General features: G+C 73.3%; 38 protein-coding genes (1 of these 38 only partly in view). 19 read left to right on the top strand and 19 right to left on the bottom strand.

What is annotated here, in order from left to right:
• Positions 1–158: 158 nt before the first annotated feature.
• From ABZ471_RS19185 to ABZ471_RS19155, 7 genes are all read left to right on the top strand, one after another.
• The gene (locus tag ABZ471_RS19185; protein ID WP_359067946.1) at positions 159–3,290 is read left to right on the top strand and encodes an SDR family NAD(P)-dependent oxidoreductase; all 3,132 of its coding nucleotides are present in this window, start codon (positions 159–161) and stop codon (positions 3,288–3,290) included.
• An 81-nt stretch (positions 3,291–3,371) separates the two neighbouring features.
• Positions 3,372–10,949 carry a beta-ketoacyl synthase N-terminal-like domain-containing protein gene (locus tag ABZ471_RS19180; protein WP_359067945.1) on the top strand — a complete coding sequence of 2,526 codons (7,578 nt, stop codon included), beginning with the start codon at positions 3,372–3,374 and terminating at the stop codon, positions 10,947–10,949.
• A 31-nt stretch (positions 10,950–10,980) separates the two neighbouring features.
• Positions 10,981–12,597: a PfaD family polyunsaturated fatty acid/polyketide biosynthesis protein gene (locus ABZ471_RS19175; protein ID WP_359067944.1), complete on the top strand. Its 1,617-nt coding sequence runs from the start codon at positions 10,981–10,983 to the stop codon at positions 12,595–12,597.
• A complete protein-coding gene (locus tag ABZ471_RS19170) occupies positions 12,597–14,327 on the top strand; it encodes an acyl-CoA dehydrogenase family protein (RefSeq protein ID WP_359067943.1) in 1,731 nt (576 codons plus the stop codon). The genes ABZ471_RS19175 and ABZ471_RS19170 overlap by 1 nt, the downstream gene beginning before the upstream one ends.
• Positions 14,309–16,114, top strand: a complete 1,806-nt coding sequence (locus ABZ471_RS19165; protein ID WP_359067942.1) for an acyl-CoA dehydrogenase family protein — start codon at positions 14,309–14,311, stop codon at positions 16,112–16,114. The genes ABZ471_RS19170 and ABZ471_RS19165 overlap by 19 nt, the downstream gene beginning before the upstream one ends.
• On the top strand, positions 16,096–16,857 hold the full coding sequence (locus ABZ471_RS19160) for a 4-phosphopantetheinyl transferase (RefSeq protein ID WP_359067941.1): 762 nt from the start codon (positions 16,096–16,098) through the stop codon (positions 16,855–16,857). The genes ABZ471_RS19165 and ABZ471_RS19160 overlap by 19 nt, the downstream gene beginning before the upstream one ends.
• A gap of 9 nt (positions 16,858–16,866) precedes the next feature.
• Positions 16,867–18,165, top strand: a complete 1,299-nt coding sequence (locus ABZ471_RS19155) for an FAD-dependent oxidoreductase (protein WP_359067940.1) — start codon at positions 16,867–16,869, stop codon at positions 18,163–18,165.
• 6 nt (positions 18,166–18,171) lie between these two features.
• On the opposite strand, the gene ABZ471_RS19150 is transcribed toward ABZ471_RS19155, so the two are convergent.
• The gene (locus ABZ471_RS19150; RefSeq protein ID WP_359067939.1) at positions 18,172–18,792 is read right to left on the bottom strand and encodes a MerR family transcriptional regulator; all 621 of its coding nucleotides are present in this window, start codon (positions 18,790–18,792) and stop codon (positions 18,172–18,174) included.
• Positions 18,793–18,907: 115 nt separating this feature from the next.
• Between ABZ471_RS19150 and ABZ471_RS19145 the strand changes: the two genes are divergently transcribed.
• Positions 18,908–19,306: a DUF3291 domain-containing protein gene (locus ABZ471_RS19145; RefSeq protein WP_359067938.1), complete on the top strand. Its 399-nt coding sequence runs from the start codon at positions 18,908–18,910 to the stop codon at positions 19,304–19,306.
• Positions 19,307–19,449: 143 nt separating this feature from the next.
• Complete coding sequence (locus ABZ471_RS19140) at positions 19,450–20,784, top strand: MFS transporter (RefSeq protein ID WP_359067953.1); 1,335 nt, start codon at positions 19,450–19,452, stop codon at positions 20,782–20,784.
• A 49-nt stretch (positions 20,785–20,833) separates the two neighbouring features.
• Here ABZ471_RS19140 and ABZ471_RS19135 read toward each other — a convergent pair whose 3' ends face one another.
• The 3 genes from ABZ471_RS19135 to ABZ471_RS19125 form a co-directional block, all read right to left on the bottom strand.
• Positions 20,834–21,460 carry a YigZ family protein gene (locus ABZ471_RS19135; protein WP_359067937.1) on the bottom strand — a complete coding sequence of 209 codons (627 nt, stop codon included), beginning with the start codon at positions 21,458–21,460 and terminating at the stop codon, positions 20,834–20,836.
• Positions 21,461–21,538: 78 nt separating this feature from the next.
• Positions 21,539–22,084, bottom strand: coding sequence for a histidine phosphatase family protein (locus tag ABZ471_RS19130; RefSeq protein ID WP_359067936.1), 546 nt, complete (start codon positions 22,082–22,084; stop codon positions 21,539–21,541).
• A complete protein-coding gene (locus ABZ471_RS19125; RefSeq protein ID WP_359067935.1) occupies positions 22,081–22,869 on the bottom strand; it encodes a hypothetical protein in 789 nt (262 codons plus the stop codon). Before ABZ471_RS19125 ends, ABZ471_RS19130 begins: the two co-directional genes overlap by 4 nt.
• Positions 22,870–23,011: 142 nt before the next feature.
• Here ABZ471_RS19125 and ABZ471_RS19120 point away from each other — a divergent pair, with 142 nt between their 5' ends.
• From ABZ471_RS19120 to ABZ471_RS19110, 3 genes are all read left to right on the top strand, one after another.
• Positions 23,012–23,419 (top strand): CoA-binding protein, encoded by a 408-nt coding sequence (locus ABZ471_RS19120; protein ID WP_359067952.1) that lies wholly within the window; start codon positions 23,012–23,014, stop codon positions 23,417–23,419.
• A gap of 201 nt (positions 23,420–23,620) precedes the next feature.
• On the top strand, positions 23,621–25,258 hold the full coding sequence (locus ABZ471_RS19115) for an APC family permease (RefSeq protein WP_359067934.1): 1,638 nt from the start codon (positions 23,621–23,623) through the stop codon (positions 25,256–25,258).
• 75 nt (positions 25,259–25,333) lie between these two features.
• A complete protein-coding gene (locus ABZ471_RS19110; protein WP_359067933.1) occupies positions 25,334–26,557 on the top strand; it encodes a 4-hydroxybenzoate 3-monooxygenase in 1,224 nt (407 codons plus the stop codon).
• A gap of 12 nt (positions 26,558–26,569) precedes the next feature.
• Here ABZ471_RS19110 and ABZ471_RS19105 read toward each other — a convergent pair whose 3' ends face one another.
• A complete protein-coding gene (locus ABZ471_RS19105; RefSeq protein WP_359067932.1) occupies positions 26,570–26,935 on the bottom strand; it encodes a metalloregulator ArsR/SmtB family transcription factor in 366 nt (121 codons plus the stop codon).
• Positions 26,936–26,995: 60 nt separating this feature from the next.
• Here ABZ471_RS19105 and ABZ471_RS19100 point away from each other — a divergent pair, with 60 nt between their 5' ends.
• Positions 26,996–28,093, top strand: a complete 1,098-nt coding sequence (locus tag ABZ471_RS19100) for a cation diffusion facilitator family transporter (protein ID WP_359067931.1) — start codon at positions 26,996–26,998, stop codon at positions 28,091–28,093.
• A 2-nt stretch (positions 28,094–28,095) separates the two neighbouring features.
• Here the strand turns inward: ABZ471_RS19100 and ABZ471_RS19095 are convergent, their stop codons facing one another.
• Together ABZ471_RS19095 and ABZ471_RS19090 are read right to left on the bottom strand one after the other, a co-directional pair.
• Positions 28,096–28,653, bottom strand: a complete 558-nt coding sequence (locus ABZ471_RS19095) for a YbaK/EbsC family protein (protein ID WP_359067930.1) — start codon at positions 28,651–28,653, stop codon at positions 28,096–28,098.
• Between the two features lie 32 nt (positions 28,654–28,685).
• A complete protein-coding gene (locus ABZ471_RS19090) occupies positions 28,686–29,258 on the bottom strand; it encodes an XRE family transcriptional regulator (RefSeq protein WP_359067929.1) in 573 nt (190 codons plus the stop codon).
• A 104-nt stretch (positions 29,259–29,362) separates the two neighbouring features.
• Between ABZ471_RS19090 and ABZ471_RS19085 the strand changes: the two genes are divergently transcribed.
• Positions 29,363–30,220 (top strand): EamA family transporter, encoded by an 858-nt coding sequence (locus ABZ471_RS19085; RefSeq protein ID WP_359067928.1) that lies wholly within the window; start codon positions 29,363–29,365, stop codon positions 30,218–30,220.
• 1 nt (position 30,221) lies between these two features.
• Here ABZ471_RS19085 and ABZ471_RS19080 read toward each other — a convergent pair whose 3' ends face one another.
• Entirely contained in the window at positions 30,222–30,986 is a 765-nt protein-coding gene (locus ABZ471_RS19080) for an acyltransferase (RefSeq protein WP_359067927.1), read from the bottom strand.
• Between the two features lie 110 nt (positions 30,987–31,096).
• Here ABZ471_RS19080 and ABZ471_RS19075 point away from each other — a divergent pair, with 110 nt between their 5' ends.
• Positions 31,097–31,624 carry a gamma carbonic anhydrase family protein gene (locus ABZ471_RS19075; RefSeq protein ID WP_359067926.1) on the top strand — a complete coding sequence of 176 codons (528 nt, stop codon included), beginning with the start codon at positions 31,097–31,099 and terminating at the stop codon, positions 31,622–31,624.
• Between the two features lie 62 nt (positions 31,625–31,686).
• Here the strand turns inward: ABZ471_RS19075 and ABZ471_RS19070 are convergent, their stop codons facing one another.
• Complete coding sequence (locus tag ABZ471_RS19070) at positions 31,687–32,331, bottom strand: DedA family protein (RefSeq protein ID WP_359067925.1); 645 nt, start codon at positions 32,329–32,331, stop codon at positions 31,687–31,689.
• Between the two features lie 359 nt (positions 32,332–32,690).
• Between ABZ471_RS19070 and ABZ471_RS19065 the strand changes: the two genes are divergently transcribed.
• Positions 32,691–33,623 (top strand): lysylphosphatidylglycerol synthase transmembrane domain-containing protein, encoded by a 933-nt coding sequence (locus tag ABZ471_RS19065; RefSeq protein ID WP_359067951.1) that lies wholly within the window; start codon positions 32,691–32,693, stop codon positions 33,621–33,623.
• 7 nt (positions 33,624–33,630) lie between these two features.
• Here the strand turns inward: ABZ471_RS19065 and ABZ471_RS19060 are convergent, their stop codons facing one another.
• The 7 genes from ABZ471_RS19060 to ABZ471_RS19030 all read right to left on the bottom strand — a co-directional run bounded on the left by ABZ471_RS19060 (position 33,631) and on the right by ABZ471_RS19030 (position 51,173).
• Complete coding sequence (locus ABZ471_RS19060; RefSeq protein ID WP_359067924.1) at positions 33,631–34,698, bottom strand: class I SAM-dependent methyltransferase; 1,068 nt, start codon at positions 34,696–34,698, stop codon at positions 33,631–33,633.
• Positions 34,695–35,897 carry a glycosyltransferase gene (locus ABZ471_RS19055; RefSeq protein WP_359067923.1) on the bottom strand — a complete coding sequence of 401 codons (1,203 nt, stop codon included), beginning with the start codon at positions 35,895–35,897 and terminating at the stop codon, positions 34,695–34,697. The genes ABZ471_RS19060 and ABZ471_RS19055 overlap by 4 nt, the downstream gene beginning before the upstream one ends.
• A complete protein-coding gene (locus tag ABZ471_RS19050) occupies positions 35,894–36,706 on the bottom strand; it encodes an alpha/beta hydrolase (RefSeq protein WP_359067922.1) in 813 nt (270 codons plus the stop codon). The genes ABZ471_RS19055 and ABZ471_RS19050 overlap by 4 nt, the downstream gene beginning before the upstream one ends.
• Positions 36,707–36,709: 3 nt before the next feature.
• Entirely contained in the window at positions 36,710–37,030 is a 321-nt protein-coding gene (locus ABZ471_RS19045) for an acyl carrier protein (protein WP_359067921.1), read from the bottom strand.
• Positions 37,027–41,640: a beta-ketoacyl synthase N-terminal-like domain-containing protein gene (locus ABZ471_RS19040; RefSeq protein ID WP_359067920.1), complete on the bottom strand. Its 4,614-nt coding sequence runs from the start codon at positions 41,638–41,640 to the stop codon at positions 37,027–37,029. Before ABZ471_RS19040 ends, ABZ471_RS19045 begins: the two co-directional genes overlap by 4 nt.
• Position 41,641: 1 nt before the next feature.
• On the bottom strand, positions 41,642–48,919 hold the full coding sequence (locus tag ABZ471_RS19035) for an SDR family NAD(P)-dependent oxidoreductase (protein ID WP_359067919.1): 7,278 nt from the start codon (positions 48,917–48,919) through the stop codon (positions 41,642–41,644).
• Between the two features lie 427 nt (positions 48,920–49,346).
• Complete coding sequence (locus ABZ471_RS19030; RefSeq protein ID WP_359067918.1) at positions 49,347–51,173, bottom strand: ricin-type beta-trefoil lectin domain protein; 1,827 nt, start codon at positions 51,171–51,173, stop codon at positions 49,347–49,349.
• A 391-nt stretch (positions 51,174–51,564) separates the two neighbouring features.
• Here ABZ471_RS19030 and galU point away from each other — a divergent pair, with 391 nt between their 5' ends.
• On the top strand, positions 51,565–52,518 hold the full coding sequence (gene galU / locus ABZ471_RS19025; protein WP_359067917.1) for a UTP--glucose-1-phosphate uridylyltransferase GalU: 954 nt from the start codon (positions 51,565–51,567) through the stop codon (positions 52,516–52,518).
• Positions 52,519–52,629: 111 nt separating this feature from the next.
• Here the strand turns inward: galU and ABZ471_RS19020 are convergent, their stop codons facing one another.
• Complete coding sequence (locus ABZ471_RS19020; RefSeq protein ID WP_359067916.1) at positions 52,630–53,082, bottom strand: DUF4442 domain-containing protein; 453 nt, start codon at positions 53,080–53,082, stop codon at positions 52,630–52,632.
• A 143-nt stretch (positions 53,083–53,225) separates the two neighbouring features.
• Between ABZ471_RS19020 and ABZ471_RS19015 the strand changes: the two genes are divergently transcribed.
• Complete coding sequence (locus ABZ471_RS19015) at positions 53,226–54,248, top strand: hypothetical protein (RefSeq protein ID WP_359067915.1); 1,023 nt, start codon at positions 53,226–53,228, stop codon at positions 54,246–54,248.
• 58 nt (positions 54,249–54,306) lie between these two features.
• Here ABZ471_RS19015 and ABZ471_RS19010 read toward each other — a convergent pair whose 3' ends face one another.
• Complete coding sequence (locus ABZ471_RS19010) at positions 54,307–54,633, bottom strand: hypothetical protein (RefSeq protein WP_359067914.1); 327 nt, start codon at positions 54,631–54,633, stop codon at positions 54,307–54,309.
• 178 nt (positions 54,634–54,811) lie between these two features.
• On the opposite strand from ABZ471_RS19010, the gene ABZ471_RS19005 reads away from it, so the two are divergent.
• Positions 54,812–56,107 carry an MFS transporter gene (locus ABZ471_RS19005; protein ID WP_359067913.1) on the top strand — a complete coding sequence of 432 codons (1,296 nt, stop codon included), beginning with the start codon at positions 54,812–54,814 and terminating at the stop codon, positions 56,105–56,107.
• Here the strand turns inward: ABZ471_RS19005 and ABZ471_RS19000 are convergent.
• Positions 56,069–56,905: the 3' portion of a fused MFS/spermidine synthase gene (locus tag ABZ471_RS19000; protein WP_359067912.1), read on the bottom strand. It continues 9 nt past the right edge of the window; only the last 837 of its 846 coding nucleotides appear in the window; its start codon lies beyond the right edge, outside the window; its stop codon occupies positions 56,069–56,071. The two genes, ABZ471_RS19005 and ABZ471_RS19000, sit on opposite strands and share 39 nt — an antisense overlap.

Genomic DNA, 56,905 nt, shown 5'->3' with positions numbered 1-56,905 from the left:
GTCGTCGGCGGCACCGGCGAGGGCGGCGACGACGTTGTCGCCGGTGCGACGGACGGATCCGTCGTTGCTCACGAGGTGGCGGAACCAAACGGCGTCCACCCAGCCCCACCCCCGTCGGCCCCGAACAACTCGCCGAACTCCGCACGCTCAGCGAGATCGTGGACTTCGTCCTCAGCCTCGGCGGCGTCCTGAGCGACGCCCCGCGGACGCCGGCTCCCGCGACCGCTCCCAGGGCGGTCGTCAGCACCGAGGACATCGCCGCCGCGCTCCTCGGTGTCGTCTCGCAGAAGACCGGCTATCCGGCGGAGACGCTGGACCTCGCCATGGACGTGGAGGCGGACCTCGGCATCGACTCCATCAAACGCGTAGAGATCATGGGCCTCCTCCAGGAACGCTTCCCCGGCCCCACCCCCGTCGGCCCCGAACAACTCGCCGAACTCCGCACCCTGAACGAGATCGTCGGCTTCGTCCTCGAGCTGAACGCCCCGGCATCGGGCACCGCTTCACCCTCCGAGACTCCGGCATCGGGCACCGCTTCACCCTCCGAGACTCCGGACTCCGGCGCCTCCGCGGACGACGTACGGACCGCACTCCTCGGCGTCGTCTCGCAGAAGACCGGCTACCCGGCCGAGATGCTCGACCTCACCATGGACGTCGAGGCGGACCTCGGCATCGACTCCATCAAACGCGTCGAGATCATGGGCCTCCTCCAGGAACGCTTCCCCAGCCCCACCCCCGTCGGCCCCGAACAACTCGCCGAACTCCGCACCCTGAGCGACATCGTGGACTTCGTCACCGGCCTGTCCGGCGGTCCGGAGCCCGAGCCGCGGCATCGGCATGAGCCGAAGACCGAGACCGACGCCCCCGCACCCGGTGCTCTCGGCCGCGGCCAGGCCGCGCTCGTGGAGCTGCCCGTTCCGGACCGGCTCGTCGGGGCGTACCCGCAGAGCGGTGCCGTGCTCGTCGTCGACGACGGCAGCGAGGTCGCCGCGGCCACGGCGGCCCGGCTCGGGGAGGCCGGCCGGCAGGTGCGCGTGCTGCGGCTGCCCGGTGTGCCGCAGCGCGTCACGGGGGCGGAGGACACCGCCCTGACCGGCTGGGGTGCCACCGAACTGGCCGCCCGTATCGAGGAGTCGGCGGCCGGCCCGGTGCGTCTCGTGCTCGTCTTCGCCGCCGCGGACGGCCTGCCGTGGGCGGAGGGTGTGCGCAGGCTCGCGCACACGCTGCTCGTCGCCAAGCACACGGTGGCACCGCTGACCGCCGCGGCCGGGGCCGGTCACCGCGCCGCGTTCGTCACCGTCACCCGGCTCGACGGCTCCTTCGGCCACACCGGTGTCACCGAGGACGCGACGCCCGCAGGCGGCGTCGCCGGGCTGGTCAAGACTCTCGCGGTGGAGGCGCCCGCCGTCTTCTGCCGGGCGGTGGACCTGAGCCCGGCCCTGAGCGCGGCGGAGGCCGCCGGCCTGGTGCTGGAGGAGGTGTACGACGCCGCCGCGGGCCCCGTGCAGGTGGGCCGTGACGGCACGCGCCGCGTCGGTCTGACGCTCGGTGCGGAGCCGGCCGCGCCCGCCCTGCCCGGCGCCCCGCTCGGTTCCGGCGATCCTCTCGGCTCCGGCGACCTGCTCGTCGTCACCGGCGGCGGGCGCGGCATCACCGCCCGGTGCGCCGCCGCCCTCGCCGCCGCGTACCGCCCCGGCCTGCTGCTGCTCGGCCGTACCGCCCTCGGCGAGGAACCCGAGTGGGCCCGCGGGCTGACCGACGCGGCCGCACTGAAGGCCGCGGCCGTGGAGCACCTGAGGGGTTCGGGAGAGAAGCCGACCCCGAAGCGGGTCGAGCAGCTCTACCAGTCGGTGACGGGCGAACGTGAGGTCCGTGCCACCCTCGCCGGGATCCGCGCGGCGGGCAGCGAGGCCGAGTACCTGGCCGTGGACATCACCGACGCCGCCGCGACGGCCGCCGCCCTGGCACCGTACCGGGAGCGGATCACGGGTGTGGTGCACGGCGCCGGGGTCCTGGCGGACCAGCTGATCAGCGCGAAGAAGGGGGCCGAGATCGAGCGGGTGTTCTCCGTCAAGCTCGGCGGCCTGCGCTCCGTCGTGGCCGCGCTGCCGGCCGAGCAGCTACGGCACGTGGTGCTGTTCTCCTCGGTCGCCGGGTTCTTCGGCAACCGCGGGCAGTCCGACTACGCGATGGCCAACGAGGTCCTGAACGCCTGGTCCGCAGCGTTCAAGCGGCGCCACCCCGAGGCCCACGTCACGGCGCTGAACTGGGGCGCGTGGGACAGCGGCATGGTGTCGCCGCAGATCAAGGCGGTGTTCGAGGAGCGCGGCATCACCCTCATCCCTGAGGAGACCGGAACCCGGCTGTTCGCCGAGCAGTTCGCGCCCGAGCGGTCCGGTGACGTGATCACGGTCCTCGGCCCGACCACTCCTCTCTCGGCGCCGGAGCACACCGCGCCCAGGGCTCCGGTCGTCCTGGAGCGGGATCTGTCCGGCTTGGCCGGCGAGCCGCTGGTCGCCGATCACGTGATCGGTGACGCGCCGGTGCTGCCCGCCGCCGCGGCCCTCGGCTGGGCCGCGGGCGCCGTCGAGCGGCTGACCGGCGCCACGGTCGCGGAGATACGGGACTTCGTGGTCCACAAGGGCGTCGTCTTCGACGGCAGCCTCGACGGCAGCCGTTTCCATCTCTCCGTCGACCCGACGCCCGACGGTGCCGAGGCGGACGTCACGATCCGGTCGGTCTCCGGCGACGGGGCCGTACGCCCGCACTACGCCGCCCGCGTCATGCTGCGCGGCCGGGCCGGAGGGCCGCCCGAGCGCCTGGCCGGCCTGCCCGCCCTGGGCGGCGGCAGCGACGCCCAGGTCTGCTACGCCGACGGCACCCTGTTCCACGGTGCGTCGCTGCGCGGCCTGCGCCGGGTGCTGGACTCCGGCGAGGCGCGGCTCGTGATCGAGTGCACCCTGCCCGAACACCGGCCCGCCGGCGGCGCGTTCGGGAGCAGCCGGTACGCCCCCGGCACCGCCGACCTGCTGCTGCAGGCCGCGCTGGTGTGGATGCGCCGGAACCGCGACACGGCGAGCCTGCCGATGTCGGTGGGGCGGGCGGAGCTGTACGAGGCGCTGCCGGACGGCACACCGTTCGTCGTGGTGGTGGAGCCGGTGTCGGCGAACGGCACGACCGCGAGCCTCACGGTGACCGCGTGCGCCCCGGACGGACGGGTGCTGTCCCGGTTCACCGGCGTCTCCCTCGTGTCCACCCCGCAGCTGGCCGCCAAGTTCGCGGGCCGCTGAGCCGACATACGGACCGCCGGTCCCGGCGGGCGGCCGCTCCGACCGCCCGCCGGGACCGGCACCTTGGAGGAAGCAGCTGCTATGCACAAGTTCGCCATCGTCGGGATCTCCTGTCTGTTTCCGGGTGCCCGGACCCCCGAGGAGTTCCGGCAGAACCTCCTCGCCGGCACGGACAGCCGCCGCGACGGCGGTACGGAGGTCTTCGGACCGGAGCCCGACGAGCGTGACCTCGACCCCCGCCATCGCATCACCTCCCGCCGGGGCGGGTTCGTCACCGACTTCGCGTTCGACCCGACCGGTTACCGGCTGGACCCCGGCCATCTGGCCCGGCTCGACCGGATCTTCCACTGGTCGATGTACGCCGCCCGGGAGGCGCTGCGGGACTGCGGCCTGGGCGACGACCCCCGGGCCCTGGCCCGAACCGGCCTGGTCATGGGCAACTACTCGTTTCCGACGCCCGCTTCGGCCCAGGTCAGCGTCCCGCTGGCGCAGGAGGCCGTGCTCGCCGGCCTCGGCCGGGTGCTCGACGGGCTGCCGGGTGCGCGTCCGCTGGTCGACCGGGACGCGCTGGTGCCGGAGAACCTGCGGGTGAGCGGCTCGCCGGCGGCCGTCACCGCGGCCGCCCTGGGGCTCGGCGGCCCCCGCTACTGCCTGGACGCCGCCTGCTCGTCGGCGCTCTACGCGCTCAGCCTGGCCTGCGGCCATCTCGCGGCGGGCGAGGCGGACCTGGTGCTGGCCGGTGGCGTCTGCGCGCCCGACCCCACGCTGATCCATCTGTCGTTCTCCGATCTGCACGCCTACGCGGAGAACGGGTTCAGCCAGCCCTTCGACAACCGCTCGGGCGGGATCGTCACCGGTCAGGGCGCCGGCATGGTCGCGGTCAAGCGGCTGGCGGACGCGCTGCGCGACGGCGACCGCATCCACGCCGTCGTGGACGGCATCGGCCTGTCCAACGACGGCGCGGGACGGCATCCGCTGGTACCGCGCAAGTCCGGCCAGCTGGACGCCCTGACACGCGCCTACGCGAGCGCGGGCGTCGACCCCGCCGAGATCGACTACCTGGAGTGCCACGCCACCGGCACACCGATCGGGGACGCCACCGAGGCCCAGTCCGTCGCCGAGTTCTTCGGCGCGCACGGCCGGGTGCCGCTGCTGGGCTCGGTCAAGGGCAACATCGGGCATCTGCTGACCGTCGGCGGGCTGAGCAGCCTGCTCAAGGTCGTCCTGGCCATGCGGGACGGCACGATTCCGGCGACCATCGGGGTCGAGCAGCCGGTCACGTCCCCGGACGGCGGGGTCGGTGCGCAGAACCTGGTGCGCGCCGGCCGGGCCTGGCCGGAGGGGGCGGGACCGCGCCGGGTGGCCGTGTCCGCGTTCGGGTTCGGCGGCACCAACGCGCACGTCGTGCTGTCGGCGGCGCCCGATGCGACCGCTGCACAGACTCCCCCGGCCCCTGCCACGCTGCCCGCCCTGGACGTCGTGGGCCTCGGCGCGCACTTCGGGTCGCTGGAGTCCGTGGACGCCTTCGAGCGTGCCGTGCACCGGGGCGAGCACGACCTGCGGCCGCTGCCCGAGCACCGCTGGCGGGGTCTGGACCGTACCGAGGGCGGGACCCTGGAGCAGGCGGGCCTCACCGGAGACGCGCTGCGCGGGGCCTTCGTGGACGGCGTCGAGGTCGACCCGGCCGGGCTGCGGGTGCCGCCGTCGGACCTGCGTATCTACAACCCCCAGCACGCGGTGCTGACGAAGGTCGCCGACGAGGCGCTGCGCGATGCCGGGTACCGGCTCGGCAGCGGGGCGCGCGACACCCCGGACCCGCGCCGGGTCGCCGTGGTGGTGGTGACCGAGATCGAGCCGTACACACACGCCCGGCTGACCCGGTACGGCCTCGGGGCATTCCTGCGCCGCGAGTTGGACCGGGCGGGTGTCCGGCTGACCGAGGAGCAGCGGGCCGCGATCACCGAGCCGGCCCGGGACGCCGTGGTGGACCCCATCGGTGCGAACGAGGTCCTCAGTTACATCGGCAATGTGATGGCCGGTCGGGTCTCGTCCCGCTGGAACCTCACCGGGCCGTCGTTCACCGTGTCCGGCGACGGCGCCGGCATGGCCGAGGCACTCCAGGTCGCGCGGCTGCTGCTGCTCGACCCGGACCTGGAGGCGGTGCTGGTCGGCGCGGTCGACCTGGCGGGCTCGGCGGAACTCCTGCTGACACGGCCGGAGCCGGCCGGCGGACCGGGCCTCTCCTTCGACGAGGGCGGCCGGGGACGGCGGGTCGGCGAGGGCGCCGGAGCCCTGGTCGTCACCCGCGCGGACACGGCGCGGGGCCGGGTGCACGCCCGTATCGACGGGCTGGCCGTACGGTACGCGCCGGCGGCCGGCTCGATGCCCGGCGCCGTTGCCGCACCGCTCACCGAGGCCGCGGAGGCGGCCCTGGCCGAAGCCGGCCTGACAGCCGGTGAAGTGGGCTACCTGGAGGCCCACGCGGGCGGCACCGCCGAGGAGGACCGGACCGAGATCGAGGCGCTGGCGCGGGTGTACCGCGCGGGCGCCGGCAGCACCGCCCTGGGCAGTGCCAAGGCACAGATCGGCGACACCGGGTGCGCGGCCGGCGTGGCCGGGCTGATCCGGGCCGTGCTGTGCCTGCGGCAGGCGTATCTGCCCGGCACCCGGGGCTGGCGCCGCCCCGGGGACGACCTCGCGGAGGCCTTCGCCGCCTCGGCGTTCCACGTCCCGGACGCCGCACGCCCGTGGCTGCGCGAGCGGGCGGACAGCCCCCGCCACGCGGCCGTGAACATCCGGGGCGTCTCGGGCTCGCACGCTCACGTGGTGCTCTCCTCCGTGCCCGGCGCCGAGCGTCCGCGTCCGCGGGCCGACTGGTCGCGGGCGGGCGGGCCGGTGCTGCTGCCCGTCGCCGCGGACACGCTCGACGCGCTCCTCGACGAGGCCGGCCGGTACCGTGCGCTGCTGGCGGACGGCGCCGATCCGCGGGCCCTGGCGAGGGACGCCGCGCGCGGGCTCGACGGGCGCGGGCACGGGCTCGGCGGGCGGCGGCTGCGGATCGTCCTCGTCGGCCAGGACCGCGAAAGCCTGCTGCGGCAGCTGGAGGCGGCGGTCCGGGACGTGCCCGGTGCGCACGCCGAGGGCAGGGAGTGGGCCACTCCGGCCGGCTCCTTCTTCACCCCCCGGCCGATCGGTCCCGAGGGACGGGTCGCGCTCGTCTACCCCGGCGCCTTCAACAGCTATCCGGGGCTCGGCGCCGACCTCTTCCGGGCCTTCCCGTCCCTGCTCGACCGCTTCGAGCGCCAGGCCGCCGAACCGGCCCGGATGCTGCGGGCCGCCCAGTTGTACCCGCGCACCGTCGAGGCCCTCGACCGGCGCGGCCTGATGCGGCTGGAGGAGACCCTCGGCGACGACGTCCCGTTCATGCTCGCCACCGGCACGAGTTTCTCGATCCTCTACACCGCCCTCGTGCGCGAGGTGCTGGGCATCACCGCGCACGGCGGATTCGGCTACAGCCTGGGCGAGTCCAGCATGCTGTTCGCGACCGGCGGATGGGACCCTGCAGGCCGCAGCGACGCGCTGATCAGCGACAGCCCGATCTTCCGGGACCGGCTGTGCGGACCGCGCCGTACCGTACGGGACTTGTGGGCGCTGCCCGAGGAGACCCCTGACGGGGACGTGTGGGCGTCCCACGTACTGCTGACGTCCGCCGAACCGGTCCGCGAAGCTCTCGCTCGCTACGACCGGGTCCACCTCACCCATGTGAACACCCCGCGCGAGCTGGTGATCGCCGGTGATCCGGCGCAGTGCCGCGCGCTGATCGAGGAGTTGGGCTGCCCGGCCGCCCGCTCCCCCGTCAACGTGGTCATGCACTGCCCGGTCGTGGACGGCGAACTCGACGGGCTCGCCCGGATGAACGACTACCCCATGGGGTCCTTCGGGGACCTGGAACTGTTCAGCGCCTACGACTACCAGCCGCTCCCGGCCGAGCTGCTGGCCGAGTCCCCGCGGCGCATCGCCCACACCCTGCGCTCGACGATCGACTTCCCGCGGCTGGTGCACACGGCCTACGAGCGCGGCTACCGCTACTTCATCGAGGTGGGTCCGGGTGCCACCTGCTCCCGCTGGATCCGGGACACGCTCGGCGACACCCCGCACATGGCCGCCTGCGTGGACCGCCGGGGCGTTCCGGCGACCACCCCGCTGGCCCACCTGGCGGCCCGCCTCGTCGGCCACGGCCTCCCGGTGGACCTCACGGCCCTCCAGGAGCAGGCCCCGGCCCCGTCCGAACGCCCCGTCCGTCGTCTGCCCCCGGTCCGCGTGGGCCGCGGCGAACCCATCCCGGACCGCATAGCCCGCGAGGCCGCCAAGGCCCTGACCACCGCCTCCCTCACCCCGGCCGCTTCGGCCCAGGTACCTGCCGGACCAGTCACCCCAGGTCCGGCCGGCACGACACCTGCGGCCCTCCTTGCTCCCGCCCACACGTCAGCCGAAAAGACCGCAGGCCGACCGGCCACCACCCACCCGACCGCTCAACCACCCGGCCCCCTCCCCCCACCCGCCCACACCTCGCCCCGAACGACCACATCCCTCCCCGCCCGTGCCCACCCTCCGGGTGAAGCACCTCCACCCCTCCCCACGGCTCCCGACCCGGCCGGTGCAGGTGCCACACCGACCCGCCCGCCGGACGAGGGGCCTGCACACCTCCAGCCCGCCGCCCTCACTGCCCGCCCCGCTCGGCACCCTCGGTCCGCCGACGGAGACCGCATCGCCCGTGCCACGGCCGCGGCCTTGCCCGCCGGGGTCCCCGCCCCCGCCGTACCCGTCCTTTCCGTCCCGCCGGAGGAGCCCGCCGCCATGCCTGCCGACCCGACGCTGGAGATCTCCGAGGTGATCACCTTCGACGGGGATCCGATCACGGCCCTGCCCTGGGGTGCCCCGCAGCCTCCCTCGGTCGTCGCCCCGCCCGAGTCCTCCCCGCCCCCGCCCGCCCCGCCGTCGTACCCCCAGGCACCCTCCGGCCAGGGCCGGCGACCCGCCGCCGAGCTGATCCACGACCTGCGCCGGGAGATGCTCGCCGCCCACGGCGTGGTGATGGAGACCCACCGGGTGCTCCAGGCGGCGACCCTGGACCGTGCCGAGGCCCTGCTCGACGCGACGGCGCCCACCACGGCATCTCCGCAGCCCGCTCCCCTGCCCCTGCCGCCCGCCACCGCGACCACACCCCCGGCCCTGCCTGCCGCCGAGCCCCCGGCCCCGGCCCGTGAAGGCGTGATCTGGGACGAGGCCGACCTGCTCGAGTTCGCGACCGGCTCCGTGGCCAGGGTCTTCGGGTCCGGGTTCGCCGAGATCGACACCTTCCGCACCCGTGTACGGCTGCCCGCACCGCCGTACCACTTCGTCACCCGGGTCACCGAGCTGGACGCCGAGCCCGGGGTGCTGAAGCCCGCCCGGATCACCACGGAGTACGACGTGCCCGAGGACGCCTGGTACGCCGTCGACGGCGGAGTGCCGCCGGCGGTGGCCGTGGAGTCCGGACAGTGCGACCTGCTGCTGGTCAGCTATCTCGGGATCGACTTCCGCAACAAGGGCGAGCGGGTCTACCGGCTGCTCGACAGCTCGCTGATCTTCAAGGGCGGGCTGCCCACGACCGGGCAGACGCTGCGCTACGAGATCTCCATCGACCGGTTCGTCCACCAGGGCGACACCACGATCTTCTTCTTCAGCTACGACTGCTTCGCGGACGGCGAGCTGATCCTCCAACTCCGTGACGCCTGCGCCGGGTTCTTCAGCAAGCAGGAGCTGGAGACCCCGCTCGGCATCGTCCTCACCGACAAGGACCGGGCCCGGAGGGCCGCGCTTCCCAAGGGCACGTTCAAGCCGCTGGCCCACGCCCGCAAGCATCAACTGGACGCCCACGACCTGGAGTTGCTCGCCGAGGGCCGCCCCGGGGAGGTCTTCGGACCCGACCACGGCCAGGACCCGGGTCTCAACCCGGCGCTGCGCCTGCCGGACGAGCGGCTGCGCATGGTCGACGAGGTCACCGTCGACCGCAAGGGCGGGCCCTGCGAGCTGGGCCTGATCACCGCCGTCAAGCGCCTCGAGCCGGACGCCTGGTACTTCACCTGCCACTTCCCGGACGACCCGGTGCTCGCCGGCTCCCTGATCGCCGAGGGAGCAGTACAGCTGCTGCAGATCTACCTGATGCACCAGGGCCTGCACCTCACACTCCCCGACGCCCGCTTCCAGACGGTGACCGAGCGACGGATCGACGTCCAGGTGCGCGGCCAGGTCACCCCGAAGGACACCGAGATCCGCTACGAGGTGGAGGTCACCGAGCTGACCCTGCTGCCCCGGCCCACGGTGATCGCGGACGTCCTGGTGTACCTCGGGGACAAGCCGGTGGTCCGGATGCAGAACCTCGGCCTGCAGATCGTGGAGAAGCCCGGGACGCCGTACCGGCCGGAGACCGGCGGTGTGCCCGAGTTCCTCGGCCGGCGCAACCGCAGCGGCGAGCCGGCGATGATCAACGAACTGCATCTGGCTCACTCCGCGAAGGGTCTGCTGGACATGGCGATGGGTCCGGAGTTCGAGATCTACCGCACGAGCCGCGCGCCCTACATCCCCAACGGCGACTTCCAGTTCGTCGACCGGGTCATGTCACTGACCGGCACCCGGGGCGACCTGAGCCCCGGTTCCGAGATGGTCACCGAGTACGACTCGCCGGACGACGCCTGGTACTACGCGGAGAACTCCTCGCCGTACATGCCGAACTGCGTGTACATGGAGTCCTCGCTGCAGGCCGCCATCTTCCTCGGCTACTACCTGGGCGCCACCCTCCGGCAGCCCGAGGAGGAGTACGCCATCCGCAACCTCGACGGCCGCGCGACCCTGGTGAAGGACATCGACCTGCGCGGCAAGACCGTGCGGCACCACTCGAAGCTGCTGATGACGAGTGTCGTCTCCGGTGCGGTGCTGCAGAACTTCTCGTACGAACTCAGCGCGGACGGCGAGGTGTTCTACACCGGCGAGTCGTTGTTCGGCTACTTCAACGCGGCCGCCCTGTCGAACCAGGTCGGCCTCGACAGCGGCACCTACGTCAAGCCGTGGATCGAGGCGGAGAACCCGGCGGCCGACCGGGTCCGGCGCATCGAGCTGGACGGTGGCCGAGCGCCCGCCTTCCGGGACGCCTCCGGAGGCGAACTGCATCTGCCCGGCGGCCGGTTCGACCTGGTGGACCGGGTCGACCTGGTCGCGGACGGCGGCCGGTTCGGCACCGGCTATGTGCACGGCTTCCGCAGCATCCGGCCCGACGAGTGGTACTTCGACCGCCACTTCCACCGCGACCCGGTGATGCCCGGCTCGCTGGGCGTCGAGGCGGTGCTTCAGGCCATGCGCCTGTTCGTGCTGGAGCAGAACCTCGCCGAGGGCATGCCCCGGCCCCGGTTCGCCCTGGCCACCGGCGTGGAGATGTCCTGGAAGTACCGGGGCCAGATCCTGCGCGACGACCGCGAGCTGTTCTTCGACGTGCACATCAAGGAGGTCCGCCGGGAGGCGGACCGGTTGCTGCTGATCGCCGACGCGGACCTGTGGAAGCCGGGCCTGCGGATCTACGAACTCACCGATGTGGCCATCGAAGTCCGCCCCGACGCCGGCTGACGTCCGGCACAGCCGAGGAGCACTGTTGTCCATGAGCACCCCCCAGGCCCCCCTCCGCTGGTACGGGGACGGGTACCCGAGCGTGGACCCGGCCGGGATCAACCAGGTCCTGAGCCGGGTGGAAGAGCCCTGCTTCATCGTGTCCACGGCGCAGGGCGCCGGCGCGGTCTGCGGCGGCACGGCCGCCGCCGGCGGGAACGGGCCGGGTGTCCTGGCCGCCGCCCCGGCCCTGCCCCCGCAGCGGCTCGGCTCCGCCGGTTTCCGCGCCGCGCACGGTGTGCGGCAGTCGTACATGGCCGGCGCGATGGCGGGCGGCATCGCCTCCGCGGACCTGGTGATCGCGCTGGCCCGGCAGGGCTTCCTCGCCTCGTTCGGCGCGGCGGGCCTGCTACCCGAGAGCATCGGGAAGGCGCTGGCCCGGTTCGCCGCCGAGATCCCCGGTCTGCCGTACGCCGTCAACCTGATCCACAGCCCCAGCGAGGACCGGCTGGAGCGCGAGGCGGTCGAGCTGTTCCTGCGCAGGGGTGTGCGCTGCATGGAGGCCTCGGCCTTCATGGGGCTGACCCCGCATCTGGTCCGCTACCGGCTGGCCGGACTGCGGCAGGACCCGTCGGGGCAGGTGATGGCCGGGAACCGGGTCATCGCCAAGGTGTCCCGGGCCGAGACCGCCGAGCGGTTCATGCGCCCCGCCCCGGCCACTCTGGTGGACACCCTGCTGAGGGACGGTCTGGTCACCGCCGAGCAGGCGCGGCTCGCGCATCTGTTGCCGCTCGCCGACGACATCACCGTGGAGGCGGACTCCGGCGGGCACACCGACCGCCGCCCGCTGCCCGCGCTGTTCCCGGTCATCCTGCGGGTGCGCGACCAGATCCAGCGCGAGCACCGCTACGCCACCCCGATCCGGGTCGGCGCGGCCGGCGGACTCGGCACCCCGACGGCCGTGGCCGCCGCGTTCGCCATGGGCGCCGCCTACGTGGTGACGGGTTCGGTCAACCAGTCCTGTCTGGAGTCCGGCACCTCACCGGCCGCCCGCGAGCTGCTCGCGCAGGCGGACGTCACGGACTGTGCGATGGCTCCGGCGGCCGACATGTTCGAGATGGGTGTGGAGCTGCAGGTCCTGCGCCGGGGCTCGATGTTCGCGATGCGCGCCCAGCAGCTCTACCGGCTCTACCAGACGTACGAGGGCATCGAGGCGCTGCCCGCCGAGGAGCGGGCGCGGCTGGAGTCGCAGGTCTTCCGGCGGCCGCTGGAGGACGTGTGGCAGGAGTGCGTCCGGTACTTCACCCGGCGCGATCCCGACCAGCTGGCCCGGGCGGCCGACAGCCCCAAGCGCCGGATGGCGCTGGTGTTCCGCTGGTACCTGGGCATGGCCTCGCGCTGGGCGGTGACCGGTGAGGCCGACCGGACCGCCGACTACCAGATCTGGTGCGGCCCGGCGATGGGCAGCTTCAACGCCTGGGTGTCCGGCAGCTATCTGAAGACCCCCGAGAACAGGACGGTGGCCGATGTCGCCCACCACCTGATGCGCGGGGCGGCTTTCCACACCCGGATCGCCCAGCTGGCCACGGCGGGCGTGACGCTCCCGTCGGCGGCGGCGGACTACCGACCGGTCCCGCTGGAGCTGCCCGCCCTGACGGAGGCCGTGTGATGGGCGCGCTGACAGCCGAGATGGTGGAGGAACTACTCGGTGATCCCGAGGATCCGGGCAATCCGTACGGGTTCGCCGCGGCCGTCGCCCGGGACGAGGCGGACGCCCACCCGGACGAGCTGTGCGACCGGCTGGTCTCGGCGGGCTTCCATCTCAACTACCTGCCGAAGGAGTGGGGCGGCGCGTTCGAGTCCTTCGACCGCAGCCTGACGCTGGTGCGTGCGGCGGCCCGGCGGGACGTGAACGTGATGCCGGGGACCATGTTCGGCATCATCGCGGCCACCTGTCTGCAGCTGCACGGGGACGAGGACCAGCGGAGTCTGACGGCGGACGTCCTCACCCGGGGCGGCACGGTGGCGTTCGCGCTGACCGAGGCCGAGCACGGCAGCGACCTGCTGTCCGGCGAGGTGCGGCTGGACGACGACGGGCGGCTGCACGGCGAGAAGTGGATGGTCGGCAACGGCCTGAGCTGCGAGGCCGTGTACGTGGTGGCCCGTACCGGCGCCCGCGGTCCGGGCGCGTTCTCCGCCTATCTGCTGGACGCGGACTGGGCCGAGCGCCACGGTCTGGTCCGGGAGCCGGCCGCCCGTACCGGCGGCATGCGGGGCGTGGACACCGCGCGGCTGCGCTTCGCCGGGCTTCCGGTTCCCGGGCACGCCCTGGTGGGCAAGGTCGGCGAGGGTCTGGAGGTGGCCGTCCTCGCCCAGCAGGCGGTCCGGCTGATGAGCATGGCGGGCAGCCTCGGCTGCGCGGACACCGCGCTGCGCCTGACTCTCGGCTTCGCCGCCGAGCGCCGGGTCGCCCGTGTGCCCCTGCTCGACGTGCACCATCCGCGCCGGGACCTGGCCGTGGCCTCGGCGGCTCTGCTCGCGGCCGACGCGGTGGCGGTGGCGGCCGCGCGGGGCGTGCATGTCGTCCCGGAGGTGTTCAGCGTCTGGGCGCTCGCCGCCAAGCACGTGGTCGCGGAGGCCACGGACGACCTGGTCCGGCGCTGCGGGGCCGTGCTCGCCACCCGCGCGGTGCTGCGCGAACAGGCGCCCGGTGCGGGCATGTTCCAGAAGATCCAGCGGGACACGGCCGTGGTCCGGGTGATCGACGCGAGCCCGCTGGCGAACCTGCGGGCCTACGCGGCCCAGATCCCGGCACTGGTCACCCGTGAGGAGGCGCCCGTCGCGGACACCGTGCACCGGATCTTCGCGCTGGACGCCGGACTGCCGTCGTACGACCCCACGCGCCTTGACCTAGTCGCCCGAGGCACGGATCCCGTCCTCGGCGCCCTGCCGGGGATCGTCGCCGGCGCCCTGGAGCGCCTGGGCGACGACCCGGCCGCCGCCCTGGTGCGCCGGCTCGGCGGCGCCGCGACCGGACTCGGCCCGCGCGCGGCCGCCGCACGGCAGCGGGACGCCGACCCCAACGCGCTGGTGGACCTCGCCGAGCGGTACGCGTGGGTGCACGCGGCCGCCGCCTGTCTGCACCTGTGGTGGCACAACCGCGACCGGCCGCTGTACGGCGCCGAACCGGGTGCCACCGGCTGGCTGCGGGCGACGCTCGCCTATCTGCTGGCCCGCGCCGAGGGCGTGGACCCGCGCCGCCACGGCCCCGACCTGCTGCCCGCCCTCGACACCACGCGGGCGCTCGTCCGGTCCGGGCGGCTGATGACCGCCGTGCCGGTGCGTCTCGCTTCCGCCTCTCACCCGATGGAGGACTCCTCATGTCCCAGGCCGAGTTGACCGAACTGGCCGAGCGGCTCGAGCAGTACCTCGGCGATCCGCACGACCCGGAGAGCCGGATGTCGTTCGCCGAGGTGCTCGACCACGACGAGCGCGACGCCTTCCCGTACGGGTTCGTCGGCCTGCTGCGCCGCTGGGGGTTCCTGGACCACGGTCTGCCCGCCGAGCAGGGCGGCAAGGCCGGCAACCCGGAGACCGGGTTCACGCTGATGCGGCTGGTGGCGCGGCGCGACGGGGCGACCGCCATCGCGCTCGGGCTGACCAACGCCGCGTTCACCCCGCTGTGGATCGCGGGCACCGACGAGCAGAAGCGGCGGCAGATCGACGCCGTCCACCAGGGGGTCGGGCTCGCGTGGGGGCTGTCCGAGGCCGCGCACGGCAGCGATCTGCTCAGCAACGAGGTCGTCGCGGAGCGGGTGGCGGGCGGCTACCGGCTCGCCGGTGAGAAGTGGCCGATCGGCAACGCCACCTTCGCCGACCGGATGGTCGTCTTCGCGCGCACCGGGCCGCGCCAGGGCGCCGGGGACTACTCGATCCTCGTGGTCGACAAGTGGCGGGCCGAGGCCGAGACGGTCCGCGAGACGCCCCTGCTGAAGCTGCACGGCGTACGGGCCCTGGACCTGAGCGGGCTGCGGTTCGACGGCGTCTTCGTGCCGGAGTCCGACCTGGTCGGCGCCGAGGGCCAGGGCCTGGAGATCGCCCTGAAGACCAGCCAGACCGCACGCCTGGTCATCCTCAGCCTGGCCCTGTCGGGCGTGGACACGTCGCTGCGCACGGCCCTGGAGTTCGCCCAGGACCGGATCCTGTTCAACCGTCCCGTCGTCGAAGTGCCGTACACCGCCCGCCAGTTGACGGAGTCCCTCGCCGATCTGATGGTGGCGGACGCGGTGTGCCTCGGCGCCGTCCGCAGCGTCCAGGCCTCGACCGGACAGGTGAGCGTCTTCTCCTCCGCGGCCAAGTACCTGGTGCCGACGCTGCTGGAGGAGACCCTGGCACGGCTGAACGTCGTGCTGGGCGCCCGGGTGTTCCTGCGCACCCATCCGCGCTTCGGCATGCACCAGAAGATGCTGCGCGACATCCTGGTGACCAACATGGCCGACGGGAACACCGTCGTGAACCTGCGCAACATCGGCCACCAGCTTGCCGCGCTGCTGGAGAAGGGCCGTACCGCCGACGCCGAGGTGCGCACCGAGGCGGTCGCACGGGCAGCCGTGCTCTACCGCATGGACGCCGAACTGCCCATCTACCGGCCCGCGTCGCAGGAACTGTCCAACCGGGGCCTGGACGACGCGGTCCTGGCCGCGCCGGACTCCCTGATCCGGCTGCGGGTGCTCGCCGACCGGGCCGCGGACAAGGATCGCGACCGGCTGCTGTCGGCCGCCGACCTGGCGGCCGAACTGCTCGGTCGGCTGCTCCCGTTGGAGGAGCGCGCCGAGCGGCTGCGCGCCGAATCGGGCCGCGGCTACGCACACTCGGCGGAACTGTTCGACCTGGCCAAGGAGTACTGCCTGGTGCACGCGGCCGCCGCGTGCGTGCACACCTACGTCCACTCGCACGACCTGATGGCCGAGCCGCTGCCGAGCCCCTCGTTGCTGTTGCTCCAACTGGAGCGGATCAACCGGCAGTTCCACCCGTACGAGGCCTACCGTGACCCCACCGCCGTGGACGAGGCCCTGGCCGTGCTGACCCGCCTGCACGACGAGAACCGGCTGCTGTCGCACTGGCCGATCACGCTGGCCGAGCGGACCGCGCCCGCGGAGGGGGCCCGGTGCGCGGAAGCCCGCTGACGCGCACCGGGCCGGACCCGGGGGTGGCCGACCTGTGGACGCTGCCCGAGTACCGGGTGCCGGAGCTGGCCGCGCGGATGGGCGGCCCGGACCTGCTGGCCCCGGACGAGCGCGCCCGGCACGACCGGCTGCTGCGGACCGGCTCCCGGCGCCGCTTCCTGGGCGGGCGGCTGCTCGCCCGGCTGGCCCTGGGCGCCCGCACGGGGCTGCCGCCGGACACCTGGCGGTTCGTCCGGGACGGGAACGGGCGCCCGGAGCCGGTCCCGGACACCGCAGGGCTGCGCTTCAACCTGTCCCACACGGACGGTCTGATCGTCTGTGTGCTCACCCGGGGGCGCGGCTGCGGTGCGGACGTGGAGCGCATCCCGTTCGACGCGGAGAAGACGCGTCTGCTGAACGCCTTCCTCGGTGCGGCGGACCCGGACCTCGCCACGTGCGAGCGGTGGGTGTTGGCCGAGGCCTATCTGAAGGGGGTGGGCGTCGGTCTCGCGGGGGGCCTGAGGGACCTCCGCTTCCGGCACCGGGGCGGCGGCCGGTTCACCGTCGTCGACGCGCGCCGGCCGGACCTGGCTCGCCGCTGGCGGCTCGACCTGCTGCGCCCCTCCGAGCACCACCTCGTGGCGGTGGCGACCGAGGGCGGCGGCACGGTGCGTCTCCGCGAGCCCTCCTGGGGCCGGTCCGTACCGGCCGCCGGCCCCGCCCGCACGCCTGTCACCTCTCTTCCCGACCCTCTGCAACCGTAAGGACCCGCCATGTCCCAGCACACGCCGACCGTCGCCGTGATCGGCGCCGGCCCCGCCGGCCTGTCCGCCGCCTACCATCTGCGCGACCGTGCCCGGATCACCGTCTTCGAGCGCGAGGACCGCCCCGGCGGCCACGCCAACACCGTGGAGGTCGAGGAGAGCGGGCACGTGCTCGGCCTGGACACGGCGTTCATCGTCTGCAACCGGCGCTTCTACCCGCAGCTGACCGCGTTCTTCGACCAGCTCGGCGTCGACACCGTGCCGCATCCGGGTGGCTTCACCTTCTTCGACCTCGACAGCGGCCTGGAGTACGGCACCGAGGAGCTGGAACTCGACGAGAGCGCGGTCGAGGAGCGCTACGCCGACCGGCACCCCGGGTTCCCGGACGTCTGGCGGGAGGTGCGCCGCTTCCACGAGGAGAGCCGGCGGGACTTCGTCCGCGGCCGTGCCGACATGTCGATGGGCGAGTACCTCGACCGGGGCGGATACAGCCAGGAGTTCCGCCACTCGTATCTGATCCTGCTCTGCTCGGCCGTCTGGTCGGTGCCGGCCGAACTGGTCTGGGAGATGCCCGCGGCCACGGTCATCGCGTTCTTCGTCGGCCACGACGAGGGCGGCCTCGGCGGCCGGCGGGTCGACTGGCGTACGGTGGGCGGCGGTTCGATCTCCTACGTGCGCAAGGCGCTCGCGGCGATCGGCCCCGAGTTGCGGGTGGCCTCGCCGGTCATCGCCGTACGGCAGGAGGCGGACGGGGTCACCGTGACCACCGCCGCCGGATCCGAGCGGTTCGACCACGTAGTGCTGGCCACGCACGCCGACGAGGCGTTCGCCCTGCTGGAGAACCCCACGGGCGCCCAGCGGACGGCGCTGGAGGGCGTCCGCTACAGCAGCTCCCGTGTCGTGCTGCACACCGACCCGTCGGTGATGCCCGCCGCCGCAGAGAGCCGGCGGGCCTGGAACTACGGCAAGATCCGGGTGGACGGCGAGACCCGCTGCTTCGTCACCTACTACCTGAACCGGCTGCAGGACTTCGAGGCCGAGCGGGACTACTTCGTCACCCTCGACCCGCCCCGCCCCCTCGACCCGGAGACGGTCATCCGCGCGTTCGACTACACCCACCCGGTCATCGACATCTCGCTGCGCGAGCGGCAGTCCGTGATCTACCGCGCCAACGAGGGCACCCGGGTCAAGCTGGCCGGGTCGTACTTCCACTCCAAGCAGCTGGGCCCGGACCTGATCGGCTCGCACGAGGCAGCGTTCTCGGCCGGGGCCGAGGCCGCGGCCGAGATCCTTCGCGAGCTGTCCTGACCCGTCTCAGTGCTCGGTGTGCCGCCGTGCCGACTCGTTCTCCTGGGCCATGCGCCTGAGCGCCAGCAGCGCGGGCTCCAGGAGGACGGTCAGCAGCAGGGCACGCTCGGCCAGCTCCAACGGGTCCTCGATGCCGTCCAGTTGGTCGAGGTCGAGGACCGCGGTCCGCTCCGCGAGGCGGGCGTACGGCAGCAGGGTGCGCCAGTCCCTCGGGACGCCCAGCGAGCGCAGCGAGGCCAGGGTCTCGGCGAGCGCGGCGCGGGCGGGCGCCGACTCGTGCACGTCCCAGCCCAACTCCTTGACCAGTGCGTCGACTTCGGCCGCCTCGGGGGCCTGCTGTGCGGGCTCCTCGGCCAGCCGGATCGCGCCGAGGGCGAGGCCGAGGGTGAGGTGGGTGTCGCCGGTGTGCTGGTCCAGGGCGTCGAGGAGGTCCCTGGTGGTGCTGACAGGCAGCCCGCGTACGCCGGTCAGCGCGCGGATCAGGCGCAGGCGGCGCAGGTGCTGCTCGTCGTACTCGGCCTGGGTCGCGGCGGTCTGCCGGCCGGCCGGGAGCAGGCCCTCACGGAGGTAGTACTTGATCGTCGTGACGGAGACGCCGCTGCGGCGGCTCAGTTCGGAGATACGCATCGGTTCGGCTCCGCTCTTGAAAACTGGATACCTCTACTGTCTAACATAGATAGTAGAGGTATCCAATTTGGGTTCCTCCTCCTCGTCCTGCCTCTGACCCGAGAAGGCCGCAGCCATGCCGACCCTGCCCTGGACCACCGTCAACAAGCCCGCGCCGGATGCCGAGGCGTTCGTCATGGCGTCCCGTCTGGAGGTCCGCTCCCTCAAGGACGTACCGCGCTTCTTCCTGAAGTCCCTCGCTGCCTGGAGGCAGGTCTCCGGCGCGCCCGGCGCCTACGGCGCCTCGCTCATCGCCGAACCCTTCAAGCGCACCTTCTGGACACTCTCGGCCTGGCAGGACAAGGACGCGCTGTACACCTACGCCCGGACCGAGCCGCACAAGTCGATCATGATCGGTCTGCGGCCCACGATGAAGCACTCGGTCTTCACGTTCTGGCAGGTCCCGGCGGCCGACCTGCCTCTCGACTGGTCGGACGCCAAGCGCCGGCTGGCCGAGCAGGACACCGACGCCTGACCCCCGCTCACCCCCATCAGGAGACTCCCGTCATGACGCTGTCCGAAGAAAACGCGGTCCTCGACGATCCGGTCGTCGACGACCCGGAGCGCACGGGTCGGCGCGTTCCGCTCTGGCTCGCGATCGTCGCATGCAGCGTGCCCATGTTCATGGTCGCGCTCGACAACCTCGTCGTCTCCACCGCCCTGCACACCCTGGCCGTGGATCTCGGGGCGAACACCCAGCAGTTGCAGTGGTTCGTCAACGCCTACGTCCTCAGCTTCGCGTGCCTGCTGATGACAGGTGCCGCGCTCGGCGACCGGTTCGGCCGGCGGCGGGTGTTCGTGCTCGGCATCGTCGTGTTCACGCTGGCCTCCGCGGGCTGCGGACTGGCCGACACCAGCGCCCAGCTGATCACGTTCCGGGTCGTCCAGGGCTTCGGGGCCGCGGCCGTGATGCCGTTGTCGCTGACCCTGCTGTCCCAGGCCGTGCCGGACCGGATGCGCGGGCTGGCTCTCGGTCTGTGGTCGGGGATCAGCGGCCTGGCCGTCGCGATGGGCCCGGTGGTGGGCGGCGCGGTGGTCGACGGTCTGGACTGGCGGTGGATCTTCTGGATCAACGTGCCGGTGGGTGTCGTCGCCGTCCCGCTCATCCTGCTGACGCTGCGCGAGAGCTCGCTGCCGGGGATCCGCCTGGACCTGGTCGGCATGGTGCTGGCCGCCGCGGGACTGTGCGCGGTGGTCTGGGGCATCGTGCACGGCGACACGGACGGCTGGAGTTCGGCGAAGGTGCTGGGCGCCTTTGCCGGGGGTGCGGTGCTGCTCGCCGCGTTCGTGCTGTGGGAGGCGCGGGCCGAGCAGCCGATGCTGCCCCTGTCCTTCTACCGCGTCCGGGCCTTCACCCTCACCAACATCGTCTCCGCAGCGATGTACTTCGGTGTCTTCGGCTCGCTCTTCCTGCTCGCCCAGTACCTCCAGATCGTGCCCGCGCGGACCCCGCTGGAGGCCGGTGTACGCACTCTGGCCTGGACACTGATGCCGATGTTCGTCGCCCCCGTCGCCGGCGTGCTCACCAACAAGGTCGGCGGCGGCCGCCTCATGGCGCTCGGCCTGTTCCTGCAGGGTGTGGGCCTCGGCTGGATCAACCTGGTCGCGGACACCGACACCGCTTACTCGTCGCTGGTCGCCCCGATGGTCGTCGCGGGCATCGGCATGGGTTTCGTGTTCGCCCCCACGGCCGCGGTCGTGCTCGGCTCGGTCGCCAAGGAGCACGCCGGCAAGGCCTCCGGTGCGAACACCACGGTCCGGGAGATCGGCGGGGCGCTCGGCATCGCCGTCCTCAGCACGGTGTTCGTGGCGCACGGCAGCACCCGCGGCCCCCAGGAGTTCGTCGACGGCCTGCACCCCGCGGTGTGGGTCGGCGTCGCAGTCGTCCTCGTCGGCGCCCTGTGCGCCCTGGGCATTCCGCGCTCGCGGAGCACGGCGTCCGAGCAGGCGTGAGCCCCTGACCCGCATGAGGTCCGGCCGACCCTGTACGGGGGGCCGGACCTCACGCGTCCCCGTAGGCCTCTCCGCCCAGCTCGAGCCCGGCCGAGCCCGCCGTCACATCGGCCAGCCATGCACGGAACGCGTCCACGTCGGCGTCCGGCAGACCGATCTCGATGGTGACTGCCTCGCCGTAGCGCACGTCCCGGACCTCGCGTCCGGTGGACCGCAGGTCGTTCTGGACCTTGCCCGCGCGCTGGTGGTCGACGGTCACCGTGGCCAGCCGGAAGCGGCGCCGGGTGAGCGTGCCGAGCGTGTCCAGGGCCTCGCCGACCGCTCCGCCGTAGGCCCGGATGAGCCCGCCCGCGCCGAGCTTGACGCCGCCGTAGTAGCGGGTGACGACGGCGACGACGTACCGCATGTCGCGGCGCAGCAGCATCTGGAGCATGGGCACGCCGGCGGTGCCGCCCGGCTCGCCGTCGTCGCTGGCCTTCTGCACGGCCGCGTCGGCGCCGATGACGTACGCCCAGCAGTTGTGCGTGGCGTCGGCGTGTTCCTTGCGGACGGCCGCGACGAACTCCTGGGCCTCCTGCTCGGTGGCCGCCGGGGCGAGGGCGCACAGGAAACGGGAGCGGTTGATCTCGGTCTCGTGCACGCCCGCGCGGGCGACTGTGCGGTACTCGTCCTGCATTCCGTCAGCCTATGCGAGCGGCCGGCCGGCCTTGATCGCGGTGCGGGCGGGCCCAGGATGAGCAGGGCGCCCCCGCGGTCACTTCTCCTTCTCTCCGCGCGGCACGGTGAACGACGTCAGCAGGGCCGTGCCCGGGGCGAGGGCCTTCCAGCCGGTGCCGCGCCAGGTCAGCAGGGCGACGGCAGAGGTCGGGAACTTCACGCGGACCCGGTCGAGCGTGTCGTCCAGACCGTCCCCGGCCAGCTCCAGGACCAGTTCCTCCAACCCGGGGTTGTGCCCGACCAGCAGCAGCGTCTCCACTTCGCGCGGTGTCTCGCGCACGACCTGCAGCAGGTCCGGCACGTCGGCCGCGTACAGCCTGCGGTCGTAGCGCACCGGGGGCGGTGTGCCCCACTCGGCGGAGGCCAGTTCCCAGGTGCGGCGGGCGCGTACGGCGGTGGAGCACAGGGCGAGGTCGGGCAGGCAGTCGGCAGCGGCGAGGGCTCTCCCGGCGGCCGGGGCGTCCCGCATTCCGCGCGGTGCCAGCGGACGCCGGTGGTCCTCGACCCCCTCGGGCCAGGCCGACTTGGCATGCCGCAGCACCACCAGCCGGCGCAGCGGACCCGAGCCCGCCCGCTCGATCATGCGAGGCTCCCGAGATCACGGGCGAGGTCGAGGGCGAGCAGGCGGTCCGCGTACACGTACGTCTCGAACCGGGCCCCGTCGGGCAGCCCCGGCGCGCTCCCCACGTCCCGCAGCACGTCCAGCACCCCGGGCAGGTCGAGATCGTCCTCCCACGCGGCCCGCAACCGCGCCCGCACCGCGTCGGGCACCGGACGCGAGGGCTGCCGCGCCCATCCGGCGACGGCCTGCCGCCAGCGGGCAAGGCTCCGCGCGGCCTCGCCGAGCCGGTCCGCATCCAGCCGTGCCGTCGTGTTCCGGGGGACGGAGAGGAGGGCGAGGCGCAGGGCGGTGGGATCGTCGAGGAGGGCGGGGAGATCGAGCGGGCGAGGGCCGTCCGGCGACCCGCCGGGCCGGTCCGCGACCGCCGGTCCCGCCCCCGTCCAGACCGCGGGTGCGACGGCCAGCAGCGGACCCTCACCGGGGATGCCCTCGGTGTCCGCTCCCACCACATGGATCACCTGCGCCTCCCCCAGTCCCGAGGCGAGGTCGCGGCCGTCCTCGAAGGGGCGGACGGCCAGGGTCGTCGCAGCCTGGCGCAGCTCGGCGTGCCGGCGGGGCGCGGTGAGGATCGTCCAGACCGGGGTACCGCCCAGTTCCAGGGCGCGGACCAGGACGTCCGCGGTGAGCAGGACCCGCAGGGCCGTCAGATCGAGGCCGGCGGCATAGGCCTCGATGCGGGTCAGGCCGCGGCGGGCGGGCGCGGCGGAGACGGGCTCACCGGTTCGGGCGTCGAGGATGCGCAGCACGGCCCGAGCGTAGGCGCGCGGGCGGCCGTACGCAGGCACCTTGCACCGATTCACGTCACCGTGGCGGGGCAGCGGGGGGAATCCGCACCGCGTGGGCGCTGTTGTCCGGACGACCATCCCCACGCAGCCCGAGGAGGCCGCCGTGTACGACGACGAAGCGACGATCCGCAGGATTCTGACCGAGGTGGGCGACACCTGGGCGGTGGTCGGTCTGTCCTCCAACCGGCGGCGGGCCGCCTACGGGGTCGCGCAGGTGCTGCAGCGGTACGGCAAGCGGATCGTTCCGGTGCACCCGAAGGCGGAGACGGTGCACGGCGAGCAGGGGTACGCCTCCCTGGCGGACATTCCCTTCGACGTCGATGTCGTCGACGTGTTCGTCAACAGCGAGCTGGCCGGTGCGGTCGCCGACGATGCGGTGTCCAAGGGGGCCAGGGCGGTCTGGTTCCAGCTCGATGTCGTGGACGAGACCGCCTACGAGCGGACCCGGACCGCGGGCCTGGACATGGTCATGGACCGCTGCCCGGCGATCGAAATCCCCCTCCTGACCTGAGTGTCTCACCTTCTTCTCACAATTCACGGCTGAATATTGACATTCGAGTCACCCCCTGACCTGTGCGAATACGGAAGCCAAGAGGGGCAAGATCCGAGGTCAAGACTTCACCAAGAGTCTTTTGGCGACGCGGAAAGCGGCCCTACGGTGTGGCGCTGTTGTTCGTTAATTCTGCGTTTACGATCTGAGAGGCCACTTGACATGGTGAAAGTCGACCATGCCGCGCCGATAGCCACGAAGGACCAGGGCGGCCTGCGCCGCGACGTCGGCCTGATCGGTCTGATGTGGGCCTCCGTGGGCTCCATCATCGGCTCCGGCTGGCTGTTCGGCGCCGAGAAGGCGGTCGTGGTGGCCGGCCCCGCGGCGATCATCTCGTGGGTGATCGGCGCGGTGGCCATCGTGCTGCTGGCTCTGGTGCACGCCGAACTCGGCGGCATGTTCCCGGTGGCCGGTGGCACGGCCCGCTACCCGCACTACGCGTTCGGCGGCCTGGCCGGCATGTCGTTCGGCTGGTTCTCCTGGCTCCAGGCCGCCACCGTGGCACCGATCGAGGTCGAGGCCATGATCGGCTACGCCAAGCACTGGAGTTGGGCCGACGGGCTACAGCGCGCCGACGGCACGCTCACGCTCAGCGGCATCATCGTCGCGGTGGTCCTGATGGCGGTCTTCGTCGCGGTCAACTTCCTCGGCGTACGCGTCCTGGCACACACCAACAGCGCCGCCACCTGGTGGAAGATCGCCGTCCCGCTCGCGGCGATCTTCGTCATCGCCATCGGCAACTTCCACCCGGGCAACTTCACCTCCGAGGGCTTCGCGCCGTTCGGTGCCAAGGGCGTCCTCGGTGCGATCAGCTCCAGCGGCATCATCTTCGCGCTGCTGGGCTTCGAGCAGGCGATCCAGCTGGCCGGCGAGAGCCGCAACCCCAAGCGTGACCTGCCCCGCGCGACCCTCGGTTCGGTCGCGATCGGCTCGGTGATCTACATCCTGCTCCAGGTCGTCTTCATCGTCGCGCTGCCGCACAGCTCCTTCGCGCACGGCTGGGCGAACCTCGACTTCCCCGGCATCAGCGGCCCCTGGGCGGGTCTGGCCACACTGGTGGGCATCGGCTGGCTGAGCGTCGTCCTGTACGCCGACGCGATCATCTCTCCCGGCGGCACCGGCCTGATCTACACCACCGCCACCTCCCGCATCTCCTACGGCCTGGCCAAGAACGGCTACGCGCCGAAGCTGTTCGCAAAGACGGACTCCCGCGGTGTGCCGTGGTTCGGCCTCGTGGTCTCGTTCGTGACCGGTGTGATCTGCTTCCTGCCGTTCCCCAGCTGGCAGGAGCTGGTCAGCTTCATCACCTCGGCGAGCGTCCTGATGTACGCGGGCGCACCGCTGGCGTACGGCGTCTTCGCCGACCGCCTGCCGCACCACGAGCGTCCGTACCGGCTGCCCTTCGGCAAGTTCGTCTCGCCGCTGTCGTTCGTGGTCGCCAACCTGATCATCTTCTGGTCCGGCTGGGACACCCTGTGGCGGCTCGGCGCCGCGATCCTGATCGGCTACGTGCTGCTCGGCTCCTACGCCTGGTACGCGATCCGCAAGAACCTGCCGGACGCGCCCCGGCTGGACTTCAAGGCCGCGCAGTGGCTGCCCGGGTACCTGGCCGGCCTCGGTGTGATCTCCTACCTGAGCACCTTCGGCGGCAACGGCACCATCCCGCTGTACTGGGACATACTGGTCGTCGCGGCGTTCTCCCTGGTCATCTACTACTGGGCCAAGGCCACCGCCTCGAAGGCGGAGGCGATCGAGCGCAGCATCGAGGAGGTCGTGGTCACCGACGCTCCGGCGCACTGACCCCGCACCTCACCCAGTGTCCCGTCAGCCGCGGCAACTCCGCCGTGGCTGACGGGACACCGTCATAATGCCGGGGTGACGCACCTCTCCCCCCACCCTGACTCCGCGCCCGAGGAACGCCGTACGGTCGTCGTCGTGGGCGCCGGGCCCGCCGGGCTCACCGTCGGCACGATCCTGCGGGACGCCTCCGTCGACTGCGTGATCCTGGAGACCGAGAGCAGGCCGTTCATCGAGACCCGGCCGAGAGCCGGCGTGATCGAGGAATGGGCGGTCCGCGAACTCGCGCGGCGCGGCCTGGCCGAGAACCTGCTGGAGCGGGCCCAGGTGCACGACACCTGCGAGTTCCGCTTCGGCGGCGAGCGGTACCGCTTCTCCTACGGCGACCTGACCGGCCGACACCACTACGTCTACCCGCAGCCCTTGCTGGTGACGGACCTGGTGCGGGAGTACGCCGACGTACGCGGCGGTGACATCCGCTTCGGCGTACGCGACGTACGGCTGCACGACCTGGACTCGGACCGGCCCGCCGTGTCCTACCAGTGCCCGCAGACGGGTGAACGGCGGCTGCTGCGCTGCGATTTCGTCGCGGGCTGCGACGGGGCGCGCGGCGTGACCCGGGACGCGATCCCGCCGGAGCGGAGGCGGATCGCGCGGCAGGACGACGGCATCGGCTGGCTGGCGCTGCTCGCCGAGGCCCCGCCCTCCTCCGACTGCGTGCTGTTCGGCATCCACCCGCACGGCTTCGCCGGGCACATGGCCCGCAGCCCCGAGGTCACCCGCTACTACCTGCAGTGCCCGCCCGGCGACGATCCGGAGAACTGGCCGCACGACCGGGTCTGGGCCGAGCTGCGGACCCGCCTCGGAGCGGCCGGGGCACCGCCGCTGGCCGAGGGCAGGCTGATCGAGAAGCGGGTGCTGGACATGCACCACTACGTCGTCGAACCCCTCGTCCACGGGCGGCTGCTGCTGGCCGGCGACGCCGGTCACCTCACGGCGCCGATCGCCGCGAAGGGCATGAACCTCGCCCTCCACGACGCCTTCCTGCTCGGCGACGCGCTCGTCACCTACGTCACCCGGGGCGACGGGCGCGGCCTGGAAGGCTACTCGGAGGCGTCCCTGCGGCGGGTGTGGGACTACCAGGAGTTCTCGCAGTGGCTGTCGGACATCTATCACGGTGTCGCCTCGGGCGATCCGTTCCGTGCGGGCACCACGCTGGCCCGGCTGCGCCGCCTGTTCACCTCGCCCGCCGCGGCGGCGGCCTTCGCCGAGCAGTACCTGGGTGCGGCCACCGCGTTCTGAGCGTACGACGGCTCAGCGCACCGGGGTCGTGGCCTTCTCGGCGAGGCGGTGGTCGGCCACCTTCAGCGCCTCGCCGACCAGACGGCGCACATGGCCGTCACGCAGCGAGTAGACCACCCGGCGGCCCTCCTTGCGGGTGGTGACCAGGCCCGCGAGGCGCAGCCGGGCCAGGTGCTGGCTGACGGCGGGACGGGCGGCGCCGCACGCCTCGGTGAGCGTGGTGACGTCGGCCTCGGCCGCCGTCAGGGAGTGCAGCAGGATGAGGCGGGTGCGGTCGCCGAGCAGCGCGAGGAGTTCGGCGGCGACCGCGAACTGCTCGTCGCCCGGGCTGCGCGGCTGCGCATGATGCGCAGGTGACAGGTGCATGCGTGCGCTCATACGCACATAATGGCTCCATGGGCGCCGTACGTCCATGCCCGCACACGGAAGGGGATCCACGTGAGCGACCGGCACACGCACCGGGGCCATGAGCACGCGCACCGCTCCGGCGACGAGCACCCCCACCGGCACGGTCGGGAACCCCATGACCACGGCCGTGCACACACCTCCCCCGGCCTGCGCCATCGCCTCGCCCACCTGCTCACCCCGCACTCACACGAGACCGCCGACAAGCTCGACCCCGCCCTGGAGTCCTCGGCGCGGGGCATGCGGGCCCTGTGGGTGTCGCTGGCCGTGCTCGGGGCGACCGCGCTGGTGCAGGCCGTCGTGGTGGCGCTCTCCGGCTCCGTGGCGCTGCTCGGGGACACCGTGCACAACGCGGCGGACGCACTGACGGCCGTACCGCTGGGCATCGCCTTCGTGCTGGGGCGGCGTGCGGCGACCCGGCGGTTCACCTACGGCTACGGGCGCGCCGAGGATCTCGCGGGTCTCGCCATCGTGCTGACCATCGCCGCCTCCGCGGCGTTCGCGGCCTGGGCGGCGGTCGGGCGGCTGCTCGATCCGCGGCCGGTCGAGCACGTGCCGGCGGTCGCGGTGGCCGCGCTGGTCGGGTTCGCGGGCAACGAGTGGGTGGCCCGGTACCGGATCCGGGTGGGCCGGGAGATCGGCTCGGCCGCGCTGGTCGCCGACGGATTGCACGCCAGGACGGACGGATTCACCTCGCTGGCCGTGCTGGTGGGGGCCGGAGGCGCGGCCCTGGGCTGGCACCTCGCCGATCCGCTCGTGGGGCTGGCGATCACCGCCGCGATCGCGCTGGTCCTGCGGGACGCGGCGCGCGAGGTGTTCCGGCGGGTGATGGACGCCGTCGACCCGGCGCTGGTGGACCGGGCCGAGCAGGCGGTGCGCGCGGTGCCGGGGGTGCGCGGGGTGGGCGAGCTGCGGTTGAGGTGGATCGGGCACCGGCTGCGGGCCGAGCTGGCGGTCGTGGTGGACGGCGAGGTGACCGTCCGCCGGGCGCACGCGATCGCCGTCGAGGCCGAACACGCCCTGCTGCACGCCGTACCGAGGCTCACGGCCGCCCTGGTGCACGCCGACCCGGCACCGGTGCCGGGCGAGACGGACCCGCATCTGGCGCTGGCCCATCATCTGCCGGCCTGATCTCAGGCGGCCCCGAGCCCTTCGAGCACCATCGCGCCGGGCAGCTCCGCGAGAGCCTTGCCCGGCACCAGCAGCTTGCCGCGCCGGCGCCCGCTGCCGACGAGAGCGTAGGGGAGGTCGGCGACGGCCGCGTCCACCAACACCGGCCAGCCCTCGGGCAGTCCGAGCGGCGTGATGCCGCCGTACTCCATGCCGGTCAGGCCGGTCGCGGTGTCCACCGCGGCGAAGGAGGCCTTGCGGGCGCCGAGCCGGCGGCGCACCACGCCGTTGACGTCGACCCGGGTGGTGGAGAGCACCACGCACGCCGCAAGGGTGGTCTCGCCGCCCCGCTTGCCCGCGACGACCACGCAGTTGGCCGACTGCTCCAGCAGTTCGCGGCCGTAGTGCTCCACGAAGACGGCCGTGTCGGCCCAGCGCGGGTCGGTGTCGACGTAGACGATCCGGTCGGCGGAGACGCTGCCCTGCCAGTGGCGTACGGCGTCGGCGACCGGGGCGGGCAGCCGGTCCAGACAGTCGGGGGCGGGGGTGGCGGTGTCGAAGTCTCCGATGGGGGCGCGCATGGCCGCACGCTAACAGTCCGCGCGGCCGGTGCTCAGCGCATGGGCGGGACCGAGACGGCCATCACCATCTCGACGGGGACGTCCCCTTCGTTGTCGTACGTGTGGGGGGTGTCGGCCTCGAAGGTGGCGCTCGCACCCGCCGGAACGACGTGCTTCACCCCGTCCACGGTGAGGGTCAGGTCACCCGCGGTGACGTGGACGAGTTCCACCGTGCCGGCCGGATGCGGGTCGGAGGGGCTGCGGTCGCCGGGCATCAGAAGCCAGTCCCACATCTCCAGCGGCCCGGGAGCCTCGGTGCCCGCCAGGAGCCGGTTGTAGCTTCCCGCCTCCGTGTGCCACAGCCGTACGGCCTGTTCGGCGGGGACGATGCGGACCTTGGGGCCCTGTTCGTAGTCGAGCAGCGTGGTGATGCTGATGCCGAGCGCATCGCCGATCTTGACCACGGTGCCGATGCTGGGGTTGGTGCGGGCCTGCTCGATCTGGATGAGCATGCCGCGGCTGACTCCCGCTCGGGCGGCCAGCGCGTCCAGGGTGAAGCCGCGCTCGGTACGCCAGCGTTTGACGTTGCGCGCCAGGGACTGGGTCAGCAGGTCGAGGTCCGACACATCACATCCATGGGGGGTTCACTATATTGAATTACATAGCTCAGCTTGTTGAACTATGGTGTGGTGTACCTAGTTGTTCACTGCACTGTACTGCGAGGTGGCCCGTGACAGCATTCTTCGCGCTGACCACCAGCCTCCTGTGGGGCCTGGCCGACTTCGGCGGCGGGCTGCTGACCCGACGCACGCCCGCACTGACCGTGGTGGTCGCCTCGCAGGCGATCGCGGCGGCCGTGCTGGGCGTGATCGTGGTGGCGACCGGCGGCTGGAGCGAGGCCGGCCCAAGGCTGTGGTTCGCGGTCGCGGCCGGCGTGGCCGGCCCGGTGGCCGTGTTCTCCTTCTACAAGGCCCTCGCGCTGGGCCCGATGGGCGTGGTCTCCCCGCTGGCCACCCTCAGCGTGGCCGTCCCGGTCGGGGTCGGTCTGGTCCTCGGCGAACGCCCGGGGGCACTGCAGGTCGCGGGCATCGCGGTCGCCGTCACCGGAGTCGTCCTCGCGGGCGGCCCGCAGCTGCGCGGCGCGCCCGTGCAGCGGCAGACGATCCTGCTCACGCTGGTCGCCGCGCTGGGCTTCGGCACGGTGTTCGCGCTGATCACGGAGGCCTCGACCAACGTCACCGGCCTGTTCCTGTCGCTGTTCGTGCAGCGCGTGACGAGTGTCGCGGCGGGCGGCGCGGCCCTCTGCGTCTCGGTCCGGCGCGGCTCCCCCGCCCTGCCGGAGGGCGGGCTCCCGCGGACCTCGCTGCCGGCGCTGGCCTTCGTCGGCCTCGCGGACGTGGCGGCCAACGGCACCTACGCGGTCGCCGCCCAGCACGGCCCGGTCACCGTGGCGGCCGTGCTCGCCTCGCTCTACCCGGTGGTCACCGCACTGGCCGCACGCGGCTTCCTCTGCGAGCGGCTGCGCACGATCCAGACCACGGGTGCGGGCCTGGCCCTGCTCGGGACACTGCTACTGGCGGCCGGCTGAGTCAGCCGTCCGCCTCCAGCCGGGCCAGTCGCTCGGCCCCGTCCTCGTCGAGGTCGGCCAGCGCACGCAGTTGCTCCGGAGTGATCCCGTCCGGGAGCGGCACCGGCGCCGGGGTCCTCAGCGGCGGCTGCCAGCCGGCGTCGGGCGTCCAGCGCCGTACGACCCGGGCGGGCGCCCCCGCCACCACGGCGTGGTCGGGCACGGTCCCCCGCACCACGGCACCGGCCGCCACGACCACGTTCCGGCCGATCCGCGCCCCCGGCAGGATCACCGCACCGGTCCCGATCCAGCAGCCCGGTCCGATCTCCACCGGCTCCATGCGCGGCCACTGCTTGCCGATCGGCTCGTGCGGGTCGTCGTAGGAGTGGTTGGTGGAGGTGACGTAGACGTACGGCCCGAAGTAGCAGTCGCTGCCGATCGTGACCGTGGTGTCGGCGATGACGTGGCTGCCGCGGCCGAGCACGACCCCGTCGCCGATGCGCAGGATCGGGTCCGGGCCGAGGTCCAGGTCCGGCATCAGGCCGGCGGTGAGGGTGACCTGTTCGCCGATGATGCAGTGGGAGCCCAGACGGATCCAGGGTTCGCCGAAGACCGTGCCGAGCGGGAAGGCCAGCCGGGTGGCTTCGCCGATCGAGCCGAAGTGGAAGCGGCCGGGGTTCTCGGCCGACACCGAACCCATGCGCTGGACCCACGCCCAGCCCGAGTGCACGGCGCGCTGGGCCAGGCGGTGGCGCCAGGACGAGAACGTGTTCTTGTGGTTCGGCACGGGGTCACGTTACTCACCGGTCGCCTCCGGCGGAGAGGGCGGGCTGCTGTGATCTTTGCCCCACCCGGTGTCGTACGGTTCGGGGACACGACGGACACGAGGAGTCGGTGATGGCACAGAAGGCGCTGATCGTGGGCATCGGCGGCAAGGAGCCGCGGGTCGATCCGGAGGCGTTCGTGGCGCCTACGGCGTCCGTGATCGGGGACGTCACGCTGCACGCGGGGGCCAGTGTCTGGTACGGGGCCGTCGTACGCGGGGATGTCGAGAAGATCACCGTGGGCGCGCAGGCCAATGTGCAGGACAACGTCACCTTGCACGCCGATCCCGGATTTCCGGTGACCGTCGGGGAGCGGGTGTCCATCGGGCACAACGCAGTGGTGCACGGGGCGACCGTGGAGGACGACTGCCTCATCGGGATGGGGGCGACGGTGCTCAACGGGGCGGTGATCGGAGCGGGGTCGCTGGTCGCCGCTCAGGCGTTGGTGCCGCAGGGGATGGTGGTGCCGCCCGGGTCACTGGTGGCCGGCGTGCCGGCCAAGGTGCGGCGGGAGCTGTCCGAGGAGGAGCGGGAAGGGGTCACCCTCAACGGGACCCTGTATGCGGAACTGGCCAAGGCGCATGGGGACGTGCACCAGTAGGTCCCGTTCGCGGGTGGGGGTGTGGGGGCTGGTCGCGCAGTTCCCCGCGCCCCCGGGCCGTCTCAGTCCCCCGCGCCCACAGGTTCGGCTTCCCGCTGTGCCGTCTGCGCCTTCTTCGCCCTGCGCTTGATGATCAACATCGACGCCAGACCGATCAGGACCGCTGCCACCAGGCCCAGGTACGAGAACCGCTTCAGCCAGTCCTCGGCGACGATGCCGACGTAGTAGATGACGGCCGTGGTGCCGCCCGCCCAGCAGATGCCGCCGAGGACGTTGGCGATCAGGAACTTCCAGTACGGCATGTGGAGGACGCCCGCGAGGGGGCCGGCGAAGATGCGCAGGAGGGCGACGAAGCGGCCGAAGAAGACGGCCCACATGCCCCACTTCTGGAAGGAGCGCTCGGCGGTGGCGACATGGCCCTCGCCGAAGTGCCTCGGGAACTTCCTGCCCAGCCAGGCCAGCAGGGGCCGTCCGCCCTTGCGGCCGATCGCGTAGCCGATGGAGTCGCCGATGACGGCTCCGGCGGTCGCGCACACCCCGAGCACGATCGGGTTGACGCCGGAGTGCTGGGAGGACATGAGCGCCGCCGAGACCAGGACGATCTCGCCCGGCAGCGGGATGCCCAGGCTCTCCAGACCGATCACCAGGCCCACCACGGCGTAGACCGCGGCCGGGGGTACCGTGTCGAGCCATTCCTGGACGTGCACCGCCGGTTCCTCCCCTGTCGCCGTCCTTGTCCGCCGGAGCGTGGCTTGCGCCGTGCGCCCCAGGGGAAGGCTACCTGGTCGGCGGTGAACGGCGGCTCCCGCGCACCTCCGGCGGCACCGTTCCGCCCTCGGTGCTTCGGCTTTCGGACATCCCGGTGTCACACGGGAAGGGAAAGCTCACCGCGGTTTCGCCGCCCGTCCTCCCCCCAGGTCCCCCGCCAGGGGGCCCTCTGCGGAAGGACGACGTCCCCGTGTCCTCACTGTCCCCGCTCTCCCCGCCCGCCTCACCCTCCCTGCCCGCCTCTCCGGCCGCTCCTCCCTGTCCTGGGTCGGAGGCTCCGGTGGGCCGTGTCTCCCTCATGGCCGCGCGGCCGGTCCGGCTCGCCCTGGTCCTGGCTCCGCTGCTGCTCGCCGTGGGCTGGGCCCTCGCCAACCGGCCCGTGGCGTACGAAGGTGTCGCCCGGCTGTTCGCGGCCGACCCGTGGTGGCTGCTGGCCGGGGGCGGGTTCACCTGTCTGACCTGGGTGACGGCCGCCTGCGTCCGGCAGGGTGCGCTCCCCGACCGGCTGCCGCCCGGGCTCCTGCTGGCCTCGCAGTTCGCCGCCGGTGCCGCCAACCACGCGCTGCCCGCCGGCCTCGGCGCCCACGCCGTCACGGTGCGCTTCCTGCGCACCCGGGGCGTACCCCTCGACCGGGCGACCGCCTCGATCGGCCTGTACTCGCTGGCCAAGTCCAGTGCGAAGACCGTGGTGCTGCTGGTGTTCCTGGCCGTCTCGCCCGCCTGGCGGCGGCTCGGGGACCTGGTCCCGGGCGAACGGATAATGGTGCCCGCCGCCGCCGTCGCGGCCGGTGCGCTCGCCGTCGCGGGGGTGCTGCTGACGGTCGTACGGCCGCTGCGGCGCCCGGTGACGGGGCTGGTGCGGTCCGCCCTCGCCGATGCGCGGGAGGTGCACCGCCGGCCCTGGCGGGTGCTGGCCCTGTGGGGCGGGGCGGCGGCGATGCCCCTGGTGCAGGGGGGTGCGCTGGTCTGCGTGGGGGCCTCGCTCGGCCTCGGGCTGCCCTGGGAGCAGGTGGTCCTCGCCCATCTGGCGGCGGGCACCGCCGTCGGTGCGGTACCGGCGCCCGGTGGGCTCGCGGTGGACGCGGCGCTGGTGTGGACGCTGGTCGCGTTCGGCGCCACGCCGGCGGTGGCCACCGCGACAGTGATCGGCTACCGGGTGCTGACCGACTGGCTGCCGCTGCTGCCGGGCGCCCTGGTGCTGTCGGCACTGATCCGCGCGAAGGTGTTGTGAGCGCCGGTCACTCGCGGCGGGCGACGAGCCGGTAGGCGTTGGACAGGCCGAGGCGGTGGGACAGGGGGCGTACGGCGAACCGGTCGAGCAGGGTGGCCGTGAGCAGGGCGGGCACGCCCGCGAGGAGGAGGGCGGTGCGCAGGCTCCGCCGGAGGGCGCCGGGCGGCCCGGGCAGCCAGGGTGCGTCGTCGCGCGGGGCGGTGTGGTCGAGGGCCAGCCAGACGGCGGCGAGGAGGTCGACGGGGTCGTGCGGTTCGGCGTGCTGCTCGGCGACCACGGTGAAGCCGAGTGCGGTCATCCGGTGCCGCAGGTTGGCGACCGGTATGAAGTGCAGGTGCTGCGGCTGGAGCCAGGGCAGCCACCAGCGGCCGAGGAGGCGGGCGTACCGGCTCTCCGGGTCCGGTACCTCGATGAGCAGATGCCCGCCGGGGCGTACGGCCTCGTGGGCGGCACGGAGTTCGCGGTCCGGGTCGGTGCTGTGCTCCAGGTAGTGGAACATGCTCACCACGTCGTAGCGGGCGGCGAGGTCGGGTGCGAGGTCGGGGAAGGCGCCGCGGTAGGCGTGCTCCACGCGGCCCTCGCGGGCGGCCAGTTCGACGCCGTCGGTGAAGTCGAGGCCGTCGAAGGAGGTGCCGGGCAGGACGGTGCGGGCGGCCTCGCAGAAGTGGCCGTGGCCGGTGCCCACGTCGAGCCAGTTCTTCGGGGTGGGATCGTGCGGCGCCATCGCCTCGGCGCGGTCGCGGTACATCGTGGTGCGGCTGCCGAAGGTGCCGCTCATGCGCTGTTCGCCCAGGCCGTCGTAGAAGTCACGGTAGTAGAACTCCAGTCCCTCGGCGGTCAGCCGGGGGTTCTGGAAGGTGTGGGTGCAGTCCGTGCACCGGTCCAGGGTGAAGCGGCCGGGTTTGTGCTGGAGCAGGTCGGTGGTGTGCAGGCGGGTGGTGAGGCTGCCTGAACCGCACCAGGGGCAGCTGGTGCGGCGGGGTGCGAAGAAGCGTTCCGTGCCGTCGGCGAGGTCGGCCTGGTAGGCGGGGCGCAGGGCGGCGATGCGCTCGGTCTTCTCACTCTGGTCGCTCATCGGCTCTCCGGTGTCCCTCCGTTGCTGGGTGCTGCCAGTCGTTCTAGGTGGGCGGCGGCCGCGCGGGCGCCGCCCGCGGCGCGGAACGCGGTGCGGACGCGGGTGGCGGCGGCCCGGTGGGCGCGGTCGTGCAGCACGGTGTCGAGGGCCTCGCCCAGCCGGGATGCGGTGACCCGGCCGAAGCGGACCCGGACGCCGGCTCCGGCGTCCACCACCTGGGCGGCCACCACGGGCTGGTCGTCGCGGATGGGCGCCACAACGAGCGGGACCCCGTGCCAGAGCGCCTCGCACACCGTGTTGTGCCCGGCATGGCAGACGACCGCGTCCATCCGTTCCAGGACCGCCAGTTGGGGCACGGACGGCAGGATCAGTACGTCCTTGTCGGCGAGGTCGGCGGGCAGGGTGCCGCCGGGATCCACGAGCACCCCCTGGACCCGGTCGGCGCGTTCGCGCAGCGCGGTCAGGCACTCGGCGAGGAAGCGGCCGCCGGCGTCGGCGTTGGCGGTGCCCAGGGTCACCAGGACCTTCGTCCGGCCCGGGTCCAGCCGGTCCCAGGGGAAGCCGGGCCCGGCCGGACGGTCGGCGAGGGACGGGCCGACGTAGTGGACGCACTGCCCCAACGGTGCCTGCGGGCCGATGAGTTCGGGCGTACTGAAGACGAGCAGAAGGTGGGGCGAGTAGCGCGGGTCGGCGGTGCCGGCCGGGTCTCCGATCCGGGTGCGCAGCTCGGCCAGGCGCTGCCGCAGCCACGCGGCGACCTTGGGCAGCCCGTCGTAGGCGCCGGTGAACTCGGCCGAGGTGGTGGCGGAGGTCGCCCACGGCAGGCCGAGCTGTTCGGCCACCAGGGCGCCGGCGAAGGCCTGTTGGTCGGCGACGACCACGTCCGGCCCGAACGCGTCGACGGCCGCGCGGACGCCTGGGGCCATCGCGTCGGCGAGCGGCACCAGATACCACTCCCACAGGAACTTCAGCGCCTCCGCGCCCCGCAGGCCGGGCGGCCGTACGGCGCCCCCGGCACCCGGAACCGGGCCCGCGCACCCGAACACGTGCGCGTCCTCGCCCGCGAGGCGGCGCACCAGCGCCGGGTCGGCACACACCCAGGCCACCCGGTGTCCGCGTGCGGTGAGCCGGGCGGCGACGCCGACGGCCGGGTTGATGTGCCCGACCAGGGGCGGGACGACGAACAGGAACCCGCTCACCGGACCCCCGCCCCGGCGCCGTTGACGGAGTGGATCAGGTCCAGGATGTGCCCGCCGACGGTCGGGGCCGCCTCGACCAGCACCGAGTGCTCGTGCCCGGGCAGCACGACGGGCCGGAAGTCCGCGAGCAGCGTCTGCGTCAGCGGCACCAGGTCCACCAGGTCCGAGTCGCCGCCGTACACGCCGAGCACGGGACAGCGTACGGCCCTGATCTGTTCCTCGGTCAGCACCCGGCTCGCGGGAATGTCCCGGCCGAGGGTGGTCTCGCGGGCGAGCCGGGCCGCGCCCTTGGCGAGGCGGGCGGTGTTGTGGCCGCGGTTGGCGGTGATCCAGGCGAGCGCGTCGGGCTCGTTGTGAGCGAGTTCGGTGAGCACCCGGCGCAGGATGCCGCCCAGCTTCACGGCCCAGGCCGCGGTCGCGGGTTCGGACTCGATCAGCGTGAGACTGGCCGCGCGTGCGGGGTGGCGGGCCGCGTGGCCGAAGGCGATGGTGCCGCCGTAGGAGTTGCCCACGAGGTGCACGGGTCCGGTGGTCCCCAGCCGGCCGAGGAGGGCCTCCAGGTCGTCGAGGTTGTGGTCGAGCGTGTAGCCGTCCGGCGGGCGTTCGCTGCGGCCGTGCCCGCGCAGGTCGTACATGACGACGTCGAGGCCGGCCGCCGCGAAGGCGGGGGCGACGGTGAAGTAGTAGCTGGCCAGGCTGTCGGTGAGCAGCCCGTGCACCAGGACGACCGTGGCGTGCGGCGTACGGCCGTCCGGGGGCCTCATGCGCTGGACGTGCAGCCGGATTCCGCCGGCGTCGATCATCGCCATGGCTCAGCCCGCCTCCGTGGCCTTCAGGCTCCACACCACGTACTCCACGAGCCGGCCCACGGTCAGCTCGATGATCTCGTCGAACTCCATGCCGGCCAGGAACTCGGCGAGGTTGACCCGCCGTCCGTACCGCTCCTCCAGCAGACCCGCCAGGGTGACGAGGTCGATGCTCTCCAGTTCCAGGTCCCGGTTGAAGGCGGTGGACATGCCGATCACCACGTCCTCCTCGTCGTACTCCGCGAGAAGGGTGCGGAGCATGCCGGTGATCTCGGTGAGTACGGTGTCGGTGGCGGGCTGCGCCGGCACCGGCTGGATGGGGTTCATCGGGCGTACTCCTCGGCTGCTTCGTCGTCTTCTCCGTCATGGGCCGCGGGTCCCGTCGTCCGGGCGACGACGTAGGCGCGCCGGGCCAGGGACGGCGGATTCCCCGCCTGCGTGCAGTGCACGGTGTAGGCGCGCTCCAGGCGGCCGGAGACCAGGAGGCGGCTGCCGTCCGGGGCTGCCTCGCGCACCGCGAAGTCCCGGGGCCGGCCGCCGAATCCGACGCCCTCGGCCTTGGCGACGGCTTCCTTGGCGGCCCAGAACCGGGTGAACCACAGGTCCTGGTCGTCGCCGCCCTGCGCACACAGCGCTTGCAGGAGCCGCAGTTCGTCTTTGCCGAGGGCGGTGGCGAGGGTCGCGGGGTCGCGCGGGGTGACCTCTTCGATGTCGATGCCGGGGCCGGGGTGGGGGGTATGCGGCCGTACGATCGCCACGCCCGCCTCGGCCCGGTGGGCGAGCGAGACGTCCAGCGGGGGCAGGGTGCGGCCGTGCACCCCGGTGACGTACGGGCGGCCGAGTTCGTCGTTGTGCACCCGGATCTCCGCCGGGAAGACGGGCCCTTCGCCGTGCTGCCACAGCCACTGCCGTACGGCGTCCTTGACCGCGATCCGGCCCAGCAGCCACTGTCTGCGGCCGCGCGGCGGGCGCTCGGCGTACTCCGTGCGCTCCGCGCCGCCGAGCGAGTTGCGCATGATCAGCTCGCGCGAGGCGAGGTCCGGCCACCGCTCGTGCACGAGTGCCCAGCCGCCGGGGCGGGCCTCGGAAAGGGTGTGCCGCCCGGGGAAGCGTTCCACCGGCCGGGTCTGCGGGTCGTTGTCGAAGCGGCGGTCCTGCCAGCCGGTGAGCACGGCCCACACCCGGCCGCCGACGGTCAGCTCCGCGTCCGCCTCCAGGACCGTGTCGGTGAGCGAGGTGATCCGCAGGAGACACTCGACCTGCGTCCCGGGGGCGGGATGGGGCCCGTGGAACCGCATGTGCCGCATCTGCACGGGGAACACGACGGTGCGTCCGGTGCGGGTCGCCATGATCCAGTAGCCGAGGAGCTGGCCCACATTGTCCAGCAGCGCGCCGGGCGCCGAGGGCGCGGTGATCACTCCGCGGATGTGCCGCTCGCCGACCGCGGTCAGCTCGGTGAGGCCCTGGAACGCCGGTCCGTGGAACATCCAGCGGTCGCGGTAGATCCGGGCGGCGGTGTGCTCGGGGACGCGTTCGGGGCCGTCCGGGCGCGGACTCGGCGGGGGCGGTGCGGAGTGCCGGGGCGCGAGTTCGACCACGGCACGGGCCGTGGGTCCGAAGGTGACGGCGACACGGTCCGGGTGGCCGGGGTCGGGGGTGACGGTGACGGTCACGTCGACGGGGGGTGTGGCGGTGAGCCACCGGTCGAACCGGGCCCCGTGCACGGCGACCGCGCGCATCCCGGGCGCCGCGCCCTCCGCCGCGTCCATCATGTGCCGGACGATCGTGGTGGCGGGCACGACCGGCCAACGGTCCTCCAGGTCCGGCCAGTCGGCGCGCTGCGGGAAGAAGCAGTGGTCCAGGAGGTGGGGCATGGTGTGGGCGGAGACGCGGAGGGTTGTGGTGGTGGGCGGGGAGGCCGCGACCGAGGGTGGTGGGGACGCGGTGGCGCGGGCGGTGGTCCTGCGCGATCCCGCCGCACCGTCGCCACGGCGGCCGCTCACCTCGATCAGTTCCGCCGCCGTGTCCGCGGTGTCCCTTAACAGGGCGGCCAGCTCGGCCGCGGCCGGGAAGCGGGTGGCGAGATCGTCGAGGGCGGATGTGCCGGGTCCGGGCGGCTGCGCGGGGGACGCGGACGGCCGGCTCGGCCGCAGCTGCGACCGCAGTGCGTCGAGGTCCGGTCCGGTCAGGGACACCAGGGCGCCGTCGAGGTCGAGGCGGACGGGTCGGCGCCCGGGTGCCGCCGCGGACGCGGGGGCGCGGGAGGTCGCCGGTGTCGCCCGGCCGCGTGGCAGCGCCGGTGCCACGCGCGCCCCGGCCGTCCACAACGCCGTGGCCACGCGACGCAGTTGGGACATGCCCGTGCGGTGCGGGGAGTTGGCGGCGATCGTGAGGTGGTCGCGGTCGGTGAGGGTGTCGTCGACGAGGGAGGCCAGCTGGCCGGGGCCGGTCTGCACGAAGGTGTGGTGACCCGCCGCGTACAGGGCCTCGATCAGCTCGCGGAAGCGCACGGGCTCCAGCAGGTGCCGTACGAACAGCTCACGCACGGCCGCCTCGTCCTGCGGGAAGGGCGCCGCGGTCGTCCCGGACCACACCGGCACCGCCGGCGGATGGAGCCGGAAGCGGTCGGCGGCCGCCTTGATGGGCGCGAGGTACGGTTCGAGCATCGGCGTGTGGAAGCCGGAGCGGAACGGCAGCACCCGGCACAGGACGCCCTGGGCGCGGAAGGACCGTACGAAGTCCTGGACCGCCGCGTCCGGTCCGCAGACCATCGACTGGCGGGGCGCATTGTCGTGGGAGAGCACGATCCCGGAGCCGGCCCGCTCCTCGGCGAGAGCCGTGCGGACGCGGTCGGCAGCGGCGCCCACGACGGCGAAGGCGAGGCCCGGCACGGTCACGGTCTCCGGGTCGAACTCGGCCATGAACGCGTCCACTTGGGCGTCGGAGTACACTCCGGCGGCCGCCATGGCCGTCCACTCGCCGACGCTGTGTCCGGCGACCGCGTCCGGTACGACCCCCATGCGGCGCAGCGCGGCATCGAGCAGCCGGCCGGCGCCGACGACCCCGAAGCCGTGCCGTCCGACGTCGCCGACCCGCACGTCGGTGCCGGTGCTCGTGAGCGGGGGCAGACCGAAGTGGGCGGCGATGTCGTCGGTACGGGGCGCGAAGTCGCCTTCCAGGCCGGGGAAGACGAAGGCCAGCTTGCCCCCGGCGGACCCGAGCAGCGGGGTGGGCCGGAACCAGACGTCGTTGCGGCCCTGCCAGGCACGGCCCTTGCCGACCGCGCGGCGGGCCAGGGCGAGCCGTTTGGCGGTGGGATCGACGATGCCGAGACGGGTCGGGCCGGCATCGTGGTGCCGATGCGCGGGGTCGAGCCCCGAGGCGAGAACCGTCGAGTCGTCGAGGTCGAGGAGGGCGGCGAGCGCGTCGACGCCGTCGGCCGCGAGCAGGAGGACACGTTCGGGCTCGGTGACCGCCTTCGGTACCCGGGAGCGGGTGGGTGGGTGTGCGGGGGCGTCCGGTGACTCTTCGAGGAGCACGTGGGCGTTGATCCCGCCGAAGCCGAAGGCGTTCACGGCGGCACGCCGGACCGGTTGGTCCGGGGCGGTCTCCCAGGGGCGCGCCCGTTCCAGGGTGCGGAACCGGGTGGCCGCGAGGGCCGGGTGGGGGTCGTCGCAGTGGAGGGTGGGCAGGAGGGTGCCGTGGTGCAGGGCGAGGGCGGCCTTGACCAGGCCGGCGACTCCGGCGGCCGGCATGGTGTGGCCGATCATCGACTTCACCGAGCCGAGCACGGGCCGCTCGTCGCCGCGGTCCGTGCCCGGCCCGAACACCTCGGCCAGCGTGGCGAGTTCGGCCGCGTCACCGGCCGGGGTGGCGGTGCCGTGCGCCTCCAGCAGGCCGATCGAGTGCGGTGCGGCGGGGTCGAGTCCGGCGGCCCGCCAGGCCTGGCGCACGGCGCGGGTCTGGCCGCCGGGGTCGGGGGTGACGAGCCCGGCGGTACGGCCGTCGCTGGCCACGCCCGTCCCGCGGATGACCGCGTACACGCGGTCCCCGTCGCGTGCGGCGTCCGCGAGCCGTTTGAGTACGACGACGCCGGTGCCCTCGCCGATGAGGATGCCGTCGGCCTCGCGGTGGAAGGGACGGATGCGCTGGGTCGGGGAGAGGGCGCGGAGCTGCGAGAAGACGCTCCACAGGGTGATGTCGTGGCAGTGGTGGACTCCCCCGGCCAGCATCATGTCGCAGCGGCCGGTGGCGAGTTCGGTGACCGCCTGGTCGACGGCCACGAGGGAGGAGGCGCACGCCGCGTCCACGGTGTAGGCCGGCCCGCGCAGGTCGAGCCGGTTGGCGATGCGGGAGGCGGCGAGGTTGGGGACCAGCCCGATCGCGGACTCGGGGCTGTCCGGCCCGAGCCGTTCGGTGAACGCCTCCCGTACCCGGTCCAGTTGGGCCGACGACAGCTCGGGCAGTAACTCGCCCAGGGTGCGGACGAGTTGGCCTGCAGTGCGCACCCGCTGGTCGAGGCGGACCAGGCCGGTGGTGAGGTAGCCGCCGCGGCCCAGGGCCACGCCGATCCGGTTCCGCTCGGGCAGCCGGTCCGCGCCGCCCGCGTCGGCGAGCGCGGCGGCGGCCACGTCGAGGGCGATCAGCTGGTCGGGCTCGGTGCCCGGCACGGAGGCCGGCATGATGCCGTACCGGGTGACCTCCACCTCGGCCAGGCCGTCCACGAATCCGCCGCGGCGGCAGTAGATCCGGTCGGCGACGGCGGGCCCCGCGGCCGAGCCGGGCCGGTAGTAGTCGGCGTCCCAACGGCCCTCGGGGACATCGCCGATCGCGTCCACGCCGTCGCGCAGGTTGCGCCAGTAGGCGTCGAGTCCTGCGGCACCGGGCAGCAGCACCGCCATCCCGACGACGGCGACGGGAGTCTGAAGCTCCGTCATCTCACCAGCCCGAGGCGGTGTAGACGACGGCGCGGGCGGAGCGGTCGCCCCAGGCGAGTTCCCGGAGCAGGGCGGCGGTTCCCTCGTCGGGGTCGATGAGCTGCACCCCGCGGCGGGCGTACTCGCGGCCGAGTTCCTCGCCGACCATGCCGCTGTGGAGGCCCGACGGCGCCCAGGGTCCCCAGTGGACGGTGAGCGTGCGGTGGCCGGTGCGCTCGGCCCAGTCGGCGCCGAGGCGTTCCAGGGCGTCGTTGGCGGCGGCGTAGTCGGCCTGGCCGCGGTTGCCGAGGACGGCGGCGATGCTGCCGAACAGCACCGTGAATCCCGGGCCGCCGGGCAGGTCCTCCAGCGCGGCGAGCAGGGCGGTGGCGCCGGCCGTCTTCGTGCCGTACACGCGTCGGAAGGACTCGGAGCTCTTCTCGGCGATCAGCCGGTCCTCGATCACCCCGGCGGCGAAGACGACCCCGTCGAGCCGGCCGTGTTCGGCGTGGATCTCCTTGACCGCCTGGAGCGCGGCGTCCTGCTCGCGGAAGTCCACCGAGCGGTAGCGGGCCTCGCTGCCGAGGGCGGCGAGTTCGGCGAGGGTCGCGGTGATCTCCCGCTGGGCGAGGATCAGTTCGGCGGCCCGGTTGACCTCCGCGGGATTCAGCGAGCCGGTCCTGGCGAGGGCGGCGCGCAGTTCGACGGCCGTGCGGGCGGCGGCGGTCTCCGCGGACTCGGGCGCGGTGGGCGCGGGGGTGCGGCCGAGCAGTTCGATGCGGCAGCGGCTCGCGGCGGCCAGCGCGGCGGCGAACCGGGCCGTGATGCCCCGGGCGCCCCCGACCAGCAGCACCACGGAGTCCCGGTCGAGGCCGAGCGCGGCGGCCTCTGCGGCGCCGTCCCCGGCGGGTCCCGCGCCGCTGCTGCCGAGTGGGCCCAGGGGTGCGGGCACCAGCTCCAGCCCGTGCCGCTCGCCGGTGGCCGTACGCAGGACGACGGGGGCCGTCTCCGGGGCGAGCAGCTCGGCGAGCAGTGCGTCGGCGACGGACGCGGGAGCGGTGTCGGGGACGGTGACGAGCCGGGCGCGGGTGTCGGGGTACTCCCGGGCGACGCTGCGGAAGAGGCCGCGGAGACCGGCCGCCCGGGCCGCCTCCTCGCCGCCGGCCGGCTGGACGGCCAGCAGGCTGCGCGGGGCGCGCGCCAGGGCCGCCCGGAACACGGGGAAGGCGTCGGGCAGCACCGGCAGCTCCGGGCCGGGGAGTGCGCCCAGGTACAGGACGCCGTCGATCCTGCCGTCGGCCTCGCCGAGGAGACGACCCCGGTCGACGGTCACCGCGTCGGCGCCGTACGCCCGGAGCCGTGCCGTGACCTCGGCCGCCGCTCCCCCGCCGTCGCCGAGGAGGGCGAACCGGTTGCCGGAGAGGGTGGCGGCCGGGTCGGCCGAAGGGGACGGGAGAGACACCGGACGCAGCTCGCAGCGCTTCGGGACCTCGCCACGGGGGATCTGCGCGTGCGGGACTGCGGGTCCCTGATCGACTCCTGCTCGCTCTCGGTCTCGTGCTCCTGCTCCTGCGACGAGTTCCTGAGCCGGCTCGTCCACGTGTCCGTGGTCCCGGTGATCGTGATCAGCTCCGGCTTCCCCGCCGGAGCGGGCCGTCAGCCAGGCCGCGACCGCCGCCGCCGTACGGGCCTTGGTCAGTTCCTCCAGTTCGGCGTCGTCCAGGACCTCCGTCCCGTCCGCCATGCCCAGGCGTCGGGCGAGTTCGCCCGCTATCTCGGCCCGTTTGATCGAGTCGATGCTCAGGTCCGCCTCCAGGTCGAGGTCGGGCTCGATCATGTCGACCGGGTAGCCGGTGCGCTCGCTGATGATCTCCAGGACGACACGGCCGACGTCCCGCCCGGGCTCGGCGGCAGGCTCGGGCAACGGTGGCTCGGAGGGGGCGATTCGGGCCGGCTCCGGGAGTACGGCCTGCGGGAGCGGTGCCGGGGCGGCGGGTGCCGGCGGGGTCGTCCCGGGCGCCGCGCCGAAGTAGGTGAGGAGCACGTCGCGCTGGGCGGCGATCATCTCCCGGTTGGTGCGCAGGAATTCGGAGATCAGCGCGTCCCGGTCGGCCGGGGCGCCGTACTGCGGGTCCGTCGTCACGGTCGTCTCCACGACTCGTCGGGCCGGTGCGAGCGCACCGGGCAGGAGTGCTCCGTCGGCGGTACGGACGAGGTGTCCGTCGACCGTCCAGCCGGGCCGCTTCGGTGCCGGTGCCCGGAGCGCGTCGACGGCGTCGCGGCCCCTGAGGAGCCAGGCGGTGCGCACCGGCAGCCCCGCGACGGCGAGGTGGGCGAGGGCGTCGAGCCAGCCGGTCAGGCCACTGTCGGCGCGCGGCTCGCAGACGACGGTGCGATGCGGACGGCCGTCGAGGATCCGGCCGACGAGCCGGGTGAGCACGGTGCCGGGGCCCGCCTCCACGAAGATCCGCGCACCCGCCTCGTACATCGCCTCGATCTGTGCGGCGAAGGCCACCGGTGCGCCGATCTGGGCGGCGAGTTCGCCGCGTACGGCGTCGGCGTCGGGCGGGTACGGGGCGGCGGTGCGGTTGGCCCAGACGGGGAACTCGGGGGCCCGTACCGTCTTCTCCGCGAGGACCTTGGCGAACCGCTCCCCGGCGGCGGCCACCACCGGGCTGTGGAAGGCACAGGCGACCGGGATGCGGCGGGCGCCGAGGCCCGCCGCGCGCAACAGGCGTACCGCGACGTCGACGTCGGCCGTGGGGCCCGAGATCACGGTCTGCTCGGGTGAGTTGTGATTGGCGACGACGACCGACGCGGGCGCCCCCGCGGCGTGCAGTGCGTGTACGACGTCCTCCGCACCGGCTCCGACGGCGGCCATCGTGCCGGGTTCGTCACCCGCGGCCGCCAGGATCGCGCTCGCGCGCTCGCCGCTCAGCTCCAGCAAGGTCTCGGGATCGAGGGCTCCGGCCGCGCTCAGGGCGACCAGTTCGCCGTAGCTGTGTCCGGCCGCGAGGTCCGGGTGGACGCCCGCGGCGGTGAGGAAGGCGTGCGCGGCGAGGCCGGTGATGCCGAGTGCGGGCTGTGCGGCCCGGGTGTCGGTGAGGGCGGCCCGGCGACGGTCGCGGGCGGCCTCGTCGAAGGCGGCGGCTGGGTACAGGGTGTCGGCGTGTGCGCGGCCGAGATCCAGATAGTGCCGCAGTTCGGGCAGGGCGACCAGCAGGTCGGCGAGCATGCCGGGCCGCTGGCTGCCCTGGCCGGGGAAGAGAAAGGCGACCTTGGCGTCACCGGCGACGGGGTCGGCCGCGCGGACTCCGGCCGCGGGGTCGTCCTCCCCGGCGAGGACACCTCTCAGCTGCCCGGTCAGCTCGTCCACATCGTGCGCCACGACCGCGGCCCGCACCGGTTCGTGGGAGGTGTCCGCGCGCCGGGCGGCGGCGAGCGCGAGGTCGCGCAGGCGCCAGGGGCGGCCGTCGGACTCCGCCGCCCGCAGGATCTCCTCGACGTCCCGGTGGGCCGCCGCCGTGTCCTTCCCCCGGAACAGGAACAGCTCGGCGGGCCAGGCGTCCAGGCTCTGCCGCGGCGGTACGGCGTCGGCGTGCGCGCCCACCACCACATGGAAGTTGGTCCCGCCGAACCCGAACGCACTGACACCGGCGAGCCGTTCCTCGGCGGGTGCCGCCCAGGGCCGGGCGCCGGTGTGGAAGGCGAACGGGCTGTCCTCCTCCGACCATGCCGGGCCCGGCCGGTCCAGATGGAGGGTAGGCGGCTTGACGCCGGTGTACAGGGCGAGGGTCGTCTTGATCAGGCCGGCGAGTCCGGCGGCGCACTTGGTGTGCCCGATCTGCGACTTGACCGAGCCGAGCGCGCAGGCCCCGGTCCTGGCCCCCGCCTCCTTGAACACCTCGCCGAGTACGGTGAGTTCGGTACGGTCCCCGACGACCGTACCGGTACCGTGCGCCTCGACCAGACCGACGGCGGCGGGGGAGACACCGGCGTTGCGGTAGGCGCGCAGCAGCGCGGCCCGCTGTCCTTCGGGGCGGGGTGCGGTCAGTCCGCGGGAGCGGCCGTCGCTGGCGGAGCCGAGGCCCTTGATGACGCCGTAGACGCGGTCGCCGTCGCGTTCGGCGTCCGCGAGCCGCTTGAGCACCACGCAGGCCACGCCCTCGCCGAGGGCGATGCCGTCGGCGCTGCCGTCGAAGGCGCGGGACCGGCCGGTCGGCGAGAGGGCGTGCACCGACGAGAACAGGACGAAGTCGTTGATGCCGTTGTGCAGGTCGGCTCCGCCGCACAGCACGACGTCGCTGCCGCCGGAGACGAGTTCCTTGCAGGCCACGTCGAGTGCGGCGAGGGAGGAGGCGCAGGCCGCGTCGACGGTGTAGTTGGCGCCGCCGAGGTCCAGACGGTTGGCGATCCGACCGGAGATGACATTGGCGAGCATGCCGGGGAAGGAGTCCTCGGTCAGCCGGGGCAGCTGGTCCTCCAGACCGTCGGGGACCTTGCCGTAGTACGACGGGAGGACGGCGCGCAGCGTGACCGCGTTGGACAGGTCGCTGCCCGCCTCGGCGCCGAAGACGACGGAGGCCCGCGAACGGTCGAACTCCCTTCCGCGGTCGCCGTATCCGGCGTCGTCCAGGGCCCTGCGCGCGGCCTCCAGGGACAGCAGCTGGACCGGCTCGATGCTGCCGAGGGAGGCGGGCGGGATGCCGTAGCGCAGCGGGTCGAAGGGGATGCGGGGCAGGAAGCCGCCCCATCTGGAGGCCGTGCTGCCGGCCTCGTGGTGCACGGCGGGGTCCCAGCGGTCGGGCGGCACCTCGGTGACGGCGTCATGCCCCGTGACGACGTTGGCCCAGAAGGTGGCGAGGTCGGGGGCCTGCGGGAACATGCAGGCCATACCGACCACTGCGATGTCGAGCGGCGCGGGCGGCGGCTCCGGTGCCGGGCCGCCGGCCGGCCGCGCGGCCCGGGCGGCGAGGAGGTCGGCGGCGCCGTCGGTGACCGCGTGGTGCAGGGCCGTGAGGGTGGTGGTGGCCGAGCGCAGCACGGCGACCTCGCCGGCCATGAACATCCCGTCAGTGAGCTGCCGTTCCTCCCCGACACCCGTCAACTCGCCCTGGGTGGACCGCTCGACACCCTTGCTGGCCAGGCGCAACCGCCCGACGTTGAGCCGCTCCAGCGCCTCCCACACCTCGCGGTCGGGCAGGCCGGACGCGCGTAAACCGGCTTCGCGATCACGGTAGTCGGCGGTGAAGGGGCTGGGGACGCACCGGGTGGCGTGGCCGGGTGCGGTCTCCAGCAGGGCGGTCGTGGTGGCGGTCAGGACCTGCCGCTGGAACAGCGGCCGGATCGCGCCGTGCGCCACGGCCTCCTCGGTGAACAGGTAGGCGGTGCCCATGAGAACGCCGACGGCGGCGCCCCGTGCGGTGAGAGGTGCGGCCAGGGCGGCGACCATCGCGGCGGACCGCTCGTCGTGGATCCCGCCGGCGAAGAACACTTCGATCTGCCGAGCGGTCCTGCCGTCGCCTTCGGTGTCACCGTCGGCGTCGGCCAGGAAGTCTTCCAGTACGGCGAGTTGGGCCTCCCACAGCGGGAAGGAGGCCCGCGGCCCGACGTGTCCGCCGCACTCGGAGCCCTCGAACACGAACCTGCGTGCACCGGCCTGCAGGAATTGCCGCAGCAGCCCCGGCGAGGGCACGTGCAGGAAGGTGCGGATGCCGGCCCGCTCCAGCGCCTCGGCCTGGGCGGGTCGGCCGCCCGCGATGATCGCGTGCGTGGGGCGCAGTTCTCGTACGGCCTCGAGCTGGGCGTTCCTGATGTCCTCGGGCGCGAAGCCGAGCACGCCGACGCCCCAGGGGCGGCCGTCGAGCACGGCACGCGCCTCGGTCAGCATGGACCGGGTCCGCTCGCCGTCGGCGAGGGCCAGCGCCAGGAAGGGCAGCGCCCCGTCCTCGGCGACGGCGGCGGCGAAGGCCGCCTGGTCACTGACCCGCGTCATGGGCCCCTGTGCGACCGGCAGCCGGGTACCGAGCGCCCGGCTCATGGGCGAGCCGGCCCGCAGAGCGCGAGCGGGCCCACGGCCGGTCGATTGCGTCGAGCCGCTGCGGCCCGACACCACTGGCTCGGTACCGGCCGAGGCCACGAACTCGGTACCGCCCGACACCACGGACTCGGTACCGGCCGACACCACGGACTCGGTACCGGCCGACACCATGAACTTGGTTCCGCCCGACACCACGGACTCGGTACCGGCCGAGGCCGTCGACCCGCTACCGCCCGACACCCCCGACCCACCACCGGCCGAAACCCCGTACTCGGCAGCAGTCGTCTCCGCCGCCCCGGCACCGATCCGCTCCGTCGAACCGCGGTCCGCCGGCTGTCGCAGCCCGCTGCCGGCCGGCGGACCGTCGCCGGCCGGCCTCTCGGTCTCCGTCGCTCCCACCACCTCCCGGATCGCCGCCCTCACCTCACGCACCGTCCGCCGCACATCTCCCCACCGCTCGGCGAACCGTGCGGCGAGGTAGCCGTCCTGGCCGACCGGCAGAAAATGGCGGCGCAGGTCCCGTGCGCCGAGCAGGGACGCGACCGCTGCGGTGTCGTCGGGTGGCGGGGTCGGGGTGTCGGGGCCGCGGCGGCGCAGCACCCGGTGTCCGGCGACGACGACCGTCTCGGAGCCGTCCAGGGAGCGCAGCGCGGCCCGGACCGCCTCCGGCAGCCGTGACTCGGCCAGCAGGGCCAGTTGGCTGTCGAGGACGACACCTGCGGCGCCGCCGGCCACGGCGGCGGCCGCCGTGCGCGGTCCGATGCCTCCGCAGGCCCAGACCGGCACGTTCAACTCACTGTCGGAGAGGAGCAGTTGGAGCAGGACGAAGGTGCTCAGGCCGCCGATCCGGCCACCGCTCTCGGCGCCTCGCGCGATCAGCCCATGGGCTCCGGCACGGACCGCTTCCCGCGCCTGCGCCAGATCCGTGACCTCGGCCAACACCCGGTACTGTGCGGCCACTTCATCCGGACTCCAGGCCGCGTCGGGGGCCAGGACCACGGTGTCGGGGGCACCGTCCAGCGCGCCCTGGTCCAGGGTGCACCGCCCGGCCACGCGCACCGCGAAGGGCCGCGGTGACGGCGCGGCCCGCACCGCCCTGCGCAGCCGGGTCAACTCCTCGCGGGTTCTTCGGTCGCCGTCCCCCAGATCGAGGATTCCGAGGGCGCCGGCACCGCAGGCGGCCGCGGCGAGCCCGGCGTCGGGTTCTCCGAAGGGAGTGAGGCACAGGATCAGGTCGTGGGCGCGCACAGGGGAGGTCATGATGCTCCGAAGAATCGGCAAGACAGCACGGTGGGGGGTGTGCGGCAGGACTCTCTGGTGCGAGGCCACCGGAACCTAGCGAGGTGCTTACTCGCGGGTCAATAACGCCGCATCCATTTCACGGACGGGGGTATCGATTCGGCCAGCACGCCGAATTCCCCCGCAAGCGCCGAAAATCCGAGCAATCCCCTGCGGCGGCAGGACCGTACGGGTGCCTGCGCCGCCTCGGCCCACCGAAGGGCCCGTCACAGCGCAGGCATATTCACCGCGCACTCACCGGCCGGCAATGTGCCGGTACACGGGATCGCTTTCTGTAAATTCCGGATGACGTCCGCCCGGTGGCGCGATCCCGGCAGACAGCGGGCCGGACAGCGACACGGCCGCGGACGGCGAGCGAGGGCCACCGTGTCCCGGTGGCCCTCGGACATCAGCCGAGCAGCGAACCGACAGCCGTCGGTACGGTGGCGAGGGTCCCGGCGACCGGGTGGACGATCCGGCCCACCGGACCCTCGGACGGGGCGGGTTCCGCCGGCCGGGGATCCTCATGGGCGCCGACCTGGGCGACCCGGGTCGAGTACGCCGGCTCGGACCCCTCGTCCCCCTGCCCCGGCTGCTCGCGCGGGGGATTCTCGTCCGAGTGCCGGGGCGACTGCTCGGCGGCCCGCTTCGAGGGCTCGGGCCGCGCGGGGTCGGGTGGGGTGGGCCGCTGCGGCGGCGCGGCCGCATCCGGCTCCAGGACCCACCGCTGCCCGCTCGATCCGTCGCGGGCCGCGACCACCACGCGCGCCGGGGAGTCACCGGAGACCGGGGCGAGGGCGAGGCCCTCGGGCCGGCGGAGCAGGATTTCGCCCCGGACCGTGAGGTCGTACGTCACCTCGCCCGCGTGCACGACGCAGCCGGACACCACGACGCTCCGCGTCCCGGGTTCGGCGGCCAGGCAGAGGCTGGGGTCGACGGCGCTGCGCAGCAGCCCGTCGTCCTGGTACGACCACTGCTGCGAGCCGGCGGACGAGCACTCCGTCAGTCGGGCCCCGGCGCCCGCCTCGACCCTTCCCCCGCTCACGTCCAGGCAGCGGCCGGAGCCGAGGCTGCGCAGCCGGCCGTGGGCCACCTCGACGGGCTCGCCGGCCGAGGCGGCGGACGGGGAGGCGGCGGGGGGCCACACGCCGACGCCACCGGTGGCGTCGGGGCGGGCGGAGTTGCCGACGGGGGCACCCCAGGTGGCGTCGGATCCGGATCCCGGGACAGCGTTGTCATCGGACCAGCCCTTGGTCACGAGCACGGTCGCGAGCAGCGCGAGCGAGGTGAGGCCGACGCCGACCGCCAGGGCCGTACGGCGTCTGCCCTCGGGCACCGTACGGTGCCGGCCACCTGCCCCCGGGCGGTCCTCGTGGGGTGCGGGCGGCCACTCCTCCGGGGCACCGCGGCCGGGGCGGGAGTCGAGATAGCGGCGGGCACCCCAGCCGAGCACGGTCTCGGCGAGCAGGACCTCCAGGCCCCCCTCGAAATGGCTGAGCTGTTCGGCGGCGTGGCGGCAGTGGCCGCAGGCCGACAGATGCTGCTGCACGTCCGGGAGCAGGGAGCCGCCCCGGCGAATGGGAACGTCGAGGAGGCGGTTGTAGAAGCGGCATTCCCTGGACGGCGCGAGTTCCCGGTGGGCGCGTACGCAGCCGGCCCGGAATTGCTCGCGGGCCTGCTCGAGGGCGGTCGCGGCAGCATCCGTACCGACCCCCGACAGACCAGCGGGTATGGATATGGGTTCGGCCTCGACCTCGGTATGCCACAGAAGGCATTGGGAAGCGCCGGGGAGTGACTGGAATGCGCGTTCGGCGAGTTGCCGCCTTTCGGGTGTGCCGGCCGTCGTCGCGCGTAGACCGCGGCCGCCGGTCGGTTTGCGCAATTCCGGTACGACCACACAGGCAGCCTCGTCGGCGGCCCAGGCCCGGACCGTCTCCCGGACGGCCACCAGCAGTTGCGGGCGCAGGGCACCGCCCACTGCTCCGCCCGCCAGTCGGCCGAGCACCTGATGGAAGGCATAGGTGGCCACGAGGTGCGCCGGGGGCCCGGCAGCGGCCAGGCAGACGATCGCGTAGTCGCGGGTGGCCCACCAGTGCCGGGCCAGCAGCAGGGCGACGGCGTGATGGCGGCCGTCACCGCGTCCGGCCAGCTGGGCGACGAGATCACGGTCGGACTCCCCCGGCGCGGAACCGGGGCTCGGCGGGAACGGTGGGCGTGGGGGGTAGGGGGACTGCACGGAACACCATTTCCTTTCCAGCCGCAGGACGACATCCGAAATGGCGCCCCGTCGGAAAGCAGTGCCTGATTGGTGCATACCTATGGGGGGCGGCCTTACCGATCATCCCTGGCCTTTGCCCTCCCAAGGGGAGGCTCACCTTCGCACACGCGCCTCACAGGAAACAAGAAGTTCGAATGACTCGGACTCAGAGTCGGGGAAATACACAAGAGTTACCGACGGTATCCCCAACGGTCCGCGATGCGCCGGGTGCACAACGGTCAACTTGTGCACACCGAAAGCCGGATGGCACACGAAACCTCCAACTTCCCGCCCGCCCCGGACAGCAGCCCACAGCCGGTTCCCAGGTTTCTCCGGGCCCGCTCTCATCCGCGTGCCCCAGCATGGCCGCATGATCGCCCCCCACCCCCCAGCGACCCCCGCCTCACCCCGTCCGGTGCGCAAGGCGGTCGTCCCGGCCGCCGGGCTCGGCACCCGGTTCCTGCCCGCGACCAAGGCGACGCCGAAGGAGATGCTCCCCGTGGTCGACAAGCCGGCCATCCAGTACGTGGTCGAGGAGGCCGCGGCGGCCGGTCTCGACGACATCCTGATGGTCACCGGCCGGCACAAGCGGGCCATCGAGGACCACTTCGACCACGCCTTCGAACTGGAGCAGGCCCTGGCGGCCAAGGGCGACACCGTGCGCCTGGACGCCGTACGCGATCCGGCCCGCCTCGCGGACATCCACCACATCCGCCAGGGCGACCCGCTCGGCCTCGGGCACGCCGTGCTCTGCGCCCGCCACCACGTCGGGGACGAGCCCTTCGCCGTCCTGCTCGGCGACGACCTGATCGACCCGCGCGAGACCCTGCTCAGCCGCATGCTGGACGTCCGCGACCGGTACGCCGGCACCGTGGTCGCGTTGATGGAGGTCGACCCGGCCCAGGTCCACCTCTACGGCTGTGCGGCGGTCGAACCCACCGGCGAGGACGGCGTCGTACGCGTCACCGGCCTGGTCGAGAAGCCGTCGCCCGAGAAGGCGCCGAGCCGCTACGCGGTCATCGGCCGCTATGTCCTCGACCCCGCCGTCTTCGGCGTCCTGGAGCACACCCCGCCGGGCCGCGGCGGCGAGATCCAGCTGACCGACGCCCTCCAGGACCTGACCACCACCGGCACGGTGCACGGCGTCGTCTTCGACGGCCTGCGCTACGACACCGGCGACAAGGCCGACTATCTGCGCACGGTGGTCCGCCTGGCCTGCGCACGGCCGGACCTCGGCCCCGAGTTCAGGCGGTGGCTCACGGAGTTCGTGGCCGGGCTGGCGGACGGCGGTTCCAGCGCACAGGAGCGGCGCCGGGCGGCCTGAAGCAGCACCCGGCGGCTCGTAGCGACACAAGGCTCTCCGACGGGACAAAAGAGGAGGGGCCCGCCCGGGCCCCTCCTCAACTCCTGCCGTGATCCTGGTCGTCGGGGCGAACTAGCTGTTGAGGCGCAAGGTCCACACGACGGTCATCTCACCGGTCACGGCTCCGTCCGCGCGCCGGATCTCGATCGCCACCGGGAACTCGGGGCGCTGCCCCGCGTCCAGCTCGGCCACGACCTCGGCGGCCGGGCGGCCCAGCGTCGCGGTCGCCGTGACGGCACCCATCGCCAGCTTCTTGTAGGCGATCTCGGCCCGCACGGCGAGCGGTACGGCGCGCGAGAGCTGGTCCCCGAACGCGGCCAGCACGATGGCACCGCTGGCCGACTCGCCGAGCGTGAACATCGCACCGGCGTGCGGCCCGCCCACGTGATTGTGGTACTCGCCCTGGTCCGGCAGGGACACCACGGCCTGTTCCGGAGAGGTCTCCAGGAACTCCAGGTTCAGCGTCCGGGCCATGGGCACGGTGGCGGCGAGCATGTCGCCGATCGACATCTGGTCTGCGCTCATGCCGCCATGTTACTCATGAGTAGCAGCGGCTGGCCAGTGCCGGGACATCGGCGGACGAGTAGCCGCTCCGGCCCCGAGTCGCTACAGCCCTGGCGAGGGGCAGTGACCGAATCGTGTCCCTGGCGCCGCTAGGGTGGGCACCCATGTGGCCAGGACAGCAGCCGCCCGGGGGCGAGCAGAACCCGCAGAACAACCCGTACCAGCAGCCGGGGTACCAACAGCCGAATCCGTACCAGCAGCCCGGCTACCAGCAGCCGGGCCACCAACAGTCTGGCCCCTACGCACAGCAGCCGCAGTGGGGGACGCCGGCACCCGCGGGCGCTCCGCAGCCCTCGCCGGGCGGCGGCGGTGGTGGCGGGAACCGGACGAAGGTCGTCGCGATCGTGGCGGCCGCGGCCGTGGTGGTGGCCGCGGGCGTGACCGGGTTCCTGGTCCTGAACGGCAAGGACAAGAAGGACGAGGCCGACAAGCCGACCACCCCGTCCACGTCAGCGTCGGCGTCCACGACCTCCGATCCGAGTGCGTCCGCTTCCGGGTCGGACGACAACCCGCGCGGCAACGAGACCGAGAAGCCCAGCGTCGCAGGCTGGAAGGTCGTGGTGAACCCCCGCTGGGGCCTCGCCTACGACGTGCCCGCGGACTGGGAGGTCCAGTCCCCCGGCCTCAGCATCGGCTTCGAGTTCCCGGACCAGAAGGACAAGGGGATCAACATGTCGGGCACCGCCGAGTACAAGTCGAAGTGGTGCACCTCCGACGACGACAAGGACGGCCGCACCAGCGACACCGCGCTGGCCGTGGTGGGCAGCAAGGGCGCGAGCGGCGCCAAGGACACCGACGAGGTCGCGATCAACACGCCCCCCTGGTGGGTCTACGGCGGCTACACCCAGCCCGACAAGAAGAGCATCTCCTTCGACAAGAAGGCCACGCCGTTCTCGACGGCCTCGGGCATCAAGGGCAGCTACAGCTGGGCCCAGTCGACCAGGACACCGAAGAAGGGCAAGTGCGTGAGCGACGGCCAGGCGCTCACGTTCGGCTTCAAGAACTCCAAGGACGACTACGTGTCGTTCAACTTCTTCGGAGCCAAGGGCGTGGACGGGGCGGTCTCCAGAGCGACCGTCCTCAAGGTCCTCAGCACCGTCCGGCTCCACGGAACCCCGACCGTGTGACGCGGTCGACCGGGGTTCCGGCCCGCCCTGACGGGCCGGGCCGGAACCCCCTGGAGCGTCAGCCCCTCAGATAGTTGCGGTAGACCCAACGGCCCGCGAGCGACTCCTCCGGGTCGTGGCACTGGCCGATACACTCCCAGGTGCCGGTGCTGTTCTTGCACTCGAGCCCGGCGTGCACCTTGTTGTCCTTGTACACGTAGCCGGTCACCCTGCCGCGCGGGGACGGCGTGGCGTGAACCGCGACCTTCTCCTTGTTCACGATGTAGGTGTGGCCGACGGGGTGGCAGGTGAACGCGGCGGCCGAGGCGGGCGCAGCGACCACGGCGGGCAGCGCCGCGCCGATGAGCGCGGCCGTACCGATCACAGCTGCAACATGCTTGCGCATGCCGCTCCTTTCCTAGGGGACCGGAAGGCCCCGGAACAATTCGTCATGAACATGACTAGATCACCTTAAAAGCTGGCACCTCTGTCGTCAAAGAACCGGTCAAGTAGGCGAGTTCGGCGCGTCGCGCGCGCTCGACAACTCGATTGAATCCGGAGTCCGGGCAAGCGATAGTCAGCCGGTGAACACACCCGTCACCCCACGTCACCCCGGCAAATCCGCCTGGGCCGGCCGCAACTACTCGCTGCTGACCACGGCGGCCATCGTGACCAGCCTCGGCTCCAACGGCTCGCTCGTCGCAGCCGCGTTCGCCGTACTGGACGCGGGCGGCGACGGCGGCGACGTGGGCCTGGTGGCCGGCTCCCGCACCCTGCCGCTGGTGCTGTTCCTGCTCATCGGCGGCGCGATCGCGGACCGGCTGCCCCGGCACCGGGTCATGGTCGCCGCCAACGCCCTCAACTGCCTCTCGCAGGCGGCCTTCGCACTGCTCGTCCTGACCGGTGAGCCCCGGCTGTGGCAGATGATGCTGCTCACCGCACTCGGCGGCACCGGGCAGGCGTTCTTCGGCCCGGCCGCCGAGGGCATGCTGATGTCGTCCGTGGAGGGCGAGCAGGCGGGCCGTGCGTTCGCCCTCTTCCGCATGGCCACCCAGGGAGCGGCCCTCGGCGGCGCCGCGCTCGGCGGCGCGCTGGTCGCGGCGATCGGCCCCGGCTGGGTCCTCGCGGTCGACGCGGCGGCCTTCGCCCTCGCCGGAGCCCTGCGGTCGTTCCTCGACGTCAGCCACATCCCGCCACGGGCACCGGGCGAGGGCATGCTGGCCGATCTCCGTGAGGGCTGGCAGGAGTTCATCGGCCGGCCCTGGCTGTGGGGCATCGTCGTCCAGTTCTCGATCGCCAACGCGGTGGTCGGCGCGGCCGACGCCGTCTACGGCCCGCTCGTCGCCCGCGACAGTCTGGGCGGGGCGGGCCCCTGGGGCCTGGCGCTGGGCGCGTTCGGCTCCGGCACGGTGGCCGGCGCCCTGCTGATGACCCGCTGGAAGCCGCGCCGCCTGCTCCTCGCCGGCACCCTGTGCGTCTTCCCGCTGGCCCTGCCCTCGGCCGCGCTGGCCGTGCCGGTGCCGGTGGGCGTCCTGTACGCGGTCATGTTCGTCGCGGGTACGACGGTGGAGGTGTTCGGCGTCTCCTGGATGACCGCACTGCACCAGGAGATCCCCGAGGAGAAGCTCTCCCGGATCTCGGCCTACGACTGGTTCGGCTCGGTGTCGCTCATGCCGCTGGCCATGGCTCTGGCAGGCCCCGCCGAGACCGCCTTCGGCCGTACCGCCTCCCTGTGGGGGTGCGCGGGCCTGGTCGTCCTGGTCACCGCGCTGGTCCTGCTGGTCCCGGACGTGCGCAGGCTGCCCCGGCGCACCGGGCGGACGGCCCTCGCCCCGTTCCCCTCAGCCGATGCCGAAAGCCCCGTCGGGGGGCTCGGGTGAGGGGACCGCGTCGCTGTCGTGGACCGGCTGCGCGCCACCGATGAAGTCCTGTACCGCGAGGCCGTGTTCGACCCGGGCCGGGAACGCGTCGGCGGCGGTGCGGCGGGCCACGGCCGCGGTGTCGACGGTGCGGTGCGAGGCGACGAGCACCGCGTTGCCGAACCGCCGCCCGCGCAGCACGCCCGGCTCGGCGATCAGCGCCAGCTCCTCGAACACGGCCGCGAAATTGGCCAGTTGGGAGCGCAGGAACCCGAACGGCGCCGCGTCGGCGAGGTTGGCCAGATAGACCCCGTCGGGGCGCAGCACGCGCTCGGCCTCGCGGGCGTAGGCGAGCGAGGTGAGGTGGGCGGGGACGCGTGAGCCGCCGAACACGTCGGCGATCAGCACGTCCGCCGAGTCGTCCGGAGCCGCCTCGAGCCAGGCTCGGGCGTCGGCTGTGTGCAGCGCGACCCCCGAGCCCGCCGGCAGCGGCAGGTGCTCGACGACCAGCTCCAGCAGGGCCCGGTCGGCCTCGACCACGTCCTGCCGGGAGCCGTGCCGGGTGGCGGCCACATAGCGCGGCAGCGTCAGCGCCCCTCCCCCGAGGTGCAGCACATCCAGTGGCCGCCCCTCGTCGGCGACAGCGTCCAGGACGTACCCGAGCCGCCGCGCGTACTCGAACTCCAGATACCCGGGATCATCCAGATCGACATACGACTGCGGTGCCCCGTCGACGGTGAGCAGCCAGGCCCGCTCCCGATCGACGTCCGGCATCAGCTTGGCGGTGCCGTGATCGACGGCCCTGGTGACGGGTATGGC

The organism is Streptomyces sp. NPDC005728 (genome assembly GCF_040630895.1).
In the GTDB taxonomy this organism is placed as follows: Bacteria; Actinomycetota; Actinomycetes; order Streptomycetales; family Streptomycetaceae; genus Streptomyces.
The sequence above is the reverse complement of the archived record's forward strand: the minus strand, read 5'-3'. Positions and strand labels throughout refer to the sequence as shown.

What these genes read in the sequence shown, in the direction of transcription:
- ABZ471_RS19175 (WP_359067944.1), top strand. Translation starts at nt 10,981, where the DNA reads ATGAGCACCCCCCAGGCCCCCCTCCGCTGGTACGGGGACGGGTACCCG.
- ABZ471_RS19135 (WP_359067937.1), bottom strand. Translation starts at nt 21,460, where the DNA reads ATGCAGGACGAGTACCGCACAGTCGCCCGCGCGGGCGTGCACGAGACC.
- ABZ471_RS19040 (WP_359067920.1), bottom strand. Translation starts at nt 41,640, where the DNA reads ATGACGGAGCTTCAGACTCCCGTCGCCGTCGTCGGGATGGCGGTGCTG.
- ABZ471_RS19050 (WP_359067922.1), bottom strand. Translation starts at nt 36,706, where the DNA reads ATGGCGATGATCGACGCCGGCGGAATCCGGCTGCACGTCCAGCGCATG.
- ABZ471_RS19150 (WP_359067939.1), bottom strand. Translation starts at nt 18,792, where the DNA reads ATGCGTATCTCCGAACTGAGCCGCCGCAGCGGCGTCTCCGTCACGACG.
- ABZ471_RS19130 (WP_359067936.1), bottom strand. Translation starts at nt 22,084, where the DNA reads ATGATCGAGCGGGCGGGCTCGGGTCCGCTGCGCCGGCTGGTGGTGCTG.
- ABZ471_RS19045 (WP_359067921.1), bottom strand. Translation starts at nt 37,030, where the DNA reads ATGAACCCCATCCAGCCGGTGCCGGCGCAGCCCGCCACCGACACCGTA.
- ABZ471_RS19180 (WP_359067945.1), top strand. Translation starts at nt 3,372, where the DNA reads ATGCACAAGTTCGCCATCGTCGGGATCTCCTGTCTGTTTCCGGGTGCC.
- ABZ471_RS19115 (WP_359067934.1), top strand. Translation starts at nt 23,621, where the DNA reads ATGGTGAAAGTCGACCATGCCGCGCCGATAGCCACGAAGGACCAGGGC.
- ABZ471_RS19020 (WP_359067916.1), bottom strand. Translation starts at nt 53,082, where the DNA reads ATGAGCGCAGACCAGATGTCGATCGGCGACATGCTCGCCGCCACCGTG.
- ABZ471_RS19075 (WP_359067926.1), top strand. Translation starts at nt 31,097, where the DNA reads ATGGCACAGAAGGCGCTGATCGTGGGCATCGGCGGCAAGGAGCCGCGG.
- ABZ471_RS19165 (WP_359067942.1), top strand. Translation starts at nt 14,309, where the DNA reads ATGTCCCAGGCCGAGTTGACCGAACTGGCCGAGCGGCTCGAGCAGTAC.
- ABZ471_RS19035 (WP_359067919.1), bottom strand. Translation starts at nt 48,919, where the DNA reads ATGACCTCCCCTGTGCGCGCCCACGACCTGATCCTGTGCCTCACTCCC.
- ABZ471_RS19145 (WP_359067938.1), top strand. Translation starts at nt 18,908, where the DNA reads ATGCCGACCCTGCCCTGGACCACCGTCAACAAGCCCGCGCCGGATGCC.
- ABZ471_RS19095 (WP_359067930.1), bottom strand. Translation starts at nt 28,653, where the DNA reads ATGCGCGCCCCCATCGGAGACTTCGACACCGCCACCCCCGCCCCCGAC.
- ABZ471_RS19060 (WP_359067924.1), bottom strand. Translation starts at nt 34,698, where the DNA reads ATGAGCGACCAGAGTGAGAAGACCGAGCGCATCGCCGCCCTGCGCCCC.
- ABZ471_RS19015 (WP_359067915.1), top strand. Translation starts at nt 53,226, where the DNA reads ATGTGGCCAGGACAGCAGCCGCCCGGGGGCGAGCAGAACCCGCAGAAC.
- ABZ471_RS19155 (WP_359067940.1), top strand. Translation starts at nt 16,867, where the DNA reads ATGTCCCAGCACACGCCGACCGTCGCCGTGATCGGCGCCGGCCCCGCC.
- ABZ471_RS19065 (WP_359067951.1), top strand. Translation starts at nt 32,691, where the DNA reads ATGGCCGCGCGGCCGGTCCGGCTCGCCCTGGTCCTGGCTCCGCTGCTG.
- ABZ471_RS19010 (WP_359067914.1), bottom strand. Translation starts at nt 54,633, where the DNA reads ATGCGCAAGCATGTTGCAGCTGTGATCGGTACGGCCGCGCTCATCGGC.
- ABZ471_RS19105 (WP_359067932.1), bottom strand. Translation starts at nt 26,935, where the DNA reads ATGAGCGCACGCATGCACCTGTCACCTGCGCATCATGCGCAGCCGCGC.
- galU (WP_359067917.1), top strand. Translation starts at nt 51,565, where the DNA reads ATGATCGCCCCCCACCCCCCAGCGACCCCCGCCTCACCCCGTCCGGTG.
- ABZ471_RS19170 (WP_359067943.1), top strand. Translation starts at nt 12,597, where the DNA reads ATGGGCGCGCTGACAGCCGAGATGGTGGAGGAACTACTCGGTGATCCC.
- ABZ471_RS19140 (WP_359067953.1), top strand. Translation starts at nt 19,450, where the DNA reads ATGTTCATGGTCGCGCTCGACAACCTCGTCGTCTCCACCGCCCTGCAC.